This window comes from Anaerosalibacter massiliensis, assembly GCF_024623155.1.
Taxonomy (GTDB): Bacteria; Bacillota; Clostridia; order Tissierellales; family Sporanaerobacteraceae; genus Anaerosalibacter; species Anaerosalibacter massiliensis.
The window spans coordinates 1-57,671 of sequence record NZ_JANJZL010000004.1; the positions used below are offsets into that span (position 1 = coordinate 1).

The window sequence follows — 57,671 nt, forward strand, 5'->3', positions numbered from 1 at the left end:
AGAAAAAGCAATAAAAGAACTTGGAGGTGGAATAAATGACTAAATTCATGGCAACTAGAGATGCCTACGGTGAAGCTCTAAAAGAACTAGGAAAAACAAACAAAGATATTGTAGTATTAGATGCAGATCTTTCAGGGTCAACTAAAACCGCAGTATTTAAAAAAGAGTATCCAGACAGATTTTTCAATGTAGGAATAGCAGAGCAAAATCTTATGGGAACTGCTGCAGGTCTAGCAACCACAGGGAAGATTCCTTTTGCAAGTACTTTTGCAATGTTTGCTACAGGAAGAGCATTTGAAATAATTAGAAACTCAATATGTTATCCCAAACTAAATGTAAAAATTGCAGCAACCCATGCAGGTCTTACTGTAGGAGAAGATGGTGCAACCCATCAATCCGTAGAAGATTTAAGTCTAATGAGGTCAATACCCAACATGACAGTCCTATGTCCTGCTGACGGAGTAGAAGCTAAAAAAGCTATAATAAAAGCAAGTCAATATAATGGACCAGTATATATAAGACTTGGTAGAAGCAAAGAGCCAGTAATATTTAATCAAGATTATAATTTTCAAATAGGTAAAGGTGTTGAATTAAAAGCTGGAAATAATATAACTATTATTGCAACAGGAATCATGGTATCAAAAGCATTAGAAGCGGGTAAAATATTAGAGAACCATGGAATATCAGCAAGAGTTATAAATATATCCACTATAAAACCTATAGATGAAGATATTATCATAAAAGCAGCAAAAGAAACTAAAAAAATAGTTACTGTAGAAGAACATAGCATCATTGGAGGACTAGGTAGTGCTGTAGCAGAAGTTCTTGTAGAAAATTATCCAGTACCTTTAAAAAGAATAGGTGTAGAAGATAAATTCGGAGAATCAGGAACTGCAGAAGATGTACTAAAGAAATATGGTTTAACAGTAGAAAATATAGTTGAAAAAGTTAAGAAAATTATTTCAAACTAATAATTAGTATCTGTCATTGAATACTTTCATAGTTTTCGATGACAGTTTTTTATTACTATATCATAAATAGCATGAGAAAATAATAAATATAATATAGAGTATTTATTTCCATTTGTAGGGGGGAGTTAATGAAAAAAGTCTGGATTGGTATTATAGTGTGTATTATTATTTTAGGAATAATATTAGTTCCAAAATATTTAAATGAAGGTGATAGAGAGGTGAAATTTAAGGTTCTTCAAACTGATGAGGTTCCACAAAAGTTAAAGGATCTTCTTCCAAACTACTTATCTGAAGAGAGAGCTTTGAGCTGTAAAATTGAAGAAGAAATATATGTAGTTGTTACGAGAGGAGAAAAAAACATGGAAGGGTATTCAGTTACAATAGATAAAATTGAAAGGGGGAAAAAAGAGGACAATAAATTTGGTATTACTGTATTTGCTAAATTTAAAGATCCTAAACCAGATCAGATTGTAGCTCAAAAAATATCCTATCCCTTTACAGTTGTAAAAACCAATTTAGATAAACTACCTGCCGACATAAAATTAGAAGTAGAATATGATGATTAATTATTTTATGACATTATATATCTATATTTTAAATATACAGAAGATGTTTAAAAGAGGTTATCTTAAAATGGATAACCTCTTTTAAACATAAAAAATATCAAAGAAAGTTTTAATACATATGATTAAATATAGGGTATATATTAATTAGACAGTGTGGAGGTGTTTGCAATGAGAGAAAAATATGAACTGCCTTATAATATTTTAAGAAAAAAATGTGATCCTAGTATGTTTAAATATGATACTACTGAAAAAATTCCAGTATCTAGAGAACTTATAGGACAGAAAAGAGCAATGGAAGCATTAAAATTTGGATTGTCAGTTAAAAGGAAAGGATACAATATATATGTATCAGGGCTTACAGGAACGGGAAAAAACAGTTATTCTTATCTTGTAGCAAAAGATTTTAGTAAGAATAAAAAAACACCTAAAGATTGGTGTTATGTTTTTAATTTTAAAAGACCAAATTCTCCTAAAGCTATAAGCCTATTTCCAGGGTTAGGAAAAGTATTTAAAATAGATGTAAAAGATGCCATTAACAATATAAAGATGGATATACCTAAAATATTATCATCAAAAGAATATGAAGACAGCAAGAATATAATATATACCCAAAACCAAAAGAAAGCTGAAGATGTAATAGATGAGTTAAATGAAGTAGCAAAGGACTATGGTTTTGTATTTAAACAAACAGAAAAAGGAATACTTAGCATACCTCTAGTAGGAGATAGACCTATGACAGATAAAGAGATTGAAAATTTATCAGAAGAAGAAGTAGAAGAAATAAAAAAATCCTCTAATGAACTAAGCAATAAAACTTTTGACTATGTGCAAAGAATAAGAGATATAGAAAATAATCTTAAAAGTGAAATGAAAAAATTAAAAGAAGAAAAAGTTTTAGAAATATCGTCTCTATATATAGATCCACTTATAGAAAAATTTAAAGAACAAGAAGGAATTGAAAACTATTTTTCTAATATGAAAGAGGATATAATTCAAAATTTTCAAATGTTCTTAGATGACAATAAAGACAATTATATTGAAAATATACTATCTCCAACAAATGAGAAAGAGGGTTTTTTCAAAAGATATGAAGTAAATTTATTTATTGATAACAAAGATGTAGAAGGAGCACCAGTCATAAGAGAGATGAACCCAAATTATCATAATCTTTTAGGGAAAATAGAATATGTAAATGAACTGGGAGGGCTAAGGACTGATCATACAAAGATACGTCCAGGTTCTATGCATGAAGCTAATAGCGGTTATTTAATCATACAGGCAAAGGATATACTTCAAAGTAGGATAGCTTGGGAAGGTTTAAAGAGAGCTATTTCAGCAGAAGAAATTGTTATTGAAAATATAACTGGGTTAAATATCATTTCTGAAACATTGAGACCAGAACCTATTCCAATAGATACAAAAGTTATAATTATTGGCGATTATTTAACATACCATTTACTTTATCAATATGATGAAGATTTTAAGAAATTATTTAAAATAAGAGCAGATTTTGATGTGGAAATGGAAAGAAATGAAGAAAATATTGAGAAGATCGGTTCTTTTGTTGCTTATCAATGCAGAGAAGAAAGTTTAAAACCTTTTGACAGGACTGCTCTTGCAGCTATAATAGATTTAAGTAGTAGAATATCTGGAAATCAGAATAAGCTTACTGCTAGATTTAATGAATTAGTAGAAATACTTTACGAAGCAGATGCTTGGGCTACTAAGGAAAACAAAAATATAGTTGTGAAAGAAGATGTTGAAAGAGCTATATCTAATAAAGTATATAGAAATAATATATATGAAGAAAAATTATTAGGATTAATTGAAAACAATACATTATTGATAGATACTGAGGGATATAAGGTAGGAGAAATAAATGGCCTGGCTATTATGAGTATAGGCCAATATACTTTTGGCAAACCTAATAAAATAACTGTAAATACATTTTCAGGAAAAGAAGGAATAATAAATATAGAAAGAGAAGTAGGACAGAGTGGAAATATATATGATAAAGGAGTACTAATATTAGGTGGATATTTAGGAGAAAAGTATGCTAAGACAACTCAGCTTTCTATGACAGCAAGTATTACCTTTGAACAGTCTTATGATGGTGTGGATGGTGATAGTGCTTCTAGTACTGAAATATATGCCCTTCTTTCTAGTTTAGCAAATATACCTATCAATCAAGCTATTGCAGTAACTGGTTCTGTAAATCAAAAAGGAGTTATTCAACCTATAGGTGGTATAAATGAAAAAATAGAAGGATATTATAATGTTTGCAAATTAAAAGGATTTAGGGGAGGAGAAGGAGTTATAATACCTTATAAGAATTTAGATAATTTAATGTTAAATGATGAAGTAGTAGTTGCAGTAAAAGATGGAAAGTTTAAAATATATGCTATAAAAACAATAGATGAAGGTATAGAAATACTTACAGGAGTTAGAGCTGGAAAAATAAATAAAAGAGGAAACTATGAGGAAGGAACAATTAATTATTTAGTGCAGAAAAGATTAGAGGAGTACTCACAAATGAGTAAAGATAGGAAATAACATGGGGGAATAAAAATTGACTACACTTAATGAGAAAAGAAAGCTTAACAACGAACAGTTTAATTTTATAAATTTAAAAATAAGGTTAAATAAATATGATTTTCATCCAAAATATTTTGATATATCTAAAAAAGATACAGTTGATAATTTTTTAAATTCCCTGCCTAAAAAGTCTATAGCTTATTTAGGAACAGGGGATTTTCACTATATTAGTTATTTTTTAATAAAAAGATTTTTATTGAAACCAATGTTGGTACTATTTGACAATCACTTTGATATAGATAAAACAGATAAATATGTTATAACTTGTGGTTCCTGGGTTAGAAACTGTATAGAAGAAAATTTAACTAGTGGACTATTAATAATTGGATCAAATAAGAAATATATGCCTAAAGATATTTTAGATTGTCCATTTATACAATATATTGAAGACGGAAATAAGACTTTAGATTTCAATATTATAAAAAAAATAGAAGGAAGACGTGTATATATAAGTGTAGATAAAGATGTTTTAAAAGGGAAAATAGTTAAAACTTCCTGGGATCAAGGTGATATGGAACTTGTTAGTCTTGTAAATTGGCTAAAACTTATAAATAGATATTGTAAAGTTCTAGGGGTAGATATATGTGGAGAAGCAGAACATAATCCTTTATTAGATATAGTTAATCCAGAAATTAATATAAATAATAGGAAGATAGATAAAAAAATATCTGAAATTTTTTTAAATTAACTTTAATATAGATGAAAAAAGTGATAAAATAGTTAGATGTAATATGTAGAAAGGAGCGATAGAAATAAAAAGAAAAACAAATTATATAAAAATATTCTTTTTGTTAATAATTACATTTATTTTATTTAGGTTAATATCTAGTCAGAGCTTTACTTTTACATTAAGAAAAATATCTAAGCCTTTTATATGGGCTTTTGTTATCTCCTTTTTTTTGAATTCACTATTAGTTTATTTAGAAAGAAAGTATACCTTCAAGAGATGGATTAATATCCTTATTGTATATATAATATTTTTTGGAATAATAGCTTTATTCTTTGTATTTATCACACCAACAGTTATTGAAAGTATAAAAACATTAATTAAAGAGTTCCCTGATTATGTTAGAGCCACTGAACAATGGTTTGAATCTATGCCTTCTAAACTTGCTATAATAGATAAATATGGAGTAATTGACGAAGTAAAAGAAGCTTTAGATGAAGCTATGATTAAGGCTACTAGAAGTATAACTCCATTATTAAATAAAACTGTAACCCAAGTTATAAACTTTACTTCTGGATTTTTAAACTTCATTCTAGGTTCTATAATATCTATTTATATTTTAAAAGACAAAGAGGAATTTGCAGAAGGATTTAAGCGACTAGCTTATGCAGTATTTCCAAAGCATAGAGCAGAATCAATAATTAATGTTCAAAGAGAAATAAAAGAGGCTTTTTCTAAATTTTTTGTTGGTAAAATAATTGACTCTTTCATAATAGGCTTGTTATGTTTTGTAGGATGTTTAATTTTAAGAGTCCCTTATTCTTTATTGATAAGTTTAATTGTAGGGGTAACTAATATGATTCCATACTTTGGCCCGCTTATTGGAATGATTCCAGCAGGAATTATAACTTTATTTGATAGGCCGTTGAAGGCGTTGTGGGTTGTTATATTTATATTTGCATTGCAACAGTTTGATGGACTGTATCTAGGACCTAAGATACTTGGAGTGAAAGTGGGAATGAAACCATTTTGGATTATTACAGCTATAATAATAGGTGGTGGATTTTTTGGAGTTTGGGGAATGCTCTTTGCAGTTCCAATAGTGGCAGTAATAAGAACTCTTTTAGGAAGATATATAGAAAGACAATATAAAATAAAAAAATTAGAAGATTAATAGAAGAACAGAGTAGCTATTTAGCTACTCTGTTGCATAATTATCAAAATATCCTTGAATATATACTATAGGCGTTCCTTTATCTCCACTACCACTAGTTAAATCACATAGGCTTCCTAATAGATCTGTGATCTTTCTAGGTGTTGTGCCTAAGGATGCAGCTTTTTCTAATGAATCTTTATGTCTAATTTTTTCCTTTAACATTTCTTCTGCTTTTTCTTTATCTAAACTGTCTAATTCATTGTCAGCTAAGTATTTTAATTTTAGCTCATTTGGAGTTCCTTGAAGACCTTTTGTATATCCAGGAGAAACAACAGGATCTGCAAGCTCCCATATCTTACCTGCAGGATCTTTAAAAGCTCCATCTCCATATATCATGACTTCAACTTCTTTTCCAGTGATTTCTCTCATTTTATTTTGAATATCTTCCACATAAGATTGGGAGTCTCTAGGGAATAGCTTAAGTTTAGTTTCTGTAGCCATATTAGAACCTAATAAGCCATATTCTGGATTGTATCCACTGCCATTAATAGATTTAGTTAATATATTATCTAATCCTAATATATTTTCACCACCAGCTTTTTTAAGAAGCTCTTTAGTTCTCTCCCTTTCATGAATATTTGCAACTAATACATCCTTTGAATATTCTAAAACACTTAAAGGATCGTTTGATAGATATATTTTAATATTGTCATTTATTGCTAGTTCTTTATACATTTTTACATAATCTACACCTGTAAAAGGGTGAGCTACATTGTAACCAAACAAATTTCTGTATTCGTTCTCATTTAAGTTATCGGTATAAGGATTAATTTCTAAATCATACATTTTATCTTTATCCATTAAACAATTTCCGACTTCATCGCAAGGATAGTTGAGCACAAGGTATATTTTTTTACCTGTCATTGCTATTGCCTTAAGTATAATGGAAAATCTATTTCTACTAAGTATAGGGAAGACTATACCAACATCTTTTTTAAAATTGTTGTTTATATCTTCCACAATTTCTTCTACTCCTGCATAGTTACCTTGAGCTCTTGCAATTAAAGATTCAGTTATTCCAATGATATCTCTATCCTTAATAGCATAGTTCTCAGCTTCAGAAGATTCAATGATAGAATTAACTACAATATTTACTATGTCATCTCCCTTTTTAACAATAGGAGCCCTTATGCCTCTTACTGTTGTACCCACTGTTCTCGCCATAAAAATTCCTCCTAAAATCAAATAAATTACCCTATATATTATATCACTATAATTAAGATTTAATAGGTCTATTTAAATATTTCTTGTTTTACAAGAAATAAGTTGTTTTTCTGTTAAAATATAGTCTACAGGAATATCGTATTTACTTCTTGGCAATGAGTCTACTAATTGAAAATTATAAGCAAATCCAATAGTTACTGCATCCTTATTTAATTTTTTTAAAAATCTATCATAATATCCTCCTCCATATCCAATTCTATATCCATCTTTATCAAATACTGCACCAGGAACAATTACTAAATCTACAATTGAAGGGGACACCCTTCTGATATACTGACTTTTAGGTGTTAATATATTATAGTAGCCAATGACTAGTTCATTATCAAAATCCTTCAACTCAGATACAATAAGTTCCTTTGTTTTGTGAACTGTTATAGGGACACCAACTCTTTTACCATTAGATATAGAATGTTTTATAAACTTCTTAGTCCTTACTTCTTTTCTAAAAGCTATATAAGACATTATAAATGAAGAATTTTTGTATATTTGTAAGTCTAATAATTTATTAGTTATTATATTACTTTTTTCCTCAGCATCTTTATTAGGAAGTTTACTACGTTTTGCCAAAAACTGTTTTCTTAAAATTTCCTTATTCATGAAATCACCCCTTGATATCTATCTAATTTATATTATAATATAATATAAATTCAGAATACAAATTAATGGAAAAATATAACGAAAAAACAAATAAAATAAGAAAAATTAGTAGAAGACACTATATTAGATATGATAAAATAAATATATGTAAATAAAGTTTTTTTATGTTATAATAGGTACTTACTTTAAAAGACTCATAGTAAAGGTGGTAAGAACGTGATAAAGTTTATTAATGTGAGTAAAGTTTATAAAAATGGAACTAAGGCTTTGGAGAATATAAATATAACTATTGATAAAGGTGAATTTGTATTTATTGTAGGGCATAGTGGTGCAGGAAAATCTACAATGACTAAACTCTTACTTAAAGAAATAGAACCTACATCTGGTAAAATCATACTAGAGGACAAGGATATAACCAAGGTAAAAAACAGAAGAATACCTTATATAAGACGAAAAGTAGGAGTAGTCTTCCAAGATTTTAGATTGCTCCCAAATAAAACCGTATATGAAAATGTAGCTTTTGCTATGGAAATCATTGGTTCTCATCCAATGGAAATAAAAAAAAGAGTGCCAGAAGTATTAGAGATGGTGGAGCTAGGTGAAAAAGCAAATGACTATCCAGATCAATTATCTGGAGGTGAACACCAGAGAGTTTCTATAGCAAGGGCTATTGTGAACAATCCTCCAGTACTTATAGCTGATGAACCTACAGGAAATTTAGATCCAGATACAGCTTGGGAAATAATGAAAATTTTAAAAGGTATAAATGGGAGAGGAACTACTGTTTTAATGGCCACACATGCTAAAGATATAGTAAACTGTATGAAAAGAAGAGTAGTAGCTTTAGAAGATGGAAAAGTGGCAAGAGATGAAGAGAAGGGTGTGTATGAATATGAGTTTTAGGATATTCAAGAATGTTCTCAAACAAGGATTTCAAGGCATGTGGAGAAATAGAGGTATGGGTTTAGCTTCAGTAGGCTCTATTACTGCTGTTCTAGTTATATTAGGAATGGTACTAATTATGATATTGAGTATTAACAATATAGTAAATGAAACCCAAAGTAAATTTGATGAGGTACAGGTATTTTTAGAAGATAGTGTTAAAGAGGAACAAATTGAGGAAATAGGAAATAAGATAAAATCTTTTGGTGGTGTTAAAAATTTAAGTCTTGTCACTAAAGATGATGCAATGAAAATAATGAAAGAAGATTTAGGTGATAAGGGATATTCATTTGAAGGATTGGAAGATGAAAATCCATTACCTAATTCATATACCATTCAATTAGAGAATATAGAATATGCAGATAAAGTTGTAGAAAACGTAAAAGATATAAAGGGAATAGAAGGAGTAAAATATTATAAGGATGTAATCAACAAGCTTATTTCAACAGCTAATTATATAAGAGTTGCAGGAATCATAGCAATAGCCATATTAATGTTTATATCAGTGTTTATTATTTCAAATACTATAAAAATCACAGTAACAGCAAGGAAAAAAGAAGTAAATATTATGAAGTATGTAGGAGCTAGCAATGGCTATATTAGAGGACCTTTTATTATAGAAGGAATTCTATTAGGCCTTATAGGTGCAGTACTATCTATTCTTATAGTCAACTATGGATATGAATATATTTTCCATTTTATAAATGAAAGACTATATGTAATATTTACAGTATATTTAGTAGCACCTTATACATTGCTAAAAGATATTAGTATTATGTTTGTAGCTATTGGTGTTGGAATTGGAACTTTAGGTAGCTTAGTATCCTTGAAAAGATTTTTAAATGTATAATTTCAGGAAGGAGGCTTTAAATTTTATGGGGCGTAGTAAAAAAGTCATAACATTGCTTATAGCACTATTGGTATTTAATTGTGTAGCAGTGTATGCAACAGGAGATGTAAACAGTTTAAAAAATGAACAAAAGGGGGTGAACAAACAAAAGCAAAATAAACAAACTCAAATAAAAGAATTAGAGAAAAAACAAAAAGACTTATCAACTGAAATAAAATCTTTAGACAAAGAAGTAAATGAAACAGGTGATGAGTTAAGTAAAGTTGAAAATAAACTTACAAATTTAAATAATGATATAGAAAAAACTACTAAAGAGATTGAAGAAGCTGAAAGAAAAATAGGAGAAAGAAAAGATTCATTTAATTCTAGACTTAGAGCTATGTATATGAATGGAAATATTGGATACATAGAAGTTCTACTTTCAGCAGCTGATATGAAAGACTTTCTATTAAGAAAAGAAATGGTTCAATCAGTAGTTGAACATGATACTGATCTACTTGATTATATGCAAGAACAAAAAAATATAATGGATACTAAGAAGAAAGAACTTAAAACTCAAATAGCTGAAGCAGAATCTACTAAAAGACAAGTAGAATCAAAGAAAAATGAATTGATGGTTGCAACAAGAAGCAAGCAAAAACTTATGAATGTTGTTGAAAAGGACAAGTCAAAATTAGAACAACAATTAGATGAATTAAATGCACTATCACATAGTTTAAATTCTGAGATTGCAGAACTTCAGAAAAAAGCTGAGGCTCAAATGGCAGCAGCAAATGCAACCAAAAAATCAAATGAAAATAAGAAAAATAATAATACAGCTGTAGTAGATAATTCAAGTAATTCAGGAAAAACTAATAACTCAAGCAATGGAAATAGCACAGGAAAATCTAATAGTTCAAGCAATTCAGGTAGTTCAAATAGTACTCCAGCTTACTCAGGAGGCAGATTATCTTGGCCTGTTCCAGGACATTATGGTATTAGTTCGCCTTTTGGATACAGAATTCATCCAATATTTGGAACTAAAAAATACCATTCAGGAATAGATATTCCAGCACCTACTGGTACACCAATAGTTGCAGCAGCAGATGGTATAGTAATAGAAGCACAATCTAAAGGTGGATATGGAAATGCTGTAATTATAGCTCACCCAGGAGGAATAGCAACTCTTTATGGGCATAATTCATCTTTGGTAGTTAGTGCTGGTCAAAGTGTAAAAAGAGGTCAAGTAATAGCAAGAGCAGGTAGCACTGGTAATTCAACTGGTCCACATTGTCACTTTGAAGTAAGAGTAGGTGGAGGAGCTGTAAATCCTATGTCATATTTGAAATAAATAAATTAAAAGGAGGATATTTTCCTCCTTTTTTCATATTTCTTTGTAAAGTAATGGTTTTAATGATATAATGTTTAAGTAGATTTAAAAAGATAAAATACAATACATATTTTCTAAAAGAGCAGAATATATAGTTAGAAATATAGTTATGGTTCAATAAATATAGATAGCATAGAAAATTGAAGTTTATTAGCAGTAACCCTGAAAAGATTTTTAAATGTAAACTCAGGAAGGAGGCTTTAAATCTTATGGGGCGTAGTAAAAAAGTCATCACGTTACTTATAGCACTATTGGTATTCAATTGTGTAGCAGTATATGCAGTAGGTGATGTAAATAGTTTAAAAAATGAGCAAAAGGGGGTGAATAGAAGAAAAGAAGAGAAAAAAAATGAGATAAATAAATTGGAGAAAAAACAAAAAAATATATCAAATGAAATAAAATCTTTAGATAAAGAGGTAAATGAAGCAAGTGATGAATTAAGTAAAGTTGAAAAAAAGCTTGCAAATTTAAATAATGATATAGAAAAAACTACTAAAGAGATTGAAGAAGCTGAAAGAAAAATAGGAAAAAGAAAAGATGCATTTAACTCTAGACTTAGAGCCATGTATATGAATGGAAATATTGGATACATAGAGGTTTTACTTTCAGCAGCTGACATAAAAGATTTTTTATTGAAGAAAGAAATGGTACAGGCAGTAGTGGAACATGATACTGATTTACTTGACTATATGCAAGAACAAAGAAATATAATGGATACTAAGAAGAAGGAACTTAAAACCCAAATAGTTTCAGCAGAGTCTACTAAAAGACAAGTAGAATCAAAGAAAAATGAATTGATGGTTGCTACAAGAGGTAAACAAAAACTTATGAATAATGTTGAAAAAGACAAAAAAGAGTTACAAAACCAATTAGATGAATTAGAACGAGAATCTAACCAAATTGCATCACAAATAGCAAATCATAATAATTCTAATAACTCTAATAATTCTAAAGGTAAAAGTGGTGGTAGTACAGGTGGTAGTACAGCTAGTATTTCTGCTAGTGTGACTCCAACAGGAGGTGCTATGATTTGGCCAACTAGTGGACCAGTAACTTCACCTTTTGGTCCTAGATGGGGCAGATTGCACACTGGAATAGATATAGGAGTGGGAGTAGGAACTCCTGTAGTTGCTGCTAAAGATGGAGTAGTTATTCTTACTAAAACAGGCTATAGTGGAGGATATGGGAACTATATAGTTGTTGACCACGGTGGTGGTGTTTCAACTCTATATGCTCACAATTCATCATTATCTGTTGGTGTAGGGACTAGAGTTAGACAAGGTCAGCAGATAGCGGTATCAGGAAACTCTGGTCGTTCAACAGGACCTCATCTACATTTTGAAGTCAGAATAAATGGAAGACCTGTAAATCCTATGGGTTATTTAAGATAAAAAAAGGAGGAATTTTCCTCCTTTTTTTTTATTTCTTTGAAAAGTTATAGCTCTAGTGGTATAATGTTAAAGTAGATTTAATAAAATAAACTACATAATGCTTGTTAAAATGAGGTGAATTGAATGTCAAAAAAGAAAGCCACGACTCGTATAATATTACTTCTTCTTATAACAAATATAGCTACTTTTACTATTAGTAATCTACTGCCTATACCTCTCAATAAAAAAGTTATAATTTCTAAAGATGAATATGAACAATTGGCAACAGTATATAAAAAATACTCCAAGGCTATGACTATTGAGGAGTCAATAAAGAAAAATTTCTTAAAAGATGTAAATGATGAGAGATTAATGGATGGACAATTAAAAGGCATGTTGGAATCTTTAAAAGATCCTTATTCCACATATATGTCCAAATCAGAATTTGATGATTTTATGGAACATACTAAAGGTGTCTATGGTGGAATAGGTGTAATTGTAAGTCCGGGAGAAGATAATTTAATAACTGTAGTGTCCCCAATAGAAGATACACCTGGGGAAAAAGCAGGTTTAAAAACAGGAGATAAAATTATAAAAATAGATGGAGAAGAATTTACTGCAGATAAAATGGATGCAGCTGTAAAGGTTATGAAGGGAAAACCAGGAACTGAAGTAAATTTAACTATTCTAAGAAAAGATAAGGACGGAAAATCAAATAATATAGATTTAAAAATCAAAAGGGAAGAGATTAGACTAAAAACTGTTAAGGCAGAAATGCTAGAAGATAAAATTGGATATATTAAAATTACTTCTTTTGATGATTTAACCTATAAAGATTTTAAAAAGGAATTTGATATATTAGCAAAGGATGGAGCTCAAGGAATTATATTAGATTTAAGGAATAATCCAGGAGGATTATTAGATGTATCTGCAGATATAGCAGATGAGTTTTTAGGCGAGGGAACTATTGTATATACAGAAGATAAAAATGGTGAGAGAGAATATTTAAAATCTGATAAAAAGAAAACAGATTTGCCTCTAGTAATGCTTGTAAACGAAGGAAGTGCTAGTGCTTCAGAAATATTAGCAGGTGCAGTAAAAGATACAGAAAGAGGGGTTTTAGTAGGAACAAAGACTTTTGGAAAAGGTATAGTTCAAAGAATAGTCAAACTTCCAGATGGTTCTGGATATAAAATGACAGTGTCAGAATACTTTACTCCTAAGGGCACTAATATTCATAATATAGGTATAAAACCAGATGTAGAAGTTAAATTGCCAGAGGAAGTTCAGATAACTGGACCAGAAAATTTAAAAGAGGATGTACAACTTAAAAAAGGTATAGAAATAATGAAAGATACTATGAATAAAAAATAAGGGAAAGAAATTCCCTTATTTTTTATTTAAGCTTATTTTATTTAAATCAATAGAATATATAATATGTCTTTCATCTTTTTCCATAGGAGCTGATAGACTTACATATCCCCTATTTAGCACTTCATCATAAAAGAAAGTTTCTCCTGTGATTTCAGCAATAGATTCAGATGAATTATCTATTATATTATATTTATTAAGAGTGTAATCATTATTACAGGAGTTTTTTGTTATGACTAATAGATTGTCTTGATCTAATTTTATATAGTTTTTAACATCTAGTTCAGTTTCAACATTTTTAGAATTATTTTCTATATCATATATACACATCAAATCTATATTTTTATCCTGTGAATTTTTTAAATATATAATTGAATTTTTATCTATAAAACTTATTCTATATCCTTTGTCAAGTTCTATAAGATTAGAACCATCTTTTGTAATATAAATATTTTGATTTATGTCTTTATCACTATATTCAGTGAATACAATTAGATTATCTTTGAAATCAAAATCTGAAATAGTTTTTCCAACTGAGAAAACCTCTTGTGAATTTTTGTCAACTATATTGTATTTAAGTAGAGTAGAACTATTTTTTTCGTTGTTGTTGACAAAATATAAATTATCTTCATTTATCCATTTTATATTCCAAGTGTGATTATAGTCAATTGGAGTAATTTTATTTGCAGTTTTTTCATTTATATTAATTAGATAAATATCTGATATATCTTCATCATTTTCTATAAATGCTATATGTTTATTATCGGGAGAAAAGCTAGCCGAATAAATAGAATGTTTAGTTTCATATATTTTTTCTTTTTCCCCATTTTTTAAATTATATAGCCATAGCATATTAGTATTTTTTCCATCATCTATTTGTTCTTGCTTATATAATATATAATGTTGAGGTATGTAATCTAAAATTAAACCATCATCAATATATTCAGAAATAATCTCTCTATTAGATAAAAGAATTTCACCAGTATTAGCATCAGCTTTTACATGTAAGTTTACAAGTGGGGATTCTAAATCATCTTTATTAAAAATACTATTAAAATCTATATTCCAAATAAAACTTTCATTAGTTTTTACAAGGTCTACTAGAGGAACAGTATTCGGAGCTATTTTATATTGAGAATATATTTTACTAAGTATTTGTGATTTTCCAAATTTTAGTTCTATAGGTTCATAGTTTTGATTTATAATATTAAATTTAATATCATCTATATTGTCTTTACTGGAAATTTTAAGATTAACAATTGCCTGAGGAATTGCAAGTTGAGTTTTGTTATCTTCTACTAATCTGTTAGTATATATATTTATTTCATTATTGTTTTTCGTTATTCCATCTATTTTTATACCAGAAGATTCTACTAAACCTAGTGAAACTAATATTTTAATATTTTTATTTTTTTTAAGAATTTCCACATTTGGTTCTAATGATTGATACCCTTTAGAAAGAACTATTTTTTCTACTTTGTATTTAATTGGTTTTTCTTTTGTATCATTGTCAGCAGGCTCTATTTTAGAATTTTGAATAGTATTACAACTAGTTAATGCTAATGACAAAAATATTATAAAAATAGGTAAAATTATTTTTCTCATATTTGGCCTCCTCCTTCCATAATAGTTTATACTATTGGAGAAATAAGTTCAATCTTCTTTTTAAAAATAAAAGCCATTGATTTTTTTAAAAAATATAATATAATTAAAGAGTAATCACGAACAAGCGTTCAAAAGATGAGGTGAATAAATTGAGTAAATTTGAGATAAAATCAAGCTTTAAGCCTACTGGTGATCAACCAGAGGCTATAAAGAAACTTTCCAATGGAATATTAAATGGAGCAAAATATCAAACTTTACTTGGAGTAACTGGTTCTGGAAAAACTTTTACTATGGCTAATATTATAGAAAAGGTTCAAAAACCTACATTAGTTATTGCTCACAATAAAACTTTAGCTTACCAATTAGCCAGTGAGTTTAAGGAATTTTTCCCAAACAATGCAGTAGAATATTTTGTAAGTTATTACGACTATTATCAACCAGAGGCATATGTTCCACAAACTGATACCTATATAGAAAAAGATGCATCTATAAATGATGAAATAGATAAATTAAGGCATTCAGCAACAGCTAGCTTATTTGAGAGAAGAGATGTAATAATAGTAGCTAGTGTATCTTGTATATATGGATTAGGAGATCCTATTGATTATGAAAATTTAGTGATTTCTCTAAGACCAGGTATGATAAAAGATAGAGATGAAATCATAAAAAAACTAGTTGATATTCAGTATGTAAGAAATGATATAAACTTTATAAGAGGCACTTTTAGGGTAAGAGGAGATACATTAGAAATTTTTCCTGCATCTTCTAGTGAAAATACTATAAGGGTAGAATTTTTTGGAGATGAAATTGATAGGATTGTAGAAATCAATCATCTTACAGGAGAGATAATAGGTCTTAGAAATCATATATCTATATTTCCAGCTTCTCACTTTGCTACATCATATGAAAAAATTGAAAAGGCAATAGTTAGAATTGAGAAAGAGCTAAAAGGAAGGCTAGAAGAACTTAGAAGTCAAGATAAGCTTTTAGAAGCTCAGAGATTAGAACAAAGAACTAGATATGATATTGAAATGCTTAAAGAAATGGGATATTGTCAAGGAATAGAAAATTACTCAAGACATTTAAGTGGAAGAGATAAAGGGAGCAAACCTTATACTCTTATAGATTATTTTCCAGAAGATTTTCTCATTATTGTAGATGAATCCCATGTGACTATTCCACAAATAAGGGGTATGTATAATGGAGATAGGTCTAGGAAAACTACTCTTGTAGAACATGGTTTTAGGCTTCCATCTGCATTAGATAACCGTCCTCTTAAATTTAATGAATTTGAAGATCATATAAATCAAATACTATTTTTAAGTGCTACTCCTGGACCTTATGAATTAGAACATTCAGAAGATGTAGTAGAACAGATTATACGTCCTACAGGACTTTTAGACCCAGAAATAGATGTAAGACCTACAGAAAACCAAATAGATAATTTAGTGAAGGAAATAAGGATTAGGGAAAAGAAAAAAGAGAGAGTATTGATAACTACTCTTACTAAGAAAATGGCAGAAGACTTAACTGATTATTTTAAAGAAATAGGTATAAAGGTAACTTATCTTCACTCAGATATAGATACAATAGAAAGAATGGAGATTATTCGAGATTTAAGGCTTGGAAAATATGATGTATTAATTGGAATAAATCTTTTGAGAGAGGGATTGGATTTACCTGAGGTTTCTTTAGTAGTAATTCTAGATGCAGATAAAGAAGGATTTTTAAGATCAGAGACGTCAATGGTACAGACTATAGGTAGAGCAGCAAGAAATTCTTCAGGAAGGGTAATAATGTATGCTGATACTATTACCAAATCTATGAAAAAAGCTATATATGAAACAAATAGAAGAAGAAAAATTCAAAGTGAATATAATGAGAAACATCATATAACTCCTAAAACTATTGTAAAAGGTATAAGAGGTGTAATAGAAGCTACAAAAGTTATTGAAGATGAAGAAGAATATGTAACTGAAAAGATATCGAAAGAAGAAATATTGGAGATAATAGAAGGATTAGAAACTGAGATGCTTAAAGAAGCAGAATCTTTAAATTTTGAAAAAGCTGCTGAATTAAGGGATAAAGTAAATGAATTAAAAAAGATGCTTTAGTTAAGAGGTGGTTTAATGTCTAAAGATAAAATAATAATAAAAGGAGCTAGGGAACATAATTTAAAAAATGTAGATTTACAGCTTCCTAGAAATAAATTTATAGTATTTACTGGTATTAGTGGTTCAGGTAAATCTTCATTAGCTTTTGATACTATATATGCAGAAGGGCAAAGAAGATATGTAGAAAGTCTTTCAGCCTATGCAAGACAGTTTTTAGGTCAAATGGAAAAGCCGGATTTAGACTATATTGAAGGACTTTCTCCAGCTATATCTATAGATCAAAAAACTACTAGTAAAAATCCTAGATCCACAGTAGGCACAGTAACGGAAATATACGATTATTTAAGACTTTTATTTGCTAGAATAGGAACTCCTTATTGTTATAAATGCGGAAGGGAAATAACTAGTCAAACTGTAGATCAAATGGTAGATAAGGTCCTTGAGTTAGAGGAAAGAACAAAGATTCAAGTACTTGCTCCTATTATAAGAGGTAAAAAAGGAGAACATCAGAAAATATTAGAATCCATAAAAAAAGAAGGTTTTATAAGAGTTATAGTAGATGGAGAAATGTATGAATTAACAGATGAAATAAAGCTTAATAAAAACAAAAAACATAATATTGAAGTAGTAGTAGATAGAATTATTGTAAAAGATGGTATAGAAGGAAGACTAGCAGATTCTATTGAAACAGCTTTAAAACTTTCAGATGGATTAGTAATTATAGATATTATAGATGGGGAACAAATGCTTTTTAGTCAAAACTTAGCTTGTCCAGATTGTGGAGTAGTTATAGAGGAACTTTCACCTAGAATGTTTTCATTTAATAGCCCATTTGGCATGTGTCCTACCTGTAATGGAATAGGTTATTATAAAGAAATAGATAAAGAATTAGTTATTCCAAATCCTTCTCTAAGTGTTAAAGAAGGAGGAATTGCTCCTTTTAGTACTTCAGCAGAAGATACCTATTATTATCAAGTTTTTAAAGCAATAGGAGATAAGAATAATTTTTCTATGGATGAGCCTTTGGAAAATGCACCTAAGAAGTTTTTAGATGAATTATTATATGGGACTAAGGATACTATAAGTTTTAAATTTAACAGTCATTATAGTGGTTATAGAAGCTATAGAGGAAGGTTTGAGGGAGTTATACCTAATTTAGAAAGAAGGTATAGAGAGACTAATTCAGATTATATGAGAGATAAAATAGATAAGTATATGACAGAAAATCCTTGTCCTAAATGTCATGGAAAAAGGCTTAAAGATGAAGTGTTGGCAGTAAGGATAAATGGGCTTAATATAGCAGAAGTTACAGATCTCTCTATAAAAGATTCATTAGATTTTTTTAAAAATTTAAAGTTGACAGAAAGACAAAAAATCATAGGTGATCAAGTATTGAAGGAAGTAAGGGAAAGGCTTCAGTTTTTACAGGATGTAGGATTAAATTATCTTACACTTTCAAGAACTGCTAGTACCCTTTCTGGTGGAGAATCTCAAAGAATAAGGTTAGCAACACAGATAGGCTCAAGTCTAGTTGGAGTTGTATATGTTTTAGATGAACCTAGTATAGGGCTACACCAACGAGATAATGCTAAATTACTTAAAACATTGAGAAATCTTACTGATTTAGGTAATACTCTTATAGTTGTAGAACATGATGAGGACACAATGTACAGTGCTGACTATATTGTAGATATAGGACCAGGTGCAGGAAGACATGGAGGTTATATTGTATCAAAGGGTACTATTGAAGATATAGAAAAGGATGAAAATTCTATTACTGGTCAATATCTTTCAGGGAAAAAGAAAATTGAAATTCCAGAAAAAAGAAGAGAATCTAATGGAAAATGGCTAGAGATTAAAGGAGCAAAGGAAAATAATCTTAAAGATATAGATGTAAAAATGCCATTGGGAGTATTCACATGTATTACAGGAGTTTCTGGTTCAGGAAAGAGTACTTTAATTAATGAAATACTTTATAAATCTCTTGCTCAGAAATTAAATAATGCAAAAACTAAACCTGGAAAACATAAAAAAATATTAGGACTTGAAAATCTAGATAAAGTTATAGAAATAGACCAATCTCCTATAGGAAGGACTCCTAGATCAAATCCAGCTACCTATACAGGAGTATTTGATCATATTAGAGATGTTTTTGCAATGACTCCAGAGGCAAAAATGAGAGGATATAAAAAGGGAAGGTTTAGTTTTAATGTAAAAGGTGGCAGATGTGAGGCTTGCAATGGAGATGGAATTATAAAGATAGAAATGCACTTTTTATCTGATGTATATGTACCATGTGAAGTTTGCAAGGGGAAAAGATATAATAGAGAAACATTGCAAGTAAAATATAAAGGTAAAACTATATCTGATGTATTAGATATGACAGTAGAAGAGGCATTAGAATTTTTTGAAAACATACCAAAAATCAAGAAAAAACTTCAAACATTAAAGGAAGTTGGGCTAGGGTATATTAAACTTGGGCAACCTTCAACTCAATTGTCAGGAGGAGAAGCTCAGAGGATTAAATTGGCTACAGAATTAAGCAAAAGAAGTACAGGAAAAACTTTATATATATTAGATGAACCTACTACAGGTCTTCATGTAGCAGATATTCATAAATTAATTAAAGTATTAGATAAACTAGTTGAAGGAGGAAATACAGTAATAGTTATTGAACATAATTTAGATGTTATAAAAACAGCAGATTATATTATAGATTTAGGACCTGAAGGCGGAGATGGTGGAGGAACTATAGTAGCCAAAGGTACTCCAGAGGAAGTATCAAAAGTGAAAGAATCTTATACAGGACAGTTTTTAAAGGATATAATAAATCATGTATAGGTTTTAAAATCCCCTTTCTTGTCTATACTCTCTTTAAAGGAGTGATGAGATGAGAAAGAGGATTTTTATTTTAATATTCCTTTTTTGTCTAATATTTTCATTATATACTATAGTATTTTCTCAGGGAGATTTGAAGAAAGTTGATAAAGTATTTGAAGATATTGTGCTAAAAGGAAATATGGGAAGTATAGATTTAAAAGAAGAGGCAATTTATTATAATAATAAATTATATGCACCTATTTCAAAAGTAGTGAATATTATGGGAGGACAAGGGTATTGGAATAAAGAAAAGACTGAAATTATTATAAAACCTTATAAAGACTTAGCCCAATATAATAGTGAAAAAGGAGAAATATTTGCATATGGAATTATAATGAGTATTAATTATGAAAATGGTAAAATAGAAATAGAACAATATTTAGATGAAAATACTAAAAAGATATCATCTAAATTCAAAGTAAGTGAGGATGCAGATATAGTCTTGAAAAGAAATGATAAAAAAATGAAATTAGATTTTTCAGATTTAAAAGCAGGGGAAGACATTGGTTTAATATTGGATAAAGATGAAAATATAAAAGCTATAATTTTAGAGAAATAATAAAAAGAAATGGTTCCTATTAATTAATAGAGACCATTTCTTTATATTATAGGTTAATTAACATCGAACTTTGATTCTGGTAGTATTTGCCCACCATCAACAGTAATAGTTTGACCAGTTATATACTTTGCCTCATCAGAAGCTAAGAATAACGTTGCATAGCCAATATCTTCTGGTTCACCAAGTTTCCCCATAGGTATAGAAGCTTCTTGGGCTTTAATATATTCTTCACCTAATTGAGAGCTCATGCCTTCTGTCATAATATTTCCAGGTTCTACTCCATTAACAGTTATATTATCTTTAGCTAATTCAATGGCAGCGGATTTTATAAATCCATTAACTCCACCTTTAGATGCAGCATAGTGAGTAAGTCCTGGATTTCCTACTTTATTTCCAGTTATAGAAGAGGTAATAACTATTCTTCCATATTTTTGTTTTTTCATATAAGGTAAACAAGCTTTAACAGTTAAAAATGTTCCTCTTAGATTTATATTATTTACAAGGTCCCAGTCTTCTATAGTCATATCTTCAAGTCTTTTTTCTGGAAATATTCCAGCATTATGACAAAGAACATCTATTTTTCCATACCGTTCAATACAAGTTTCTGCCATTTTGTTCATATCCTTTTCTTTGCTAACATCACCAATAAAGTAAGAAGCTTCTCCACCTTTTTCTTTAATTTCTTCGACAGCTTTTTTGGCAGTTTCTTCACTACGAACAACTATTAGAATTTTTCCGCCTTCCTTGGCAAATACATTAGAGATACCTTTACCTATTCCCTTAGCTCCTCCAGTTATAATAACTACTTTGTCTTCCATTCTTTTTGCCATTAGAAAACACCTCCAAATAATATACAATTTCTGTGTACATTCATATTATACATAATAACTTATATTGTCAAATAAAAAACGTTAAAAACATGACTAAATAACTATGTTTTGATGCAAGTGGAGAATGGACCAGTTATGTCCTATATTATACAAAGTAACGATTCATATCATTTAGATCAAGTCTTAAATAAGAATATAAAAAGCAGGTAAAACTTAGTTTTACCTGCTTTTTAATTTATATTTTTAAAATTTAGCAAAAAATTACATACATATAATTTGCTAATACTCCCGCAATTAAACCACCTATAAAATGTACTAGCATTGATTTACCAATAAGTTTACGAGCACCAATAGCATCCATTTGACCAACTTGTACACTTAAGAAACCTGCCCAACAAATACCCATTGCAGAAAACACAGCTATATCATGAGCATTCATAAGACCCTTTTCTAACAATCCTTTAGCCATACCCATTGCTGCTCCTACTGCTCCCAAAGATGTAATAGGAAGGGCTAAAGCTTCAGTACTCTTGAAGCCAAATAAAGGGTCAAGTATGAAGGAGATTTTTTCTCCCAGTTTAGGAAGAAGTCCTATACCTTCTCCAGCAACACCTTCATATACAGGTACACCATTTACTACATCACTGGGACCAAAAGTTAAAATCATAACTATAGTGCATACAATAAGGACACCAGGGATTATACTCAATCCAAGTTCGACTCCATTTTTTCCACCTTCAAGCATAGAATCTAAAACACGTTGTCCAATACTACCTTCACGAACTTTTCTATATTTAAATGCATTTTCATCAGCTGATTTAATATTTTCATCATTTTCTTTGTATTCTTTTTTTGCAATATAAAGAATTGCTCTTATACTAAAAATACCTCCAAGTATTGCAGCTATATTTCCTATGATTATAGCTGGAATATATTCATTACCTAAACCAAGACAGTAACTAGTAACTATTAAGCCCATACCAAAAGTATTGGCAAGATTTATAAGAGCCACACTTTCAGATTTTGTGAAGTATTTTGTAAATTCTTTATCTTTAATAAGGGATAATATAGCAGGATTGTCAGATAAATAAGTTGTTACAGCACCAAGGGATGCAGCTCCAGGTAAGCCAAATAAAGGTCGCATAATAGGGGATATAATTTTATTAATAAGTGCTATAACGCCAAACTCTGACATCAGTCCAGCAGCACCTCCAGCTAAAACTGCTACAGCCATTATATACAATGTTGTATTAAGTACTAAATCGTGAGCTGTTTTCATCATAACGCTAAACATAATACCTATACCCATTTTATTTGCTAAATAAGTGAACATAGCGAGAGTAACTCCCATAAATACAAAAGTTTCGATGGAAATAGCTTTTTTAAGATTTTTATTTACCTTTGTACTTTCATTTTTTATATTTTTTATTTTTTCTACATTTTCCATTTAATAAACACACCTCCTGAGGATAAAATTTTCATTAAACTTATAATTACATGAATAAAGCTTATAAATAAGATAACAATGATATCTAGTTATCATCCTCCTTAAAGGTTAGTTAAATATCAAACAAACAATAGCAAAAAAACATATCTTTATGTAGGAAAAGGTTCATCTACTTTTTAAAAGGCCTTTATATTATTTATTACAATTTCATTATACTATTTATATAAATGAAAATCAATTCATTTTTGAAGAATTTTTTAAAACAAATTAAAAACAAATAAAATAAAAAAATTAATGATATATGGACAAAAAAACTGGATAGTAGTATAATGAACATAAATTAACAAGTGAACAATCCCTATAACATTTGAAAAATACAAATAAAATCATTAATGCATTTATTTATAACAGTTTTATGTTTTACATAAATGAAAAGATATTCATTATAATAAACTTATAGGAGGATAAAATAATTTTTATTACAATGAAATAAGTTTAAGTAGAATAAAAGAGGTGAGACTATATTTATGGACATAGGAGCTAGGATCAGGGAGCTTAGAAATGATAAAAAAATAACGTTGAGAGAATTGAGTGAAAAAACTAAATTGTCCACAGGGTATTTATCACAACTAGAAAGAGGGTTGACAACTATAGCTACAGATTCTTTAGAAGATATTGCAATAGCGTTAGGGGCAGATTTAAGTTATTTTTTTGTGCCAACTGAATCTAAAAATGATATAGTGATTCGCAGCTATGAAAAGTCTGTATTTCAGATAGAATCAGATAAATTTATTCACTATAATCTTTCAGGGAATACTGAAGATAAACACATGCTTCCTAAAATAGTATTAATCATGCCTGGATGTAATAGAAATAAAGAAGAGCTTAAAGAATTTAGACACAAAGGAGAAGAATTCCTATATGTATTAAAAGGAATATTAACTGTTTTTATTGACAAAGAGAAATATGAACTTCATGAAGGAGATAGTATTCATTTTGATTCTGCTATTGCTCACAATTGGTGTAATGGTGCAAATAATGTTGTAAAAGTCTTAGTGATAGGTACTCCAAATCCCTTTATGATAAAAAAGATGAAGAAAAATAAATTTAATATATAAAAATTTTAAAAAAGAGGTGTTAGAAATGTTGTATTTAAATGAAAAAGATATAAATAAATGCATATCTTTAAATGAAATTATGAATGAAATAGAAAAGGCATATAAAATTTATGAAGAAAATAAATTTCATATGCCTGATAGAATTCATGTAGATCATAAAAATAAAACGATTTTATATATGCCTTGCTTTTTAGAAGATACATTTGGAACAAAGGTACTTACGGTTTTTCCGGAAAATAGGGAAAAAAGTAAACCGGTGATAGATGGGCTTATGTTATTAAATGACTATGATACTGGAGAGACTGTTTCTATTTTAGATGGGAAAACATTAACAGCTCTTAGGACAGGGGCAGTAGGGGGTACTGGCATTCGATATACTACACCCAAAGATGTAAAAGTCGTAGGACTTGTAGGAGCAGGAGTGCAAGGATTTAATCAATTAAGATTTGCCTGTGAAGCAAGAGATATAGAAAAAATTATAATATTTGATTTATTTAAAGAAAAACTTCCAGCTTATATTGGAGAGTTGAAAACAGAAATTCCAGGCGTTGAAATGGTTTCAGCAGAAACTACGGAAGAACTTTTAAAAGAATCAGAAATAATTATAACTACTACTACAGCCAATGAGCCAGTATTTCCTAATAAGAAAGACCTTTTTGAGGGGAAACATTTTATAGGAATTGGTTCATATAAGCCTTATATGAGAGAATACCCAGATGCACTTATTTCTGTTCTAAATAAAGTTTATATAGATACAGAGTTTGCAAAAGAAGAAACTGGTGATCTTTCCCAGCCAATTGAGAAAGGACTATTGAAAGATAGTCAAATTGAAACTTTTGGAGATTATCTTTTGAATGAAAGGAATAAGGAGGAGATAGTAAAAGGTACTACTTGGTTTAAATCTGTAGGGATGGCTTTATTTGATATAGTTGTAGCCCAACTTATATATGAAAAAGCAAAAGAGAAGGGAATTGGACAGAGAGTTGAAGCTTAATAAAATTTGGCAATAATTTTATTTAAAATAAATTAAAAAGGAGATGTTAAATATGATGCGTTTTAAGCATTACATCAATTGTATTGACGCACATACTGGTGGAGAACCTCTCAGAATCATTACATCAGGTCTTCCTCCTATTGAAGGAGATACAATCCTTGAAAAAAGGGAATATATGCTTAAATACTATGATGGTTTAAGAAAAATGATGATGTTAGAGCCTAGAGGTCATAGTGGAATGTATGGGTGTATTATTGTTCCTGCTGTAACGGAAGATGGAGATTTTGGTGTACTTTTCACACATAATGAAGGATTAAGTTCTATGTGTGGACATGGAATAATTGCAGTAACTAAAGTTGCTATTGAGACAGGCATGATTCCTGCAGAGAATGGAATTAAAATTGTAAAAATAGATTCTCCTGCTGGAAGAATAACAGCTTATGCAGATATAAAAGATGGTGAAGTAGAAAAAGTAAGATTTCAAAATGTTCCATGTTTTGTATATGAAGAGAATGTAAAAGTGAGCATAGATGGTATAGGAGAAGTAACTGGAGAAGTAGTATATTGTGGAGCTTTTTATGTATATCTTGATGTAAATGAAGTAGGTTTAAAGGTGAATCCTGAAAACGCAGAAGAACTTGTAAGAATAGGTATGGAAATAAAGAATAAAGTAGCGGCAAGTATGGAATTTAATCATCCAACTTCAGGTGTAAATTGGCTTTATGGAACTATATTCTATAAACCTTTAAAAAGGGAAGACAATAAACTTCATACAAAAAATATATGTATCTTTGCAGAAGGACAAATAGATAGATCTCCTACTGGTACTGGAACAGGCGGAAGAGTAGCATTGCATTATAGTAAAGGTGAAATGAAAAAAGGAGATATACTTATAAATAATAGTGTTATAGATACTACTATGGAGGCAAAGATTATTGAGGATACTAAGGTTGGAGAGTATGATGCAGTAATAACTGAAGTTTCAGGTACAGCATATATAGCGGGCTTTAATCAATTAGTCCTTGATCCAAAGGATCCACTACCAGAAGGTTTCAGAATTTCAGGTAGCTAAAATAATAAAGTAAAAACCCCTGATAAATTATTCTCAGGGATTTTTACTTTATTAAAAAGCATAAAAATATAATTTCAAATATATGAAATAAATATTTACGTAAATTTAAAAGAATATACAACGATAACTCTGTATTATGCAAGTTTTTAGAAACCACACGGAAACTAATTCAATATTTTAGAAAGTGATTTATTTTTATAATAATTAAAATAAATTTAGTAATACTTAAAAAAGCCCTAGACATTTTCAAAATTATAGAGTATAATCAAGTTAAAAACATATCAAACTAATACCGTTTTGAATAAATGGAGTTTTGGTTTAGATAAAGAATCTAAAAAAGATAGGATGAATTGTATATAATAATATGACAGGTAAGTTTTCATAAAATAAAATATAGTAAGGAAGGGAAAACGGTATGAATAGTGTAGGAAAAAAAATTAAAGAATTAAGAACAGGAAATAAAATGACTTTAAAAGAATTAAGTGAGAAAACTGGTTTTTCTATTGGCTTTTTATCTCAACTAGAAAGAGGATTGACAACTATAGCAATAGATTCCTTAGATACGATAGCAAAAGAACTTCATGTAGATATATCATATTTTTTATCACCACCCAAGGAACAGAAACAAATAGTGCTTCGCAGTTATGAACAAGAAGTATATCAGATAGTAAACAATCATATATTTTATAATCTTACAAACCATATTAGTGAAAGAGAATTACTTCCAAGACTTATACATATTCTTCCAATGGAAAAATTAGAAAGTATAAAAACATATAGTCATGAGGGAGAAGAATTTGTTTATGTTCTTGAGGGAATATTAACTTTGGTATTAAATGATGAAGAATATAGTCTTTATCCAGGAGATAGTGCTCATTATAGTTCAATGAAAGTTCATAACTGGGCAAATTATACAAACAAAGTTGTTAAGTTTATTGCAGTAAATATTCCTAATACTCTTAAGGAGTAATAATGAAGAGGTGTTATGTCTATGAAGGGAACAATTGTAAATATACAAAAATATTCTATACATGATGGTCCTGGAATAAGAACCACAGTATTTTTTAAAGGTTGTCCTTTGAAATGTTGGTGGTGCCATAATCCAGAAAGTCAAAGTACTAAAAATCAAATAATGTTTTTTCAAAATAGGTGTACTGGATGTGGAATATGTGTAAAGAGATGTCCAGAGGGAGCTATTACTATAAAAAATATGTATCCAGTAGTAGACAAAAATAAATGTACTTTATGTGGAAATTGTACAGATTTCTGTTTTAATGAAGCAAGAGAGTATGTTGGACAAGAAATAAGTGTTGAAGACCTAATTAAAGAAGTTCAAAAAGATGAAATATTTTATGAGGAATCAGGAGGAGGAGTTACTTTTTCTGGCGGAGAACCTCTTTTACAAGTTGACTTTCTTAGTGAGGCCTTAGATTTATGTAATAAGAAACATATCCATACAGCTATAGATACTTCAGGCTATGCAAAATGGGAAGATGTAGAGAAAGTAGCTGATAAAGCAGATTTGTTTTTGTATGATTTAAAACTTATTGATGATGAAAAACATAAAAAATATATAGGAGTTTCTAATAAATTAATTCTCGAAAATCTTCAAAAATTATCATCATTGGGAAAAAGAATTTTTGTAAGAATGCCAATAATATTAGGAATTAATGATGATAATGGACATATTGATGAAAGTATAAAGTTTATAAATACTTTAAATAACATAGAACAGGTTAATTTAATTCCCTATCATAGTATGGGAATGGATAAATATGAAAGGTTGGAAATGAAGTACAAGCTTTCAGGTAAAGAAAAACCTGCTGACGAAAAAATGGAAGAATTAAAAGGAAAGTTTGAAAAAGCAAAAATAAAAGTAAAGATAGGGGGCTAATAAAATGATGACGGAAAGAGTTAAAAAATTAAGAGAACAAAGTCTTAATGCAGTTCCTTATATTTCAATGGAAAGAGCAAAAATAGTTGATGAAGTATATAAAAAATATGAAGGTGCAGTTCCAACACCAGTATTGAGAGCACTTGCACTTAAAGAAATTATGTCAAAGAAAAAACTTTGCATCAATGATGGAGAACTTATAGTTGGAGAAAGGGGAGAAGCACCAGTTGCAACTCCAACATATCCTGAACTATGTTGTCATACAATAGAAGATTTTGAAATAATGGACAAACGTGAAAAAATATCCTTTAAAGTTAATGAAGAAGCTAAAAATATTCAAAGAGAAGAAATAATACCCTATTGGAAAAAAAGATCTATGAGGTATCATATTCTTGAGAATATGACTGAAGAATGGAAAGAATGTTATGCAGCAGGAATATTTACTGAATTTATGGAACAAAGAGGTCCAGGCCATACAGTAGCAGATGGTAAAATATATAAAAAAGGATTTTTAGATTTTAAAAAAGATATAGAAGAGGCTATAGAAAATCTTGACTTTTTAAATGATGATAAAGCTCTTGATAAGAAAAATCAGCTTGAAGCCATGGGTATTGCATGTGATGCTATAATAATATTAGGAAAAAGATATTCAGAATATGCTAAAGAACTTGCAGAAAAAGAAGAAAATACTGAGAGGAAAAAAGAACTTCTTGAAATATCAGAAGTTTGCAGTTGGGTACCTGCTCATGCTCCAAGAACTTTCAGAGAAGCTCTTCAAATGTATTGGTTTGTTCATCTTTGTGTAATTACAGAGCTTAATCCATGGGATTCATTTAATCCGGGTAGACTTGATCAACATCTTTATCCATATTATAAAAAAGAAGTAGAAGCTGGAACATTAACAGAAGAAAAAGCTAAAGAATACTTACAATGTTTCTGGGTTAAATTTAATAATCAGCCAGCGCCTCCAAAAGTAGGAGTTACACTTAAAGAAAGTGGGACATATACAGACTTTGCCAATATAAATAGCGGTGGATTAAAAACAGATGGTTCTGATGGAGTCAATGATGTAAGTTATATAGTACTTGATGTCATAGATGAAATGAAATTATTGCAACCAAGTTCAAATGTACAAATAAGCAAGAAAACGCCTCAAAAATTCTTAAAAAAAGCATTGAAGATTGTAAGGAAGGGATGGGGACAGCCATCATTGTTCAATACAGATGCAATAATTCAAGAAATGCTTAGAGCTGGAAAGACAGTAGAAGATGCAAGAGATGGTGGAACTAGTGGGTGTGTTGAAACAGGAGCTTTTGGTAAAGAAGCTTATATATTGACAGGGTATTTTAATCTTCCTAAAATACTTGAAATTACATTAAATAATGGTCTTGATCCTGAAACAGGAAAGAAATTAGGAATAGAAACAGGAAATCCAACTGAATTTAAAACATATGAAGAATTATTTAAGGCATATAAAAAACAAATTAAACATTTCATAGATATTAAGGTAAGAGGAAATAGAGTTATAGAAAGACTATATGCAACAAAAATGCCTGTACCTTTTCTTTCGGTAATAATAGATGACTGTATCAAAGAAGGAAAAGATTACAATGCAGGAGGAGCAAGATACAATACAAGTTATATCCAAGGAGTTGGAATAGGAAATATTACTGATGCTTTAGCTTCAATAAAATACAATGTATTTGATAAGAAAAAATTAACTATGGGAGAATTATTAGCTGCAGTAAAAGATAATTTTGAAGGGCATGAAGATATATTACATCTTGTTAAAAACAAGACTCCTAAATATGGAAATGATGATGATTATGCTGATGAAATAATGAAAGATGTATTTAATGCATATTATAATGAAGTAACAGGACGTCCAAATGGAAAATGTGGAGTTCATAGAATCAATATGCTTCCTACTACATGTCATGTTTATTTTGGTTCAGTGATTGGAGCAACTCCAGATGGAAGGAAGGCTAATACACCTTTAGCAGATGGTATTTCTCCATCAAAGGGAGCAGATAAAAATGGTCCTACAGGAGTTATAAAATCAGCGGCAAAAATGGATCATGTAATAACAGGAGGAACTTTGCTAAATCAAAAATTCACACCTTCTGTTGTTCAAGGAGAAGAGGGATTGGATAGTTTAGCTCATCTTGTTCGTTCATATTTTAAAATGGATGGACATCATATACAATTTAATATAATAAGTAAAGAAACTTTAATTGAAGCACAAAATAATCCAGAAGAGTATAAGAATTTAATTGTTAGAGTTGCTGGTTATAGTGACTATTTTGGGAACCTTGACAAAGCACTTCAAGATGAGATAATAGCTAGAACAGAACAAACTTTCTAAGAAAGTGGAGAGAAGAATAAACATTTTGTTTATTCTTCTCTATTTATTAAATTTTTCACTTAAAATATAAAATAATAGTTTAAGAAATGCAATTTATTTTGTGACTTAAGTTAGGAGTATTTTTAATAATATTATAAAAAAATTGGTTAGGAGGTTAGCTATGAGTAAAAAATTAGGATTTATAGGAAATGGAAACATGGGTAGAGCAATGATGGGTGGAATAATAAATGCAGATGTTTTTGCACCAGAAAATATTATAGTTTCAGATATTCATGAAGAAGGTCTCAAAGCAGTAAAAGAAGAATATGGTGTAAATATATCACTAAATAATAAAGATGTTGCAAAATTTTCAGATATTATAATACTTTCAGTAAAACCAAATCTTTATCCACTTATAATATCAGGGATAAAAGATGATGTAAAAGAAGATGTTATTATAGTAACTATTGCTGCAGGAAGAAAGATTGAAGATACAGAAAAAGAATTTAGAAGAAAAATAAAAGTAGTAAGAGTTATGCCTAATACTCCAGCACTTGTGGGAGAAGGGATGTCTGCAATATGTCCAAGTGAGGCAGTTACAAGAGAAGAACTAAAAGAGATAATAGATATATTTGAAAGCTTTGGAAAGGCAGAAGTAGTAGCTGAAAATCTTATGGATGCAGTAACTTCTGTTAGTGGTTCCTCACCTGCATATGTGTATATTTTCATTGAAGCTATGGCTGATGCAGCTGTACTTGATGGAATACCAAGAGATAAGGCATATACTATGGCTGCACAAGCAGTACTTGGTTCAGCTAAAATGGTACTAGAAACAGGAATGCATCCAGGAGCATTAAAAGATATGGTTTCTTCTCCAGGAGGTACAACAATTGAAGCAGTAGCAACTCTTGAAGAGAAAGGATTTAGAAATGCTGTCATATCAGCTATGAGAGCTTGCACTAAAAAATCTAAAGAAATGTCAAAATAGTATATGCATACTTAATATTAATTCTCCTTATATTTATATAACATAGGGAGAATTAATATTATAAATTTATTAAAATTAGTACATATTTAGTCTTATTTATGTTATTATTTTAACATCTATATTAAATAAAATTTAAAAATATCAAAGGGAGGTTAGATGATGAAAAATATATATTTAATAGTTATAGTATCCTATTTATTAGGAATATCAATATATGGTTGGTATTTAAATAGAAAACATATTGAAACTAGTGATGATTTTGTTACAGGTGGCAGAAGTTTTCCCCTTCCAATATTAATTGGTACTTTATTAGCTACTTGGATGGGAAGTGGAATGGTCACTGGTACTGCAAATTTTATTTATACCTATGGACCTGTCGCAGGTCTAATTCATCTTATAGGAGAGCCTTTAGGGTTGCTACTTGTTGCATTATTTTTAGCTAAACGTGCAAGGGAAAAAACATCATATACAATTCCAGAACTAATTGAGAGAAAGTTTGGACCAGTAGCAAGGGTTATATTAGCTATATGTATAATTCTTTCCTATGTTGGAATAGTATCATACCAATTTGAAGCAGGAGGATATATATTAAATATCACAACTGGAATGGGTGTTAAAGCAGGTACATTATTAAGTGCGGTAATTATTATATTTTTATCAGTAGTAGGTGGTTTGGTTTCTGTTGCTTATACAGATGCTATAGGAACATTAATAATATTTTCTGCAATGATAATAGGACTTCCAATTGCTATTGCACAAGCAGGAGGGCTATCTGGAATGATTTCAGCTATTCCAGCAGAACAACTTTCTCTTACAGGAAAGTTAAGCGGTGTTCAACTATTGGGATATACTCTTCCCACTATATTTTTAGTTTTAGGAGAACAAAATTTATATCAACGTTTTGGCTCAGCTAAAAATGCTGAAGAATCTAGAAAATCAGGTATAGGGTTATTTTGGCTTGGACTCCTATTAGATATTTTGATACTAGGTCTAGTAACTCCAGCTATAATACTATATCCTAATTTAAAAAATCCTGATACAGCATTTTTTCAAGTGGCAATGGGACTTCCTGAAATAGTGGGAGCTTTCATGTTGGCTAGTTCAGTTGCATTATTTATAACCACTGCAGATTCATATTTATTGTCTGCTGGAACTAATATAACTTATGATTTTTGGGCAAGATTTATCAATAAAAATGCATCTGATAAAGAAAAGTTAATTGTTACTAGGGTCTCGATAGTTGTATTAGGTATATTGGCATTAATAATAGGTAAATTTTTTCCTTCAATATTAAGTATGCAGATGTATGCTTATTCAATATATGGTGCTGCAATAACTCCAGCTTTCTTAGCTTGCCTATTTTGGGATAAAGCAACTAAAGCAGGAGGACTTACCTCTATTATAGTTGGTGCATCTACAGTACTTATTTGGGAAATAGTTTTAAAAAACCCAATGGATTTAAATAGTATTGTAATAGCAGGCCCATTATCCATAGTATGCCTTGTTGTAGTTAGCTTATTGACACAAAATAGGGCAAGAGAAGTTTAAAATAAAAAGAATAGTTAGTCTAAATTTTTGAAGCTATGATATAATGGATTTAATCATTTTATTGTAGGAAGGTGAAGAAATGAATGTAAATAATAAAATTTCAAAATTAAGAAAACTTATGGATGAAAAAGGGATAGATGCATATATAATACCTACATATGATGCTCATCAAAGTGAATATGTAGGAGAACATTGGCAGTCAAGAGTATGGATATCAGGATTTACAGGTTCGGCAGGTACTGTGGTTGTGACTAAGGATGAAGCGGGCTTATGGACTGATGGCAGATATTTTATACAAGCAGAAAACCAATTAAAGGGTAGTGAAATAAAATTATTTAAAATGGGCATACCTGGATATCCGACTTATATAGAATGGATTAAAGACAATTTAGAAAAAGGTGAAACATTAGGATTTGATGGAAAAGTATTTCCACAATCAGATGTAGAAAGTATGTCAGAAGAACTTTCTAATAAAGGTATAAAATTTGTTGAAGAATATGATTTAATAGATGAAATATGGACAGATAGACCTGAATTGCCAATGGATGAAATATTTATTCATGATGCAAAATACACAGGTAAAACTCCAGAAGAAAAATTAGAAGATGTAAGAAAGGAAATGAAAAAGCTAGAAGTAGAATATTATATATTAGGAAGCCTTGATGATATAGCTTGGGTTTATAATGTTAGAGGTAAAGATGTAAAATATAATCCTGTAGTTACTTCATATGCTTTTATTTCAATGGATAAGGCTTATTTATTTATTCACAAAACTAAAGTGCCAGAAGAAGTAGAAGAATTTTTAAATGAAAATGGCATAGAAATTAGAGAATATGAAGAAGTAAGAAATTATGTTGAAAATATAGAAAAAGGAAGTAGAGTATTCATAGATCCAAGTAAGGTAAATAGATGGTTATATAATGGAATACCTAAAGAATGTAAGGTAGTTGGAGGAACAAATATAACAACTAATCTTAAGGCAATAAAAAACTCTGTAGAAATAAAAAATTTAAAAAATTCTTATGTGAAAGATGGAGTAGCATTAGTCAAGTTCCTATACTGGTTAGATAAAAATTTAGGAAAGACTACAATATCAGAGATTTCTGTAGCAGATAAATTAGAAGAATTTAGAAGTGAACAAGAAGATTTTGTAGAACCTAGCTTTGCTACTATAGCTGCATACAAGGATCATGCACCTATGATGCATTATAGTGCTACAGAAGATTCAGATTATACTTTAGAAAAAGAGGGTATGCTTCTAATTGATTCTGGTGGGCAATATCTTGATGGAACTACAGATATTACTAGAACTATAATATTAGGACCTATAACAGAAGAAGAAAAGAAAGATTTTACTTTAACTTTAAAAGGACATATTAATTTAATAAAAGCTAGATTTTTATATGGGGCAACAGGCTCAAATTTAGATGTTCTTGCTAGATTTCCATTGTGGCAAGAGGGAATTGACTATAAATGTGGAACTGGTCATGGAGTAGGATTTTTCTTAAATGTTCATGAAGGACCTCATAGGTTTGCTCCAATTCCTAATAAAGTAAGATTAGAAGAAGGCATGGTAATAACTATAGAGCCAGGAGTATATAAAGAAGGAAAGCATGGAATAAGGATAGAAAATGATATAGTAGTAAGAAAAGATATAGTTACTGAATCAGGTCAGTTTATGAAATTTGAAACTATATCTTATTGTCCAATAGATTTAGAAGGCGTAGATGTAGAGTTACTTGATGAAGACGAAAGACAGTGGTTAAACAATTATCATAGTGAAGTATATGAAAAATTATCTCCATATCTAAATGAAGATGAAAAAGAATGGTTGAAAAATGAAACTAGGAATATATAAATAATACTATAAAAACACTCTCTTTGGTGATTCTAACCAAAGAAGAGTGTTTTTATTTTTGACTAATAAAAAGATAAATAATGTTTAAAATAACATACAAGTGGTATATATACAATAGAATAGATTGTAATGATTACAAAGTTGAATTAAATTTAATTTTGTGTAAAATTTTTAAAATATAAAGGAGGCTTTTTAATGGATATTGGAATTGGATTAGATAAAAAAGGTAGGGAAGAAATTTCAAAAGTTTTAAATAAATATTTAGCAAATTTAAATGTATTGTACACAAAACTACACAATTATCATTGGAATGTAGAAGGAAATGAATTTTTCCAGATACATGAAGAAATGGAAGGACTATATGATGAAACAGCAGAAGAAATAGATGAAGTAGCAGAGAGAATTCTTACTCTTGGCTTTAGACCAGCTGCATCTATGAAGGAATATCTTGAGATAGCCGAATTGGAAGAAGTAGAAAGTAAAGGTATTAGAGGAAAGGATATAGTAAAGAATTTACTCAATGATTTTTCAATTTTAATCGATGAATTAAGAAAAGGAATTAAAATAGCAGAAGAATATGAAGATGAAGTGTCTATTGATTTAATGGTAGGTTCTTTAGAAAGTTTAGAAAAAACTTCTTGGATGTTCCGTGCATATTTAAGTTAAAAAAATGCTCTTTTCTGTCTTATTCATGGCAGAAAAGAGCATTTTTTCATATTGGTAGTTTATTCATTTAATTAGGAACTTTTTCTTTTTCATCAACTACATCATAAAATAATTCATTGCTATAGCGTATCATTCCGTACCTTTGTCCTTGCATTTCAGCAAGTATTTTTAGTTCCTTGCCAGATATTTCAACAGGCTCCTTTTCTATTTGCTTCTTTTTTTTATCTCGTATTATGCAGTTATAAATAGTATCGTCTTTTAGCTCTTTAACCTCTATTTCCAAATGTCGTAGCTTTTTAGAAAACAACACATTTCACCCCCTGTTTATATTTACTCCATTGCCTATATATTATCATATTATAGAATTAATTTAAGTTGTTATTCATAATATTAAGAAAAATATTGAGATAAAAAAGAGCTAGTTAACTAGCTCTCTTAAAACCTTGGAAACACAGTTATAGGAAAAACCTCTCCTTTGAAGATATCCTCCTAATTTTCTATATATTGCATTTTTATCATCTTTTTTATAAGACTTAATTTTCTTAGATGCTAGTTCCATAGCTCTTTCAAATTCATCATCTGAATATTTTTTTACTACCTCAGATGCTATTTCTTCATCTACTCCTTTATTGCATAATTCATATTTTATTCTATAGGTTCCTAATTTTTTAAGCCTTATTTTTTCCTCAGCATAAATTTCCGCAAATCGTCTATCATCAATAAATTCATATTTTTTTAAATAATTTAATGTCTCATTAATTATTTCTTCATCGAACCCTTTTTTTGTCATTCTATCTTCAATTTCCTTCTCAGTTCTCCATCTAGATGATAAAAATTTCAGTGCATAATTATTTGCATTATTTTGTTCTTCAGATTTTAATACATCATTAATATATGTTTCATCTATTTCCATACCTTTCTTCAAGTTGTATTTATATGCTATTTCTAAATCTAGTCCAAATGCAAACTCATTATCTATGTATATATTAACCCTATCTTTATTTTGTTGAGATGTAATTTTTGTGATTTTCATAAAAAATCCTTTCGTAAATCAAAATTTTTAAAGCGTATTGATATATATATAATATCATGAAATATCATTTCGGTCGAAATTGTTTGTTATTAAACAATTTTTGGGGTATAGGATATATAATGTAATTTCATTTTAATTAAAGCTTTAAGTATGATATAATTTTCATTGTTAGCTTAATTTATATAAAAATAAAAGCCTAAAAAGTTTATTTTATTTGATTAGGGAGAAAGATAATATGAAAAAGGATAAGATTATATTTTTTATCATAAGTACTGTATTAGGCGTATTGATTGGTTTTCAATTTAATACTGTAGATAGTGTTAGAGAAGCTAATATAACTCCTGGTAAAGAAGGAGAAAAGCTAATATCAGAAATTGATAAAATCAATGAAGAAAAAGAAAATTTGCAAGAAGAAATAAAAGAACGGAGTAAAGTATTAAAAAAATATGAAAAAAATATTATGGATAAGAAAACAAAAGGGTTAATAGATGAAGTTGAAAAATATAAAATGTTATGTGGATATGAAGAAGTAGAAGGACCTGGCATTATAATTGATATCAATGATTTACATGATGATTCTTTATATTATTCTGATGATCAAGTATTAATAGAGAAGAAGGAATTATTAACTTTTATTGTCAATATTTTGAGAATGGCAGGTTCAGAAGCAATTTCAATCAACGATTTGAGGATTACAGCCTATACGGAAATAGAAGTAGCAGGAAGGCATTTTGAGATAAATGGAATGTCTACTAATACCCCATTCTCAATAAAAGTAATTGGAAATCAAAATGATTTATATAAAATAAGTGAAACATTAACTGATGATGAATATTTTGATATAAAAATCAAGAAGATGAACAATATTACTGTACCAAAATTTAATAAAGTAATTGAATTCAAAGATGCAGAACCAATAATAGAAGGAACAAAATAAAAAGCGTCCATGAATAATGGACGTTTTTTATATTAGCAATAAGTTGACAACAATTTTTTCATATATTATAATGGACATAAAATTAAATACTTCTATGGTTGTTTTTACATTAATAGGGAATAAGGTGAAAAACCTTAACAGCCCCCGCTACTGTAAAAGTTACAATACTCTAAAAACGTCACTGAAATTTATTTTTCGGGAAGATAAGAGTATTAGGCTAGAAACTTTAAGTCAGGAGACCTGCCATAGAATAGAAACCATGATTTCGGTGGGAAATTATATGGACATGTACTTATCTAAAAAATATATATTTATATTTTTATATATAGACATGCTTAGTATGCAAAATCCTACCGTTATAGGATTTTTTTTATTGTTAGAAAATATAACTATTTTATTAAGGTTATATAAGATAATGTTAATAATTAAACACAATATAGAAATAAATATTATTTAAACGGTGTAGGCCTAATGTGGACTTAGTATAAATAGTTTTTGGAAGGAGGGAGTGAATGGCAAAGGGGAAGATAAGGGTTTGGAACGTGGGAAATACTTTTTATATGCTAGATAAAAGAAAAGCAAGAAGTTATGGAGAAGAAAGGCTAAAAATAGAGGAGAATTACATAAGGATTGGAAATAATGCTTTTGAAAATAATGAAATGATTAAAGAAATTATTCTTCCAAAAACTCTTGCTATAATTGGCAAAAATGCATTTAAAGGATGTAAAGCTTTAAGAAATGTTAATATTCCTGAATCTGTAAAAGTAATTGAAGAAGGAGCATTTAAGGATTGCATAAAATTAAAAAGAATCAATTTACCAAATGGAATGAATAAAATTAGTAAAGATACATTTAAAGGATGTAAAAATCTAAAGGAGATTACTATTTCAAATAAAAGTGAAATAAAAGAAATTAGTGCAGATGCATTTAATTCCTGTGATAGTTTAAAAAACATTCAATTACCTGAAAACATTAAAAAAATTGAATTTCGAACATTTTACAAAACAAAATCTCTAAAAGAAATTAAGTTTCCAGAAAGTTTAGAATATATAGATAAAGAAGCTTTTTATTTATCTGGAATAAATAATATTCAAATACCTGAGAAGGTTAGAAAAATTGATGATGCTGCTTTTAAAAATTGTAAATTTCTGTTGAATGTCACAATACCTTTAAATGTTAAGGAAATTGGAAATAGAGTTTTTACTGGTTGTAGAAGATTAAAAACTGTTAAAATACTTCATGATTTAGATGAAATAGGGGAAGAATTTGTAAACAAACATACAATTGTAATATGTAAAGAAGGCTCAAAGATAGATTCTTATTGTGAGAAATTCGAAATTAAAACTAAATACATATAAAAAAATCCTTTTAGCTAATATAGCATTTTTAAAATATTGATATTTTATTTGTTATTTGATAGTATAAGTAAAGACATATTCTTTTGCGTTTTAACCTAAAAACTTAACTTTAAACTCAAAGAAAGCCTATATATTATATAAGGCAAGATATATATTATCTTTCTGGAATCAGGTGAAAATCCTGAACAGATGCGCTACCGTAAAGGTTATATTAAAGATTATAACCAAGTCGGAAACAGATTCTTTGATGACAGAAAACTAGTTTCGCATGTGTACTAGTTTCAAGTAAAGTTCTACAGCATATATAGGGCTTCTGTCATGAGTTTTTCTCATGATAGAAGCTTTTTTGTTGCGAAAAATTTAAAAAATTAAGGAGGGAGCTATTTGAAAAATAATAGTATTAAGAAGTTCTTATCTTTTTTAATGGTATTTACAATACTGTTTTCTACGGCAAATTTATCATTTACAGAAGGGGTAGAAACATCTGAACCAAGTATTGAAACTACTTTAAAAGAAATGACCACAAAAGCAGATAAGATAACATTTGATTTGTGGGCAAAAGATTCTAGTGGAGAAAAAATAAGTACTTCAAATATTGGAGTCACAAACAATGGAAAGCCAGTTAGCATTAACTGGGATGATAAGGAAAAAACTAGCTATACTTTAAATTTAGAGATAGGAACAAATAATGTTGAAATAAATGTAAATTGTAATGGAAAGAAATATTTACAAAAATATACTTTAATTCGTGAAGAAGCAGAAGATGGAGATGTAATTGGTAGTTTTACTTTTAGTATGGAGGCATTTACAGTAGGGTTAGGATACTTAATAGAGCCTATTCAAGTTGATATTCATAAAGGGAGAAATGCAGCTCAAGAATTAGATGAGATAATAAGAAATCATGGATATGAGTATGAAAATACGGGTAATCTTGAAAGTAGTTTTTATTTAGAAAATGTTTTAGATGACACAAATACAGTTTATAAAGATACCCCTAAAATTCCAGATGCACTGAAAGAAAAACTAAACGGGGTATATGATGAAGAAGAATATGACCCAGAATATGGTCTAGGAGAATTTAATTTTAACTATATGTCAGGATGGATGTATGCTGTAAATAATGTGTTTCCAAATGTAGGATTTGCTGACAAGTATCTTCAAGATGGAGATGTAATGCGTGTACAATTTACATTAGCTTATGGAAATGATATTGGTGGTGCAGATGCCATGGGCGGGGGTTATGAAAATAACTTTTTCCCTAAGGTAGATAAAGATGAATTGACTAAAAAAGTAGCAGAAATAAATAGTAGTGATAGAAAAGATGAATATTTGAAGATAAGTAAAATCAAGAAAGCATATGATGATGCTATTAAAGTTCTTCAAACTGTCAATGCTACTCAAGAAGACATTGATAAATCTTTAAGCAATTTAGAAAAAGCTTTAAATAATATAGTAGAAGTGGTATCAATAGAAGCTATAAATGATATAGAAGTAGACTTTGGTACAAGCAAGGAAAAAGTATTAGAAAAATTACCAAAGAAAATAAAATTAAACTTAAGTAATGGAACTAAAGAAGAAGTAAATGTAACTTGGACAAGTGAAGAATATGATGGTAATAAATCAGAAGAATATGTATTTGTAGGAAACTATAAGCTATCAGAAGAAGTAATTGGAGACAAGCCAAAAGCAAATGTTAAAGTAGTTGTAAAAGAAGAAGTAGTAACAGTAAAAGAAATAGATCCAATAGAAGATATAGAAGTAGATTTTGGTACTAATAAAGAAGATGCAATAACAAAATTACCAAATAAGATAAAATTGAATTTAAGTAATGGAACTAAAGAAGAAGTAGATATAAATTGGACAAGTGAAGTATACAATGGCAACAAAGCAGGAGAATATAAATTTGTAGGAAGTTATGAATTGCCAGAAGGTGTTACGGGAGATAAGCCAGAAGTAAATGTTAAAGTAAGAGTAAAAGAAGAGTCAAAGTCAGAAGTAAATAAAGCTAAATTAGAAGAAGTGATAAATAAGGCAGAAAAAATAGATTTAGAAAATAAAACAGAGGAAAGCATAAAAGTATTAAAAGAAGTAATAGCAAAAGGTAAAGAAATACTTAACAAAGAAGAAGTAGCTCAAGAAGAAATAGACGGTGCAGTTAAAGCTATAGAAACAGCAATAGAAAATCTTGAAGATAAAGAAGAACCAGAACCTAAACCAGAAGTAAATAAAACTAGATTAGAAGAAGCAATAAACAAGGCTGAAAATATAGAATTAGAAGGTAAAACAGAAGATAGTATAAAAGTATTAAAAGAAGCAATAGCAAAAGGTAAAGAAATACTTGTTAAAGAAGAAGTAATTCAAGAAGAAATAGACAACGCAGTTAAGAATATAGAAGTAGCAATGGAAAACCTTAAAGATGAAGAAAAACCAGAACCAAAACCAGAAGTAGATAAGACAAAATTAGAAGAAATAATAAATAAAGCTGAAAATATAAATACAGAAGGCAAGACAGAAAATAGCATAAAAGTATTAAATGAAGCAATAGCAAAGGGAAAGGAAATACTTAATAAAGAGGAAATAACTCAAGAAGAGGTAGATAATGCAGTTAAAGCTATAGAAGTAGCAATAGAAAGTTTAAAGGATAAAGAAGCTTCTAAACCTCAGCCAAATAAACCAGAGAAACCAACTAAGCCAGGAAAAGTAGATAAACCAGATAATAAACCAACTAAACCTAATATAAAAAATAAACCAAAGGAAACAACACTTCCTAAGACAGGAGAATCTTCTATGCTATGGATTAGTATTCTAGGTGTTATTTTACTAGTAGTTGGAACAAAATTATGGATGGACAAGAAGAAGGAAAGAGAAGCCTAAAATTAATTATTAGGATGAAGACTTTCATGAGTTTTCATCCTTATTTTTTTGTATAATAATATTTATAGAATTATAGAAAAATGTTCCTATGAGCATGATTATAACTACATTAGAAAAATTAAAATCAGTTTGCCTTTGAAAATTAAATATGCTATACTTAAATTAAGTATAAGAATGTTCGTATAATATTATTAGATTACAATTTAACTTTATATCAAAGTAGTCTCAATAGTTTATATATTGGGAAGGATAGGTATATTATCCTTAGGGAATCAGGTGAAATTCCTGAACAGATGCGCTACCGTGAAAAGTTTAGCTTTAGTCGGGAACCTGCTCTTTGATGATGGGAAATGAGCCTCGCATAAGGGATTCGTTTTAAGTAAAGTTCTACAGCATAAATAGAGCTTCTATCTTAGTTTTTGGAGTTTGAAACTTCCTAAGATAGAAGCTCTTTTTATTATAAAAAGTTTAAAACAAGGGGGGAAAAAATTGAATAATTTTAAGAAAAAGTTTACTAGAGGTTTGACATCTTTAGTTCTTGCACTAATATTGGTTATGAACATGCTTCCTATGACGGTATCTGCTGTAGCTTATGATTATACAAAAGATTATAAGGATTTAGAAATTCGTTTTTGGGAAGATGAACAGCCAGAAATTGGGTTTTATATCAATGCAGCAGCAAAATATATAATGGAGACAGTTCCAGAGCCAACAATGGGATCAACCTTTGGAGAATGGTCTGTTATGGACTTGTTAAGAGGGTTGTATACAGGATATGGCTATACAGGTGAGCTTGAAGAGGAGTATTTTACAGACTACATAAAAAGAATTGAGAAATATGTTATTGAAAAGGATGGAATCCTTGACCGTAGTAAATCTACAGAGTGGTCCCGTCTTATGCTTACATTAACATCATTAGGATATGATGTTACAAAAGTAGCTGGAAAATATGATTTTATTGAGAAATTGTCTAGTTCTCATAGTTTTTCCTATAGGCAAGGAATTAATGGACCTGTTTGGGAAATTATAGCTATGAATACAGGAGGATATAAGTTTTATGAGCAACCTGATAATAAAGATGCAAATACTTTTAGTAAAATGATTAACTTTATATTAGATAAGGAAATTGTTCAGAAAGATGGAACAGTTGGAGGTTGGGCTCTTTTTGGTAAGATGCCAGATCCTGATATGACAGGAATGACTTTACAGGCATTGGCACCTTATTATTTAAATGAAACCAAATATAATAAAGTTCGTGAAAAAGATTCACCTTCATATGAGGAATTTGCTAAGGTAGTAGAAAGAGGTATTTATACACTTTCAGAATTGCAAGTAGATAATGGTGGTTATAATGCTTGGGGAAATGTTAACGCTGAAAGTACTGTACAAGCTATTGTAGCATTAACAGCACTTAATATAGATCCAAAGTCAGATAATGTAGAATTAAGATATATTGGTAAGAATTGTAGTTTTATTACAAAGGGAGCCAATAGGGATGGAGTTGCAACTAATAATATGATAGATGCCCTTCTAACTTTTTGGGCAGCTGGAAGTGGAAAGTCACCAGAGTCTGGAGGATTTAAGCATGTAACAGCAGGTAATGATGGCGGTGGCGGTGCAGGTACAGGAGTAAATGCAATGGCAACAGATCAAGCCCTTTATGGACTTATTGCCTACGACCGCTATAAAAAAGGTATAGAACCCTTATATGATATGACTGATATGAAAAATGGTGAATATAAATACATGCTTTCTGATGAATATAGAGAATCTAAAGCTCATAATGCAACATATGTATTAGATGGAGAGACAAAAACAGAGAAGGTAGCTCCATATGCGGCAATAGAACTTACTGAAGCAGCTGCAGTGGGTGATAAGAAATTTAAGAATTGGAATACAAAACCTGATGGTAGTGGAACAATATATAAGGCTGGTGAATACCTGTCCATGCCTGAACATGATATTACCCTATATGCACAATATAGAGGTAAAGATGAGTTACCTACAATAAAGGATATTAAGCCAATTAACTATGTTCTAGTAGATATAGGAACAACAGAAAAGGAAGCAAAAAAACTACTACCAAAAACAACAAAAATTATAGATTCTGATGGAGAAGAATATGAAGTTGACTTGAACTGGAGTATAGAAAATTATGATGGCAATAAAATAAGTGCTTATAATGCCGTAGGGACATTTGAACTTCCAGAAGATGTAAGACAGACAGATCCTCCAACAGAATTAAAAGTTAAGACTATAGTTAAGGTATCCAAACAAATTCCAGAATCAGAATTAGAATTTAATAAGGATACTAATACAATTATAGACTATAAAGGAAAAGATAAAGATGTAGTAATTCCAAATGAAATTGATGGTGAGCCTGTTATGGAAATAGGTACTGGTGCATTCCAAAATAAGGGATTGGAAGCTATCTATATTCCAGACAGTGTAATAGAAATACAAAAAGAAGCTTTTAAAGGAAACGAATTAGCAGAAGTTAATATTCCAAACAATATAATTTCGATAGAGGAAAGTGCATTTGAAGGTAATAAACTGGTTAAGATAAGTTTTCCAGAAAGGTTGCTTGAGATTAAAAAGAATGCTTTCAGGAATAATGAACTAACTAATATAAAATTACCAAATTCATTGGATCTTATAGGTTCAGGTGCATTTACAAATAATAAATTATCTAAAGTTGATATTCCAAATAATGTAATCGTATTAGGAGATTATGCCTTTAGTGATAATGAATTAATAGAGGTAAGTATTCCAAATAAAATAAAAGAAATAAGATCTTTTGTATTTCATAATAATAAATTGAAAACTATAAATATACCAAATAGTGTAGAAATAATTAAGGCTGATGCATTTTCAAAGAATAAAATAACTGAATTAGAATTGCCAAGCAATGTAAAAGATCTTGAAAATGGTGCTTTTTCCTCAAATGAAATAGAAAAAATAAATATATCAGAGGGAGTTACAACTATTGGAACTAATGTCTTTAGTGAGAATAAGTTAGCTAATATTTATATTCCAAAGAGTGTAAAGGAAATTGGAATAAATGCTTTTGCAGACAACAATATTTTAGAGGGAAATGCAAGAATTGACAATTATAAAAATGAAGTAAAAGTAGAAAAAAGTGCATTTATTAACAATGGTAAAGATGGAAAGACAAGTATAGCTCCAGTATTTTTAGAAGATGAACGTGAAAAATTATCTATTAATGAAGTTGAATTCTTAAAGAGTGGAGAGTTAATAGCTAAGGGTGAAATAAACGGAACTGAAATTACAGTACAACTACCAAAAGATTTTCCAGAAGATGAATTAGATATGATAGGTCTTGGTTCTTATACATTAAAAATTCTTGGAACAGAAGGAGTAAATATAAAACAAGATGGTGGTGCAGGAGGAGATTGGTCAGAGGGTAAATTCAATACAGTAGACGTAGATCATCCAACAAAGTTTGTTATTGAAAAATATGGTATAGATAAAGAATATATTTTAACAATTAAATCGCCAGAGATAGAGACAGTTACAGTAGTAAGTATAGGAAAAATAGATAATCTAGAAGTGGATTTTGGAACAGAAAAAGAAAATGTAGCATTGCCAGAAAGAATAATATTAAACTTAAGCAATGGCAGCAAGAAAGAAGTAGATATAAATTGGACAAGTGAAGAATATGATGGGAATAAAGCAGGAGAATATAAATTTGTAGGAAGTTATGAATTGCCAGAAGGTGTGACAGGAGATAAGCCAGAAGTAAATGTTAAAGTAAGAGTAAAAGAAGAGTTAAAGCCAGAAGTAAATAAAGCTAAATTAGAAGAAGTGATAAATAAGGCAGAAAAAATAGATTTAGAAAACAAAACAGAGGAAAGCATAAAAGTGTTAAAAGAAGCAATAGCAAAGGGTAAAGAAATACTTAACAAAGAAGAAGTAGCCCAAGAAGAAATAAACGGTGCAGTTAAAGCTATAGAAACAGCAATAGAAAATCTTGAAGATAAAGAAGAACCAGAACCTAAACCAGAAGTAGATAAAACTAGATTAGAAGAAATAATAAACAAGGTTGAAAATATAGAATTAGGAGGCAAAACAGAAGATAGTATAAAAGTATTAAATGAAGCAATAGCAAAAGGTAAAGAAATACTTAACAAAGAAGAAGTAACTCAAGAAGAATTAGACAACGCAGTTAAGAATATAGAAGTAGCAATGGAAAACCTTAAAGATGAAGAAAAACCAGAACCAAAACCAGAAGTAGATAAGACAAAATTAGAAGAAATAATAAATAAAGCTGAAAATATAGAATTAGAAGGTAAAACAGAAGAAAGCATAAAAATATTAAGAGAAGCAATAGCAAAAGGTAAAGAAATGTTTAACAAAGAAGAAGTAACTCAAAAAGAAATAGATAATGCAGTTAAGGATATAGAATTAGCAATAAAAAATCTTGAGGATAAGAAAGATCCAGAACCAAAACCAGAACCTAAGCCAGAAGTGGACAAGATAAAATTAGAAGAAATAATAAACAAAGCTAAAAATATAAATACAGAAGGCAAGACAGAAAACAGCATAAAAGTATTAAATGAAGCAATAGCAAAGGGAAAGGAAATACTTAATAAAGAGGAAGTAACTCAAGAAGAGGTAGATAATGTAGTTAAAGCTATAGAAGTAGCAATAGAAAGTTTAAAGGATAAAGAAGCTTCTAAACCTCAACCAGAACCAGAGGAACTAGAAAAACCAACTAAACCAACTAAGCCAGAAAAACCAAATAAACCAAATAAACCAACTAAGCCGGGGAAGGTAGATAAACCAGATAATAAATCAACTAAACCTAATATACAAGACAAATCAAGAGAGACAGCACTTCCTAAGACAGGAGAATCTTCTATGCTATGGATTAGCATTCTAGGTGTTATTTTATTAGTAGTTGGAACAAAACTATGGATAGGCAAGAAGAAGGAAAGAGAAGCCTAAAATTAATTATTAGGATGAAGACTTTCATGAGTTTTCATCCTTATTTCTTTGTATAATAATATTTATAGAATTATAGAAAAATGTTCCTATGAGCATGATTATAACTATATTAGAAAAAACAAAATCAGTTTGCCTTTGAAAATTAAATATGCTATACTTAAATTAAGTATAAGAATGTTCGTATAATATTATTAGATTACAATTTAACTTTATATCAAAGTAGTCTCAATAGCTTATATATTGGGAAGGATAGGTATATTATCCTTAGGGAATCAGGTGAAATTCCTGAACAGATGCGCTACCGTGAAAAGTTTAGCTTTAGTCGGGAACCTGCTCTTTGATGATGGGAAACGAGCCTCGCATAAGGGATTCGTTTTAAGTAAAGTTCTACAGCATAAAAAGAGCTTCTATCTTAGTTTTTGGAGTTAAAACTCCCTAGGATAGAAGCTCTTTTTATTTTGGGATATATTATAAATTATATTAAAGGAATAGGAGTTTGATTTATGAAAAATTTTTTTGGGAAGTTTAAGAAAGTGATTTCTAATAATCAAAAATTTTTCAGATACTTTACTGCAATATTTGTGATGATTTTTTTCATAACTTATATAGGAAATATTTTGGGTAATCAATCTATTTTAAATCCTGAAAATCCTATTAAAGGAATTGCAGAAAATAGTTCTCAAGTAGCATTGGCAAGTCATGATGATCCTTTAGTAGAAATAGAGGAATTAACTGAGGAAGATTTAGAAGAAAAAAAGGAAGATGACAAGCTTAAAGATAATGCAAAAGGAACAGAAAATAATGAAGATAAAAAAGATGAAAGTAAAAACAATAAAAACGAAGGCGCTGAGAGTGATGAAATTAATCCAGAGTCTTCTAATATTGAAATTGTAAATTCTGAAGATGCTAATAAAGATACTGATAGATCAAAAATAAATGAATATTTTACAACTAGTATTGTACATAATGAAATTGTAACAGATGAGGAGTATTCTTTTGTTATTAAACAGAAAGATCATGGGTTAAAAGTTAGAAAAACAGAAGTTTTTGTCAGCAATGGATTAGTTAAAGATTTTAAAGGGACGGTTATATTAGATGAGGGTATAAATTCTATCAAGGTTAGAGTAATATATGAAGATAAAGATGGGAAGATATTCTCAGTATCCAAAACTTATATTGTTCACCTAAATATTGATGAAATTGTTATATATTCTAATTTAAAGGATGGAATAAAAGTTACAAAAGCAGAACTTTCCTTCACGGCATCTGCTAAAAAGGGAGGAAAAGACCTTCCGGTAGATGTACATTTAAATGGTAAAAAAATAAAGGAAGAAACTAAAAATAATTACAATGTTAATTTAACTGAAGGTGAAAATAAATTTTTAATATCTGCATCAGATGATGAAGGAAATACTAAAGAAAAAAGTTATTTGATTACTTATGAAAAAAAAGATACAAAGATTAAGATAATTACCAATTTGAAAGATGAACAGTGGGTTACTGATCCAAATTTTTCTTTTAATGCTATAGCAAAAGTAGATGATGAAAAAGTAAAATTAGAAGTTGAACATCATGGCAAATATATACAAGGAGATGATAAAGGTAATTATTCACTTACTTTTACTGAAGAAGGGAGACAACGCATTAATTTAACAGCTATTCATGGTGAGGATATAAAACAAGAAACATATACAATTTATTATAGAGTATTGCCAGGTAAAGGAGATGAAGATGACAACGATCGTTTTAATCCTACTATAAAGACTAATTTAAAAGAGGGAATCACTATTAAATCATCAATATATAATATATGGGTAATAGCTAAGGATTATAAGGGAAACAGGATAGATGCAAGCAATATTATAGTGTCTTGCAATGGAAAACCAGTGTCTATTAATTGGACTGATGGAGGTCAGACCAGTTATAATCTTCCAATAAGAAATGGTGCTAATAGAGTTGATATTATTGCACGTGATTCCGAGGGAAATAGAACTAAATCAACATTTAGGAGCATTAAAGGAATTGTAAAGGAAAAAGGAGAGGTAACAGGTCATGCAACTATAAGTATCGAAGCTACAACTATAGGGTTAGGATATATTATACCACCTACAAAAGTTGAAATACGGGAAGGAGAAGATGCTTCTGTTTTATTAGATAATTTCTTAAAAGAAAGGGGCTTTAATTATGAGCATCAAGGTAGGATTAGTGATTCTTTCTATTTAGCTCATCTTATAAAGCCTGGGTTAGTGACTAATCCTGTTATACCAGAGGACTTAGCTGAACTTGTAGCAGAGGAAGCAGATCGTTTTGGACCTGAGATTTATAATACTGATAGTTTAGGAGAATTTGATTTTTCAAATGGCTCTGGTTGGATGTATAGTGTCAATGGACATTATCCAAACTATGGATTTGCGGATCAATATTTAATAGATGGAGATGTAATAAGAATTAGGTACACTTTATTTTTTGGAAGAGATATTGGAGGAGCTGGTGGTTTAGGTGGTCAAGGACAAAACTGGCATAAAGAATGGTAATTGAAATATAGAGAGGTAGTTAAATATGAAAAATAATATATTTAAAATAAGATATAGATTTATTTCTGGATTACTATCAGTTCTAATTTTAATAAATGTATTCACTTCTGTATCCTATGGAGAAGAAAGGTCCAGAGATTACAATACAGAAGAGCTTTTAGAGGTCATTGAGGGAATAATAAATTGGAAAAAGTCGGATATAGGTGTGAACAAAGAAGAATATTTATTAAATAATAAGTTTTTAGAAAATGCTGGAGATAGTGCGGGGGATTGGTATCCTATTGGCATTGGAAGAATTGGTTATCCAGATGATTATGATGCGTATTTAGCTGTGATTTTAGATAGAATTAGTCACAGATATTTTGAAGATGATAAATTAAGTGATACCAAGGCTACTGAACTTCATAGAATTTCTTTGGCTATTTTATCTATGGGTGGTGATCCTACAAATATAGGGAAAGATAAAAAAGGGAAGCCTATAAATCTTATTGCAGATGGGACTTATAATAGAAAGAAAACTAAATCTTTAGGGGTTCAGGGTATCAATGGATGGATTTGGGGACTTATTACTCTTGATAGTATGAGGTATGTTGTTCCAGAAGATTCAAGTTATACTCGAGATGAAATCATTGAAGAGATCATAAAAAAACAATTATCTGATGGAGGTTTTTCTCTTGAGGGTGGTGAATCTGATACAGATATAACAGCTATGGCAATACAAGCTTTAGCACCTTATTATAACAGTGAACAAGTTTACACATATACGCAAAAAGCAACTAAAAAGAAGGTAAGTAAAACTGTTCGTCAAGTAGTAGATGAGGCTTTGGAGACTTTGTCAAAATTTCAACTAGATGATGGAGATTTTGAAAGTTGGGGTGCAGAAAACTCTGAAAGTACAGCACAAGTTTTAGTTACTCTTTCTACCCTTGGAGTAGATCCTATTAATGATAAGAGGTTTATTAAAAATGGAAATACTTTATTAGATGGAATAATGAAATATAAGATGGAAGATGGAGGTTTCTTACATTCAAAAACTTATGATTCAGAAAACCCTTCATCTAAACCAGATGAATCAAATTCTATGGCAAGTGAACAGGTATTGTATTCTTTTGCGTCATTATGTAGGTATAATAATGGGTTTAGAAGTCTTTATGATTTTCGTGATGAAATGGATGAAAAGACAAAATCTCAGGTTAATTCTGTTAAAAAATCTATAGACAATTTGTCGGAAGGGGATGTAGAAAAGGTTAAAGAAGTTTTTTCGGAGTATTTGAAGATACCTATTTCAGAAAGATCCTATGTATATAATTATTATAAATTGTCAGATACTATGAAATCTCTTGGTATAGAGAATACTTCTGAGCCTATAGCTGCTAATATAGGAGTAAATAAAAATGGTAATGGTACCATAACTCCTATATTTGATGAAAGTGAAGAATTTTCTTCCAGTGCTTTATTTACTAAGGAAGATGTTAAGAAAGTTGAAAATTTACCTGATAAATTAACAACAGAACATTATGTGGAAGTAGTTAAACTAATTAAAAAACTAGAAAAAGCTACAAATAAAGATGAGTATATTCATTTATTAGATGAGTTAAATGATAAAAAGAGGGAAATTGAAAAAATAAAAGCAGAAATAGAATCTTTAAATGATGAAATACTAGACAAGCTATATCCATTTAATGATTTATCTATAAAAGATAAGAAAAATGTAGATGAAATAGTGTCAAGATTTAACAAACTAAGTAGTTATGACAAGAAGAAAGTACTTCGCTATGAAGATGTAATTAAATCTAAAACTCAAATAGACAATTTAATTCGTGCTCGTATTATAGCTATAGTTATAATTATAGTAGTTGGTATTCTTGCATTTGTTGTGGGGAGTAGAATGAAAAAGCGTAAAAAAGAAAGAATGAAACAGAAAATGTCATTATTTGATGATGAGGAATTTAGTGATGAGGAGGAGTAGAAGTGAAAAAAGATTTATTAGTACTTGCTTTTATAATCCTGCTCATATCTATATTAGTGTCAGGTACTAAGATTCAATCTGTTGATGAGTATTATTTAACCCATATTGATGATATAACGGAAGATTCAGAAACAGTTACTATAAGTATTCGCTGTGATACAATTTTAGATAACTGGGATAAATTGTCGCCAGAGTTAAAGTCTGAGAAATATGTTCCAAAGGATGGTGTTATTTTAAAGAAAACAGAATATGTGTTGCGTTCAGGAGATACAGTTTTTGATATTTTAGATAGAGCTGTTCGCCATAATAGGATTCAAATGGAATTTCAAGGAGCAGATAAAAACTCCTATGATAGTGTTTATATAAAAGGAATCAATTTTTTATATGAATTTTCCTGTGGACCTCTAAGTGGATGGATGTATTCTGTAAATGGCAAATTTCCTGATTATGGAGTAAATAAATATAAATTGAAAGATGGAGATGTTATTGAATTCAACTATACTTGCAATTTAGGACGAGATTTAGGACATTCATTTAAATAAAATTTAAAAATAAGATAAGGTGATAAAAATGAAAAGTTTTTCTTCCTTCCATCCAACTATTTTGTTCTTATATTACTTGTTAGTTATATTTATAAGTATGTTTACAATGAATCCAGTGATTTTAGGTTGTTCATTAGTTGGAAGTATATTATTTTTTTCTATGATGAATTCACCAAGAGCTATATTGAAAGATATTATATATTATTTTTTGGTTTTTATATTGATAGCTATTACAAATCCTATATTCAGTCATAATGGTGAGACAGTGCTTTTTTTCCTTAACGATAAACCAGTAACCGTAGAGGCTATTATTTATGGGATTGCTATTGGTACTATGCTAATCGCAGTGATTTTTTGGAGCAAGTCCTATAGTCAAGTAATGACTTCAGATAAATTTGTTTATCTATTTGGAAGGGCGATTCCTAAATTGTCTTTAGTTCTTTCCATGGCTTTGAGATTTATACCTATGTTTAAGGAGCAGATTAAAAAGGTAAACCAAGTCCAGAAAACCCTTGGATTATATTCTAGTGACAGTATAACAGATAGAGTTTTAAGTGGTATAAGGGTTTTAAATAGTGTGTTAACTTGGTCCTTAGAAAATGCTATAAATCAAGCAGATTCGATGAAATCAAGAGGATATGGTTTAAAAGGACGGACTAATTTTTCCTTATTTAAGTTTGATAAAAGAGATATGACAATATTAATTGCTATTATTTTAATCTCAGTAATTGTAGTTTTAGGTTTTGCTTTTAATATATTTGAATTTTATTATTATCCAGCTATTTCAATATTGAAGTTATCTAGGGTTGGAATATTAGAATATATATTTATTTTTATACTAATGATTTTGCCTTTTATTATAGAAGTAAAGGAGAATATACATTGGAAATTATTAAGGTCGAAAATTTAAACTTTACATATCCGGAACAAAAAATAAAGGCTTTAGAAGACATATCCTTTTCCATTGAACAAGGAGAGTTTGTAGCAATTTGTGGTGAATCAGGTTCAGGTAAAACTACTCTTCTAAAACTATTAAAAAGAGAGCTTGCTCCTTATGGAGATAAGGATGGCAATATTTATTATAAAGATAAAAGACTAGAAGAATTAGATGCTAGAATAGCAGCTAGTGATATAGGTTTTGTAATGCAAAATCCAGAAAACCAGATAGTAACGGATAAGGTATGGCATGAATTAGCTTTTGGATTAGAAAATTTGGGTATTCCTACACCAGTTATTCGTAGAAGAGTAGGAGAAATGGCTAATTTTTTTGGTATTCATCAATGGTTCAGAAAAAAGACTACAGAGCTTTCAGGTGGTCAAAAGCAACTTTTGAACTTGGCTTCAATTATGGTGATGCAACCAGAGGTCCTTATTTTAGATGAACCAACTTCACAACTAGATCCTATAGCAGCATCTGACTTTATAAGTACTTTAGAAAAGTTAAATAGGGATTTAGGTCTTACTATTATATTGGTAGAACATCGATTAGAAGAAGTTATACCTATTTCAGATAAAGTAATGATAATGGAAAAAGGAAATATTATTTTATATGACAAACCTCAATATATAGGACAGGAATTAAAAGAAATAGATGAAAACCATAAAATGCTTTCAGCACTTCCTAGTGCTATTCGCATATTTAATGGATTAGATACTAAGGGACAAAGTCCTCTCACAGTACGTGAAGGTAGAGAGTTTTTATCGAATAATTATGAAAACAAAGTTGTTACTTTAGATAGGTTTTCAACAAATTATAAAAATGAAGAAGAAAATATAATTGAGTTAAAAAATATTTGGTTTCGCTATGAAAGAGATTTACCAGATGTATTGACTGGATTAAATTTTCATGTAAAGAAAGAAGAGATAGTTAGTATTTTGGGCGGAAATGGGTCTGGAAAGACTACTTTTTTAAATATTATATCTGGTCAAAATAAACCATATAGGGGCAAGATATTAATAAGAGGGAAAAAAATAAATAAATATAAAGGCAAGGAATTATACAAGCACAATATTGCCGTGTTACCTCAAAATCCACAAACAGTTTTTTTGAAATCAACCGTTAAAGAAGATTATAAAGAGATAGGAAAAGTCATGGGATATACAAAAGAAGAGATAAATACCTATACAAAGGAAATTGTAGAAATGCTTTCTATTAAAGAATTACTAGATAAGCATCCCTATGATTTAAGTGGCGGAGAACAACAAAAAGTAGCTCTTGGGAAAATACTTTTATTGAAACCTAAAATTCTTCTTTTAGATGAACCAACAAAAGGGATAGATGCGTTTTCTAAAAAGGTTTTATATGATATTTTACTAGATTTAAAAAAGCAGGGAGTAACTATTATCATGGTAACTCATGATGTTGAGTTTGCTGCTGTAGCTTCAGATAGTTGTGGTTTATTTTTTGATGGGGAAATTATTTCAACAGATAGACCAGTTGAATTTTTTTCTAATAATAGTTTTTATACAACTGCTGCAAATCGTATATCTAGACATATGTATAATAATGCTATAACTTGTGAAGATGTTATTGAAATATGCAAGTTAAATGGAGTGAAAAAAGACTATGAACGACAAAAAAATTAAAAATATCATTATAATTATACTAATTCCTTTATGTATTGCTTTAGGAGTCATTATATTTAAAGATAGAAAATATAATCTTATTTCTATGATTATTGCAATTTTATCGTGTATTCCTATTTTTCTTACATTTGAAAAAGGAGAGACTAGCACAAGAAGAATAGTTATTATAGCTGTAATGATAGCTATCTCAGTAGCAGGACGTGTTGCTTTTACTGCTCTTCAGGGGTTTAAACCTGTTGCAGCTATAGTGATTATTACAGCTATTTATTTGGGAGCCGAGGCAGGATTTTTAACAGGTTCAATGTCTGCAATTATCTCTAATATTTATTTTGGACAAGGTCCTTGGACTCCTTGCCAAATGTTTTCATGGGGGATGATAGGTTTTATAGCTGGGCTACCATTTATGCAAAAATTGTTGTTGAAAAATAGAGTGGTTTTGTCCATATATGGAATTTTCTCAGGAATAATATTCTCTTTAATAATGGACATATGGACTACCCTTTCTATAGATGGTATTTACAATATGAAACGCTATATGGCAGCAGTAGCCACTTCTTTTCCTTTTATGGCAATTTATGCAATTTCAAATGTGGTTTTTTTGATGCTTGCATTAAAGCCTTTCGGTGAAAAACTAGAGAGAATAAAAATTAAGTATGGAATTTAAGAAAAAAGAAAACTCAGTATATAAACTTTTGAAGGAGGAATTTTGAATGGTGAATAAATCTCAAAATGTTATAGATGAAGTAAAAAAAGTTATTATTGGTAAGGATGAAATTGTTAAAAAAGTATTTATGGCTATATTAGCAAAGGGCCATATTTTGCTTGAAGATATACCTGGAGTAGGAAAGACAACTCTTGCTCTTGCCTTTAGCAAGGTTATGAGATTGGATTTTAACAGGATTCAGTTTACTCCAGATGTTGTGGCTTCAGATATTGTAGGATTTACAATATATGATAAGGGAAAGGAAAAGTTTATATATAAGCCAGGTGCTGTTATGTGCAATCTTCTTTTGGCAGATGAAATCAATCGTACCTCTAGTAGGACACAGGCTGCATTATTAGAAGTCATGGAAGAGGGCAATGTTACTGTTGATAGTACTACTTATGCTGTTCCAAATCCTTTTACTGTTATTTCCACACAAAATCCTATAGGATCCTATGGAACACAACTTTTACCTCAATCCCAATTAGACCGTTTTATGGTGAAATTAAATATAGGTTATCCAGACTTTAAAAGCCAAGTAGAAATATTAAGAGATCGTCAAGTTGAACAACCCCTTAATAATGTTTCACAAGTAATTACAAAAGAAGAGCTTATTGAAATGCAAGAGGAAGTTAATAGAATTTATGTGTCAGATGATATATTAGAATATATTACTTATTTAACAGAAACAACTAGAGAACATCCTCTTATATTGCAAGGAGTAAGTCCAAGAGGAGCTTTAACTATAAGTAAAATAGCAAAAGCTAATGCTTATATCTCAGGCAGAGACTATGTAGTACCAGAAGATATAATATATGTTTTTATAGATACTTGTAGCCATAGAATTATACTTGACCATAAGTCTAAAATAGCAAACAATACTTCAGAAGATATACTAAAACAAATTTTAGAAGAAACAATAACTCCAGATATTAAAACTGAGACTAGTCATTAAATAATTATTTCTATCCTTTTCCTTGTTGAAATAACTAGTGGTCATAGGAGGTAAATATGTTAAAATCAAGAATTCAAAGTTTAATCTGGTCTATTCTAGTATTATTTATATATATTTTTTCTGATTCTTATTTTGCATTATTTTTATTTAGTATATCTCTAGGTATATTTCTATTTCTGGGGATTAGTACAAAGCTTATTAAGAATAAGATGGAATTTATTTTGAATACACCAGATACAATTGATAAAAATATTTTAGGCAGTTGTTATTTAGAAGTAAAGAATGCTAATTTTTTACCTATATCAAAAATAAAATGTACATTATCTTTAAAAAACTTTTTAACAGGGCAAGAGGAAAAACAAGATATATATTTATCTGTTAAAGGAAAATCTAGTGAGTGTGTTTATTGGGATATAAAGAGTAGATTTTGTGGAGATATAGAAATTAAATTGGACAAAGTAATGTATTATGATTATTTTGGAATATTTACTAATACAATTTGTCCTAGTATATCTACTCATATGCTTGTATTGCCAAATACATTCTATATTGATATAAATCTTTTTGAAAGTCAAATTGAGAATATAGAAAGTCCAATATATTCTACTGGACAAAAAGGTATTGATAGCAGTGAAGTTTTTGGAATAAAAGAGTATATGCCTGGAGATAGTCTAAAAAATATTCATTGGAAGTTAACAAGTAAATTTGATGATTTGATTGTAAAAGAACTTAGTGTGACTATAGACAACTCCATACTAATAGTATTAGAAACATCTACATTTATTGGAAAGGGGAAGGAATCACCAAAAGTATCTGATGCAATGATGGAGGCTTTTATATCTATTTCAAAATCTTTATTAGAAAATAATTATACACATTCTATAGGGTTTTTCGACCATAAAACTAATAGATTTATAATAGATGAAGTTAATTCAATGGACGATTTATCTATTATGATGAGAGGATTTTTGGAGATAGAAAAAAGGGAAAATCCATACTCAGCTATAGAATATTATTTAAATATGGTAGAATATAAGACTTTTTCACATATTCTCTATATTACTTCCCAAGGCTTTGAAGAAATTGTAGAAGAATTAGCCAATGAACATAAGATTACTGTTTTACAATGCGAAGAGGCATCAGAAGAAGAAAAAAAATTGTCAAATGCTTATGGAGTTAAATTTACTCCAGAAAATATAGAAGAAGATTTACGCCAACTTATGATATAAGGGGTGTCAAACAATGGAGAAGAATTTTCAAAATATATCTGCAGGAAATGAAATACAAATCTCATTTAAAGATACAGAAAACAATAAAGAAGGGAGAATACTACAGGCTATAGGAAATATTTTTATTTCAGGATCTCTATATATAGGTATTGTATTAAGTTTAATATCCATGTTTAATATAGAGAGTGTATCCTATGTAGCTATAGTTTCGGGTTTGGTTTTTATTTTTATAATAAATTATTTTCTTGATAATTTAAAGATATTTTCAAGGTTTTTAGCCATTTTAATATTGGTATCAATAGGACTTTTAGTTTTTCAAGGAGAATAT

The 57,671-nt window shown here is 29.4% G+C and carries 43 protein-coding genes and 3 riboswitches (1 of these 46 running past the window's edge); of the genes, 36 read left to right on the forward strand and 7 right to left on the reverse strand.

Features of this window, described 5'->3' with window-relative positions:
- Positions 1 to 35 precede the first annotated feature (35 nt).
- The 5 genes from NSA23_RS07200 to NSA23_RS07220 all read left to right on the forward strand — a co-directional run bounded on the left by NSA23_RS07200 (position 36) and on the right by NSA23_RS07220 (position 5,973).
- Complete coding sequence (locus tag NSA23_RS07200) at positions 36 to 971, forward strand: transketolase family protein (protein ID WP_257490362.1); 936 nt, start codon at positions 36 to 38, stop codon at positions 969 to 971.
- A 128-nt stretch (positions 972 to 1,099) separates the two neighbouring features.
- Positions 1,100 to 1,537: a protease complex subunit PrcB family protein gene (locus tag NSA23_RS07205; RefSeq protein WP_042683066.1), complete on the forward strand. Its 438-nt coding sequence runs from the start codon at positions 1,100 to 1,102 to the stop codon at positions 1,535 to 1,537.
- A 168-nt stretch (positions 1,538 to 1,705) separates the two neighbouring features.
- Complete coding sequence (locus NSA23_RS07210; protein ID WP_042683065.1) at positions 1,706 to 4,090, forward strand: ATP-binding protein; 2,385 nt, start codon at positions 1,706 to 1,708, stop codon at positions 4,088 to 4,090.
- Positions 4,091 to 4,106: 16 nt separating this feature from the next.
- Complete coding sequence (locus NSA23_RS07215) at positions 4,107 to 4,820, forward strand: arginase family protein (RefSeq protein ID WP_042683064.1); 714 nt, start codon at positions 4,107 to 4,109, stop codon at positions 4,818 to 4,820.
- A gap of 100 nt (positions 4,821 to 4,920) precedes the next feature.
- Complete coding sequence (locus tag NSA23_RS07220) at positions 4,921 to 5,973, forward strand: AI-2E family transporter (RefSeq protein WP_050069865.1); 1,053 nt, start codon at positions 4,921 to 4,923, stop codon at positions 5,971 to 5,973.
- Positions 5,974 to 5,997: 24 nt separating this feature from the next.
- Here the strand turns inward: NSA23_RS07220 and NSA23_RS07225 are convergent, their stop codons facing one another.
- Both NSA23_RS07225 and NSA23_RS07230 read right to left on the reverse strand, forming a co-directional pair.
- Positions 5,998 to 7,179, reverse strand: a complete 1,182-nt coding sequence (locus tag NSA23_RS07225; RefSeq protein ID WP_042683062.1) for a coenzyme F420-0:L-glutamate ligase — start codon at positions 7,177 to 7,179, stop codon at positions 5,998 to 6,000.
- A 72-nt stretch (positions 7,180 to 7,251) separates the two neighbouring features.
- Positions 7,252 to 7,836, reverse strand: coding sequence for a 5-formyltetrahydrofolate cyclo-ligase (locus NSA23_RS07230; RefSeq protein WP_042683061.1), 585 nt, complete (start codon positions 7,834 to 7,836; stop codon positions 7,252 to 7,254).
- Between the two features lie 216 nt (positions 7,837 to 8,052).
- Here NSA23_RS07230 and ftsE point away from each other — a divergent pair, with 216 nt between their 5' ends.
- The 5 genes from ftsE to NSA23_RS07255 all read left to right on the forward strand — a co-directional run bounded on the left by ftsE (position 8,053) and on the right by NSA23_RS07255 (position 13,741).
- Positions 8,053 to 8,739 (forward strand): cell division ATP-binding protein FtsE, encoded by a 687-nt coding sequence (gene ftsE / locus NSA23_RS07235; RefSeq protein ID WP_257490363.1) that lies wholly within the window; start codon positions 8,053 to 8,055, stop codon positions 8,737 to 8,739.
- Positions 8,723 to 9,628 (forward strand): permease-like cell division protein FtsX, encoded by a 906-nt coding sequence (ftsX, locus tag NSA23_RS07240; RefSeq protein ID WP_042683059.1) that lies wholly within the window; start codon positions 8,723 to 8,725, stop codon positions 9,626 to 9,628. Before ftsE ends, ftsX begins: the two co-directional genes overlap by 17 nt.
- Before the next feature lie 25 nt (positions 9,629 to 9,653).
- Complete coding sequence (locus tag NSA23_RS07245; RefSeq protein WP_042683058.1) at positions 9,654 to 10,958, forward strand: murein hydrolase activator EnvC family protein; 1,305 nt, start codon at positions 9,654 to 9,656, stop codon at positions 10,956 to 10,958.
- Between the two features lie 248 nt (positions 10,959 to 11,206).
- Positions 11,207 to 12,388, forward strand: a complete 1,182-nt coding sequence (locus NSA23_RS07250) for a murein hydrolase activator EnvC family protein (protein WP_042683057.1) — start codon at positions 11,207 to 11,209, stop codon at positions 12,386 to 12,388.
- A 123-nt stretch (positions 12,389 to 12,511) separates the two neighbouring features.
- Positions 12,512 to 13,741, forward strand: a complete 1,230-nt coding sequence (locus tag NSA23_RS07255; protein ID WP_042683056.1) for a S41 family peptidase — start codon at positions 12,512 to 12,514, stop codon at positions 13,739 to 13,741.
- 15 nt (positions 13,742 to 13,756) lie between these two features.
- On the opposite strand, the gene NSA23_RS07260 is transcribed toward NSA23_RS07255, so the two are convergent.
- Positions 13,757 to 15,343 (reverse strand): TolB family protein, encoded by a 1,587-nt coding sequence (locus tag NSA23_RS07260; RefSeq protein WP_042683055.1) that lies wholly within the window; start codon positions 15,341 to 15,343, stop codon positions 13,757 to 13,759.
- 149 nt (positions 15,344 to 15,492) lie between these two features.
- On the opposite strand from NSA23_RS07260, the gene uvrB reads away from it, so the two are divergent.
- The 3 genes from uvrB to NSA23_RS07275 all read left to right on the forward strand — a co-directional run bounded on the left by uvrB (position 15,493) and on the right by NSA23_RS07275 (position 20,896).
- Positions 15,493 to 17,457, forward strand: coding sequence for an excinuclease ABC subunit UvrB (uvrB, locus tag NSA23_RS07265; RefSeq protein WP_042683054.1), 1,965 nt, complete (start codon positions 15,493 to 15,495; stop codon positions 17,455 to 17,457).
- A 15-nt stretch (positions 17,458 to 17,472) separates the two neighbouring features.
- Positions 17,473 to 20,298, forward strand: coding sequence for an excinuclease ABC subunit UvrA (gene uvrA, locus NSA23_RS07270; protein WP_042683053.1), 2,826 nt, complete (start codon positions 17,473 to 17,475; stop codon positions 20,296 to 20,298).
- Between the two features lie 130 nt (positions 20,299 to 20,428).
- Positions 20,429 to 20,896: a hypothetical protein gene (locus NSA23_RS07275; protein WP_257490364.1), complete on the forward strand. Its 468-nt coding sequence runs from the start codon at positions 20,429 to 20,431 to the stop codon at positions 20,894 to 20,896.
- Between the two features lie 53 nt (positions 20,897 to 20,949).
- Here the strand turns inward: NSA23_RS07275 and fabG are convergent, their stop codons facing one another.
- Entirely contained in the window at positions 20,950 to 21,726 is a 777-nt protein-coding gene (fabG, locus tag NSA23_RS07280) for a 3-oxoacyl-ACP reductase FabG (protein WP_042683051.1), read from the reverse strand.
- 250 nt (positions 21,727 to 21,976) lie between these two features.
- Positions 21,977 to 23,173 carry a CD0519/CD1768 family membrane protein gene (locus NSA23_RS07285; RefSeq protein ID WP_222704812.1) on the reverse strand — a complete coding sequence of 399 codons (1,197 nt, stop codon included), beginning with the start codon at positions 23,171 to 23,173 and terminating at the stop codon, positions 21,977 to 21,979.
- 527 nt (positions 23,174 to 23,700) lie between these two features.
- Between NSA23_RS07285 and NSA23_RS07290 the strand changes: the two genes are divergently transcribed.
- The 10 genes from NSA23_RS07290 (at position 23,701) to NSA23_RS07335 (ending at position 35,655) form a co-directional block, all read left to right on the forward strand.
- Entirely contained in the window at positions 23,701 to 24,291 is a 591-nt protein-coding gene (locus tag NSA23_RS07290) for a helix-turn-helix domain-containing protein (protein WP_042683050.1), read from the forward strand.
- A 25-nt stretch (positions 24,292 to 24,316) separates the two neighbouring features.
- Positions 24,317 to 25,285 carry an ornithine cyclodeaminase family protein gene (locus tag NSA23_RS07295; protein WP_042683049.1) on the forward strand — a complete coding sequence of 323 codons (969 nt, stop codon included), beginning with the start codon at positions 24,317 to 24,319 and terminating at the stop codon, positions 25,283 to 25,285.
- Positions 25,286 to 25,337: 52 nt separating this feature from the next.
- Positions 25,338 to 26,357 carry a proline racemase family protein gene (locus NSA23_RS07300; RefSeq protein WP_222704811.1) on the forward strand — a complete coding sequence of 340 codons (1,020 nt, stop codon included), beginning with the start codon at positions 25,338 to 25,340 and terminating at the stop codon, positions 26,355 to 26,357.
- A 415-nt stretch (positions 26,358 to 26,772) separates the two neighbouring features.
- Positions 26,773 to 27,327 carry a helix-turn-helix domain-containing protein gene (locus NSA23_RS07305; protein ID WP_042683048.1) on the forward strand — a complete coding sequence of 185 codons (555 nt, stop codon included), beginning with the start codon at positions 26,773 to 26,775 and terminating at the stop codon, positions 27,325 to 27,327.
- Positions 27,328 to 27,348: 21 nt separating this feature from the next.
- Positions 27,349 to 28,251, forward strand: a complete 903-nt coding sequence (locus tag NSA23_RS07310; RefSeq protein WP_042683047.1) for a trans-4-hydroxy-L-proline dehydratase activase — start codon at positions 27,349 to 27,351, stop codon at positions 28,249 to 28,251.
- 4 nt (positions 28,252 to 28,255) lie between these two features.
- Complete coding sequence (gene hypD, locus NSA23_RS07315) at positions 28,256 to 30,616, forward strand: trans-4-hydroxy-L-proline dehydratase (protein WP_042683046.1); 2,361 nt, start codon at positions 28,256 to 28,258, stop codon at positions 30,614 to 30,616.
- A gap of 160 nt (positions 30,617 to 30,776) precedes the next feature.
- On the forward strand, positions 30,777 to 31,583 hold the full coding sequence (gene proC, locus NSA23_RS07320; RefSeq protein ID WP_042683045.1) for a pyrroline-5-carboxylate reductase: 807 nt from the start codon (positions 30,777 to 30,779) through the stop codon (positions 31,581 to 31,583).
- A 159-nt stretch (positions 31,584 to 31,742) separates the two neighbouring features.
- Positions 31,743 to 33,131 (forward strand): sodium:solute symporter family protein, encoded by a 1,389-nt coding sequence (locus NSA23_RS07325; protein WP_042683044.1) that lies wholly within the window; start codon positions 31,743 to 31,745, stop codon positions 33,129 to 33,131.
- A 79-nt stretch (positions 33,132 to 33,210) separates the two neighbouring features.
- Positions 33,211 to 34,989 carry an aminopeptidase P family protein gene (locus tag NSA23_RS07330; RefSeq protein ID WP_042683043.1) on the forward strand — a complete coding sequence of 593 codons (1,779 nt, stop codon included), beginning with the start codon at positions 33,211 to 33,213 and terminating at the stop codon, positions 34,987 to 34,989.
- 195 nt (positions 34,990 to 35,184) lie between these two features.
- Entirely contained in the window at positions 35,185 to 35,655 is a 471-nt protein-coding gene (locus NSA23_RS07335; RefSeq protein WP_042683042.1) for a Dps family protein, read from the forward strand.
- A gap of 67 nt (positions 35,656 to 35,722) precedes the next feature.
- Here NSA23_RS07335 and NSA23_RS07340 read toward each other — a convergent pair whose 3' ends face one another.
- Both NSA23_RS07340 and NSA23_RS07345 read right to left on the reverse strand, forming a co-directional pair.
- Complete coding sequence (locus NSA23_RS07340; RefSeq protein ID WP_042683041.1) at positions 35,723 to 35,965, reverse strand: hypothetical protein; 243 nt, start codon at positions 35,963 to 35,965, stop codon at positions 35,723 to 35,725.
- A 108-nt stretch (positions 35,966 to 36,073) separates the two neighbouring features.
- On the reverse strand, positions 36,074 to 36,688 hold the full coding sequence (locus NSA23_RS07345) for a regulatory protein RecX (protein ID WP_042683040.1): 615 nt from the start codon (positions 36,686 to 36,688) through the stop codon (positions 36,074 to 36,076).
- A gap of 235 nt (positions 36,689 to 36,923) precedes the next feature.
- On the opposite strand from NSA23_RS07345, the gene NSA23_RS07350 reads away from it, so the two are divergent.
- The 13 genes from NSA23_RS07350 to NSA23_RS07410 form a co-directional block, all read left to right on the forward strand.
- The gene (locus NSA23_RS07350) at positions 36,924 to 37,625 is read left to right on the forward strand and encodes a DUF881 domain-containing protein (protein ID WP_042683039.1); all 702 of its coding nucleotides are present in this window, start codon (positions 36,924 to 36,926) and stop codon (positions 37,623 to 37,625) included.
- 78 nt (positions 37,626 to 37,703) lie between these two features.
- A riboswitch (cobalamin riboswitch) is annotated at positions 37,704 to 37,887 on the forward strand.
- A 250-nt stretch (positions 37,888 to 38,137) separates the two neighbouring features.
- Positions 38,138 to 38,983 (forward strand): leucine-rich repeat domain-containing protein, encoded by an 846-nt coding sequence (locus NSA23_RS07355; RefSeq protein WP_042683037.1) that lies wholly within the window; start codon positions 38,138 to 38,140, stop codon positions 38,981 to 38,983.
- Positions 38,984 to 39,367: 384 nt separating this feature from the next.
- Positions 39,368 to 41,857, forward strand: a complete 2,490-nt coding sequence (locus tag NSA23_RS07360) for an Ig-like domain-containing protein (RefSeq protein WP_042683036.1) — start codon at positions 39,368 to 39,370, stop codon at positions 41,855 to 41,857.
- Between the two features lie 202 nt (positions 41,858 to 42,059).
- Positions 42,060 to 42,209, forward strand: a riboswitch (cobalamin riboswitch).
- A 137-nt stretch (positions 42,210 to 42,346) separates the two neighbouring features.
- Positions 42,347 to 46,825 carry a leucine-rich repeat protein gene (locus NSA23_RS07365; RefSeq protein WP_042683035.1) on the forward strand — a complete coding sequence of 1,493 codons (4,479 nt, stop codon included), beginning with the start codon at positions 42,347 to 42,349 and terminating at the stop codon, positions 46,823 to 46,825.
- Between the two features lie 202 nt (positions 46,826 to 47,027).
- Positions 47,028 to 47,177: riboswitch (cobalamin riboswitch) on the forward strand.
- Between the two features lie 151 nt (positions 47,178 to 47,328).
- Complete coding sequence (locus NSA23_RS07370) at positions 47,329 to 49,359, forward strand: DUF4430 domain-containing protein (protein WP_042683034.1); 2,031 nt, start codon at positions 47,329 to 47,331, stop codon at positions 49,357 to 49,359.
- Between the two features lie 25 nt (positions 49,360 to 49,384).
- Entirely contained in the window at positions 49,385 to 51,328 is a 1,944-nt protein-coding gene (locus tag NSA23_RS07375) for a prenyltransferase/squalene oxidase repeat-containing protein (RefSeq protein WP_050069864.1), read from the forward strand.
- Between the two features lie 2 nt (positions 51,329 to 51,330).
- A complete protein-coding gene (locus NSA23_RS16625; RefSeq protein WP_042683033.1) occupies positions 51,331 to 51,870 on the forward strand; it encodes a DUF4430 domain-containing protein in 540 nt (179 codons plus the stop codon).
- A gap of 28 nt (positions 51,871 to 51,898) precedes the next feature.
- The gene (locus NSA23_RS07385; RefSeq protein ID WP_050069863.1) at positions 51,899 to 52,780 is read left to right on the forward strand and encodes an energy-coupling factor transporter transmembrane component T; all 882 of its coding nucleotides are present in this window, start codon (positions 51,899 to 51,901) and stop codon (positions 52,778 to 52,780) included.
- Positions 52,753 to 54,456: an ABC transporter ATP-binding protein gene (locus NSA23_RS07390; RefSeq protein ID WP_042683032.1), complete on the forward strand. Its 1,704-nt coding sequence runs from the start codon at positions 52,753 to 52,755 to the stop codon at positions 54,454 to 54,456. The genes NSA23_RS07385 and NSA23_RS07390 overlap by 28 nt, the downstream gene beginning before the upstream one ends.
- Complete coding sequence (locus tag NSA23_RS07395) at positions 54,437 to 55,120, forward strand: ECF transporter S component (RefSeq protein WP_075052137.1); 684 nt, start codon at positions 54,437 to 54,439, stop codon at positions 55,118 to 55,120. Before NSA23_RS07390 ends, NSA23_RS07395 begins: the two co-directional genes overlap by 20 nt.
- Before the next feature lie 46 nt (positions 55,121 to 55,166).
- A complete protein-coding gene (locus NSA23_RS07400) occupies positions 55,167 to 56,114 on the forward strand; it encodes an AAA family ATPase (protein ID WP_042683031.1) in 948 nt (315 codons plus the stop codon).
- A gap of 56 nt (positions 56,115 to 56,170) precedes the next feature.
- Positions 56,171 to 57,343, forward strand: a complete 1,173-nt coding sequence (locus NSA23_RS07405; RefSeq protein ID WP_042683030.1) for a DUF58 domain-containing protein — start codon at positions 56,171 to 56,173, stop codon at positions 57,341 to 57,343.
- Positions 57,344 to 57,356: 13 nt separating this feature from the next.
- A protein-coding gene (locus NSA23_RS07410) for a transglutaminase domain-containing protein (protein WP_042683029.1) crosses the window boundary here: on the forward strand, positions 57,357 to 57,671 show its 5' end (the start). 2,121 nt of this gene lie beyond the right edge of the window; 315 of the gene's 2,436 nt are visible here — the first part of the coding sequence; it begins with the start codon at positions 57,357 to 57,359; its stop codon lies beyond the right edge, outside the window.

Coding starts and splice junctions, on each gene's coding strand:
- NSA23_RS07355 (WP_042683037.1), top strand. CDS start 38,138: ATGGCAAAGGGGAAGATAAGGGTTTGGAACGTGGGAAATACTTTTTAT.
- NSA23_RS07335 (WP_042683042.1), top strand. CDS start 35,185: ATGGATATTGGAATTGGATTAGATAAAAAAGGTAGGGAAGAAATTTCA.
- NSA23_RS07400 (WP_042683031.1), top strand. CDS start 55,167: ATGGTGAATAAATCTCAAAATGTTATAGATGAAGTAAAAAAAGTTATT.
- ftsX (WP_042683059.1), top strand. CDS start 8,723: ATGAATATGAGTTTTAGGATATTCAAGAATGTTCTCAAACAAGGATTT.
- NSA23_RS07295 (WP_042683049.1), top strand. CDS start 24,317: ATGTTGTATTTAAATGAAAAAGATATAAATAAATGCATATCTTTAAAT.
- NSA23_RS07285 (WP_222704812.1), bottom strand. CDS start 23,173: ATGGAAAATGTAGAAAAAATAAAAAATATAAAAAATGAAAGTACAAAG.
- NSA23_RS07260 (WP_042683055.1), bottom strand. CDS start 15,343: ATGAGAAAAATAATTTTACCTATTTTTATAATATTTTTGTCATTAGCA.
- NSA23_RS07250 (WP_042683057.1), top strand. CDS start 11,207: ATGGGGCGTAGTAAAAAAGTCATCACGTTACTTATAGCACTATTGGTA.
- proC (WP_042683045.1), top strand. CDS start 30,777: ATGAGTAAAAAATTAGGATTTATAGGAAATGGAAACATGGGTAGAGCA.
- NSA23_RS07205 (WP_042683066.1), top strand. CDS start 1,100: ATGAAAAAAGTCTGGATTGGTATTATAGTGTGTATTATTATTTTAGGA.
- NSA23_RS07290 (WP_042683050.1), top strand. CDS start 23,701: ATGGACATAGGAGCTAGGATCAGGGAGCTTAGAAATGATAAAAAAATA.
- NSA23_RS07350 (WP_042683039.1), top strand. CDS start 36,924: ATGAAAAAGGATAAGATTATATTTTTTATCATAAGTACTGTATTAGGC.
- NSA23_RS07375 (WP_050069864.1), top strand. CDS start 49,385: ATGAAAAATAATATATTTAAAATAAGATATAGATTTATTTCTGGATTA.
- NSA23_RS07330 (WP_042683043.1), top strand. CDS start 33,211: ATGAATGTAAATAATAAAATTTCAAAATTAAGAAAACTTATGGATGAA.
- NSA23_RS07230 (WP_042683061.1), bottom strand. CDS start 7,836: ATGAATAAGGAAATTTTAAGAAAACAGTTTTTGGCAAAACGTAGTAAA.
- fabG (WP_042683051.1), bottom strand. CDS start 21,726: ATGGCAAAAAGAATGGAAGACAAAGTAGTTATTATAACTGGAGGAGCT.
- NSA23_RS07225 (WP_042683062.1), bottom strand. CDS start 7,179: ATGGCGAGAACAGTGGGTACAACAGTAAGAGGCATAAGGGCTCCTATT.
- NSA23_RS07310 (WP_042683047.1), top strand. CDS start 27,349: ATGAAGGGAACAATTGTAAATATACAAAAATATTCTATACATGATGGT.
- NSA23_RS07200 (WP_257490362.1), top strand. CDS start 36: ATGACTAAATTCATGGCAACTAGAGATGCCTACGGTGAAGCTCTAAAA.
- NSA23_RS07385 (WP_050069863.1), top strand. CDS start 51,899: ATGAAAAGTTTTTCTTCCTTCCATCCAACTATTTTGTTCTTATATTAC.
- NSA23_RS07300 (WP_222704811.1), top strand. CDS start 25,338: ATGATGCGTTTTAAGCATTACATCAATTGTATTGACGCACATACTGGT.
- NSA23_RS07345 (WP_042683040.1), bottom strand. CDS start 36,688: ATGAAAATCACAAAAATTACATCTCAACAAAATAAAGATAGGGTTAAT.
- NSA23_RS07370 (WP_042683034.1), top strand. CDS start 47,329: ATGAAAAATTTTTTTGGGAAGTTTAAGAAAGTGATTTCTAATAATCAA.
- NSA23_RS07210 (WP_042683065.1), top strand. CDS start 1,706: ATGAGAGAAAAATATGAACTGCCTTATAATATTTTAAGAAAAAAATGT.
- NSA23_RS07405 (WP_042683030.1), top strand. CDS start 56,171: ATGTTAAAATCAAGAATTCAAAGTTTAATCTGGTCTATTCTAGTATTA.
- uvrA (WP_042683053.1), top strand. CDS start 17,473: ATGTCTAAAGATAAAATAATAATAAAAGGAGCTAGGGAACATAATTTA.
- NSA23_RS07325 (WP_042683044.1), top strand. CDS start 31,743: ATGAAAAATATATATTTAATAGTTATAGTATCCTATTTATTAGGAATA.
- NSA23_RS07395 (WP_075052137.1), top strand. CDS start 54,437: ATGAACGACAAAAAAATTAAAAATATCATTATAATTATACTAATTCCT.
- NSA23_RS07245 (WP_042683058.1), top strand. CDS start 9,654: ATGGGGCGTAGTAAAAAAGTCATAACATTGCTTATAGCACTATTGGTA.
- hypD (WP_042683046.1), top strand. CDS start 28,256: ATGATGACGGAAAGAGTTAAAAAATTAAGAGAACAAAGTCTTAATGCA.
- NSA23_RS07305 (WP_042683048.1), top strand. CDS start 26,773: ATGAATAGTGTAGGAAAAAAAATTAAAGAATTAAGAACAGGAAATAAA.
- NSA23_RS07255 (WP_042683056.1), top strand. CDS start 12,512: ATGTCAAAAAAGAAAGCCACGACTCGTATAATATTACTTCTTCTTATA.